The 56,596-nt window shown below is 67.0% G+C and carries 56 protein-coding genes (2 of these 56 cut by a window edge); 15 read left to right on the top strand and 41 right to left on the bottom strand.

Annotation, left to right across the window (positions count from 1 at the left end; all coding sequences use genetic code 11):
• Positions 1-646 carry the 5' portion of an APC family permease gene (locus HWW87_RS14540; protein ID WP_175820861.1) on the bottom strand. It extends 743 nt beyond the left edge of the window, so only the first 646 of its 1,389 coding nucleotides appear in the window; its start codon is at positions 644-646; its stop codon lies beyond the left edge, outside the window.
• Positions 647-896: 250 nt separating this feature from the next.
• Here HWW87_RS14540 and HWW87_RS14535 point away from each other — a divergent pair, with 250 nt between their 5' ends.
• From HWW87_RS14535 to HWW87_RS14515, 5 genes are all read left to right on the top strand, one after another.
• Positions 897-1,991, top strand: coding sequence for an AraC family transcriptional regulator (locus tag HWW87_RS14535; RefSeq protein ID WP_175820860.1), 1,095 nt, complete (start codon positions 897-899; stop codon positions 1,989-1,991).
• Between the two features lie 663 nt (positions 1,992-2,654).
• Positions 2,655-3,371 carry an ABC transporter permease gene (locus tag HWW87_RS14530; RefSeq protein WP_175820859.1) on the top strand — a complete coding sequence of 239 codons (717 nt, stop codon included), beginning with the start codon at positions 2,655-2,657 and terminating at the stop codon, positions 3,369-3,371.
• Complete coding sequence (locus HWW87_RS14525) at positions 3,368-4,279, top strand: glycine betaine ABC transporter substrate-binding protein (protein ID WP_175820858.1); 912 nt, start codon at positions 3,368-3,370, stop codon at positions 4,277-4,279. Before HWW87_RS14530 ends, HWW87_RS14525 begins: the two co-directional genes overlap by 4 nt.
• 11 nt (positions 4,280-4,290) lie before the next feature.
• Positions 4,291-4,944: an ABC transporter permease gene (locus HWW87_RS14520; RefSeq protein WP_175820857.1), complete on the top strand. Its 654-nt coding sequence runs from the start codon at positions 4,291-4,293 to the stop codon at positions 4,942-4,944.
• Positions 4,941-6,116, top strand: a complete 1,176-nt coding sequence (locus tag HWW87_RS14515; protein ID WP_175820856.1) for an ABC transporter ATP-binding protein — start codon at positions 4,941-4,943, stop codon at positions 6,114-6,116. The genes HWW87_RS14520 and HWW87_RS14515 overlap by 4 nt, the downstream gene beginning before the upstream one ends.
• Before the next feature lie 129 nt (positions 6,117-6,245).
• Here the strand turns inward: HWW87_RS14515 and HWW87_RS14510 are convergent, their stop codons facing one another.
• Positions 6,246-6,638 carry a surface-adhesin E family protein gene (locus HWW87_RS14510; RefSeq protein ID WP_175820855.1) on the bottom strand — a complete coding sequence of 131 codons (393 nt, stop codon included), beginning with the start codon at positions 6,636-6,638 and terminating at the stop codon, positions 6,246-6,248.
• 375 nt (positions 6,639-7,013) lie between these two features.
• Between HWW87_RS14510 and HWW87_RS14505 the strand changes: the two genes are divergently transcribed.
• Positions 7,014-9,449 carry a PEP-utilizing enzyme gene (locus tag HWW87_RS14505; protein ID WP_175820854.1) on the top strand — a complete coding sequence of 812 codons (2,436 nt, stop codon included), beginning with the start codon at positions 7,014-7,016 and terminating at the stop codon, positions 9,447-9,449.
• Between the two features lie 83 nt (positions 9,450-9,532).
• Here the strand turns inward: HWW87_RS14505 and HWW87_RS14500 are convergent, their stop codons facing one another.
• Positions 9,533-9,910, bottom strand: coding sequence for a sugar ABC transporter ATPase (locus HWW87_RS14500; RefSeq protein WP_175820853.1), 378 nt, complete (start codon positions 9,908-9,910; stop codon positions 9,533-9,535).
• 285 nt (positions 9,911-10,195) lie between these two features.
• On the opposite strand from HWW87_RS14500, the gene HWW87_RS14495 reads away from it, so the two are divergent.
• Together HWW87_RS14495 and HWW87_RS14490 are read left to right on the top strand one after the other, a co-directional pair.
• Positions 10,196-11,176, top strand: coding sequence for a helix-turn-helix domain-containing GNAT family N-acetyltransferase (locus HWW87_RS14495; RefSeq protein WP_175820852.1), 981 nt, complete (start codon positions 10,196-10,198; stop codon positions 11,174-11,176).
• Between the two features lie 34 nt (positions 11,177-11,210).
• Entirely contained in the window at positions 11,211-11,441 is a 231-nt protein-coding gene (locus HWW87_RS14490; RefSeq protein ID WP_175820851.1) for a hypothetical protein, read from the top strand.
• 22 nt (positions 11,442-11,463) lie between these two features.
• Here the strand turns inward: HWW87_RS14490 and HWW87_RS14485 are convergent, their stop codons facing one another.
• From HWW87_RS14485 to HWW87_RS14420, 14 genes are all read right to left on the bottom strand, one after another.
• On the bottom strand, positions 11,464-12,276 hold the full coding sequence (locus tag HWW87_RS14485; protein ID WP_175820850.1) for a hypothetical protein: 813 nt from the start codon (positions 12,274-12,276) through the stop codon (positions 11,464-11,466).
• A 234-nt stretch (positions 12,277-12,510) separates the two neighbouring features.
• Complete coding sequence (locus tag HWW87_RS14480) at positions 12,511-13,116, bottom strand: DNA-binding protein (RefSeq protein WP_175820849.1); 606 nt, start codon at positions 13,114-13,116, stop codon at positions 12,511-12,513.
• Positions 13,113-14,360 (bottom strand): MFS transporter, encoded by a 1,248-nt coding sequence (locus HWW87_RS14475; protein WP_175820848.1) that lies wholly within the window; start codon positions 14,358-14,360, stop codon positions 13,113-13,115. Before HWW87_RS14475 ends, HWW87_RS14480 begins: the two co-directional genes overlap by 4 nt.
• 271 nt (positions 14,361-14,631) lie before the next feature.
• The gene (locus HWW87_RS14470; RefSeq protein ID WP_175820847.1) at positions 14,632-14,961 is read right to left on the bottom strand and encodes an H-NS histone family protein; all 330 of its coding nucleotides are present in this window, start codon (positions 14,959-14,961) and stop codon (positions 14,632-14,634) included.
• A 324-nt stretch (positions 14,962-15,285) separates the two neighbouring features.
• Complete coding sequence (locus HWW87_RS14465) at positions 15,286-16,635, bottom strand: reverse transcriptase family protein (protein ID WP_175820846.1); 1,350 nt, start codon at positions 16,633-16,635, stop codon at positions 15,286-15,288.
• A 607-nt stretch (positions 16,636-17,242) separates the two neighbouring features.
• Positions 17,243-17,998, bottom strand: a complete 756-nt coding sequence (hutC, locus tag HWW87_RS14460) for a histidine utilization repressor (RefSeq protein ID WP_174429097.1) — start codon at positions 17,996-17,998, stop codon at positions 17,243-17,245.
• Positions 17,999-18,048: 50 nt separating this feature from the next.
• Entirely contained in the window at positions 18,049-19,542 is a 1,494-nt protein-coding gene (hutH, locus tag HWW87_RS14455) for a histidine ammonia-lyase (RefSeq protein ID WP_174429096.1), read from the bottom strand.
• Between the two features lie 7 nt (positions 19,543-19,549).
• Positions 19,550-20,341 carry an ATP-binding cassette domain-containing protein gene (locus HWW87_RS14450; RefSeq protein WP_089471588.1) on the bottom strand — a complete coding sequence of 264 codons (792 nt, stop codon included), beginning with the start codon at positions 20,339-20,341 and terminating at the stop codon, positions 19,550-19,552.
• A gap of 28 nt (positions 20,342-20,369) precedes the next feature.
• Positions 20,370-21,116, bottom strand: coding sequence for an ABC transporter permease subunit (locus HWW87_RS14445; protein WP_175820845.1), 747 nt, complete (start codon positions 21,114-21,116; stop codon positions 20,370-20,372).
• 12 nt (positions 21,117-21,128) lie between these two features.
• Positions 21,129-21,851: an ABC transporter permease subunit gene (locus HWW87_RS14440; RefSeq protein WP_174429093.1), complete on the bottom strand. Its 723-nt coding sequence runs from the start codon at positions 21,849-21,851 to the stop codon at positions 21,129-21,131.
• A gap of 92 nt (positions 21,852-21,943) precedes the next feature.
• Entirely contained in the window at positions 21,944-22,804 is an 861-nt protein-coding gene (locus tag HWW87_RS14435) for a transporter substrate-binding domain-containing protein (RefSeq protein ID WP_012337095.1), read from the bottom strand.
• A 166-nt stretch (positions 22,805-22,970) separates the two neighbouring features.
• Positions 22,971-23,207 carry a hypothetical protein gene (locus HWW87_RS14430; RefSeq protein ID WP_175820844.1) on the bottom strand — a complete coding sequence of 79 codons (237 nt, stop codon included), beginning with the start codon at positions 23,205-23,207 and terminating at the stop codon, positions 22,971-22,973.
• A gap of 118 nt (positions 23,208-23,325) precedes the next feature.
• Positions 23,326-24,285 carry an SDR family oxidoreductase gene (locus HWW87_RS14425; protein ID WP_175820843.1) on the bottom strand — a complete coding sequence of 320 codons (960 nt, stop codon included), beginning with the start codon at positions 24,283-24,285 and terminating at the stop codon, positions 23,326-23,328.
• Positions 24,286-24,591: 306 nt separating this feature from the next.
• Positions 24,592-25,005, bottom strand: coding sequence for a DoxX family protein (locus HWW87_RS14420; protein WP_175820842.1), 414 nt, complete (start codon positions 25,003-25,005; stop codon positions 24,592-24,594).
• A 24-nt stretch (positions 25,006-25,029) separates the two neighbouring features.
• Between HWW87_RS14420 and HWW87_RS14415 the strand changes: the two genes are divergently transcribed.
• Positions 25,030-25,389, top strand: coding sequence for a hypothetical protein (locus tag HWW87_RS14415; RefSeq protein ID WP_175820841.1), 360 nt, complete (start codon positions 25,030-25,032; stop codon positions 25,387-25,389).
• A gap of 81 nt (positions 25,390-25,470) precedes the next feature.
• Here HWW87_RS14415 and HWW87_RS14410 read toward each other — a convergent pair whose 3' ends face one another.
• On the bottom strand, positions 25,471-25,638 hold the full coding sequence (locus HWW87_RS14410) for a hypothetical protein (protein WP_175820840.1): 168 nt from the start codon (positions 25,636-25,638) through the stop codon (positions 25,471-25,473).
• 342 nt (positions 25,639-25,980) lie between these two features.
• Here HWW87_RS14410 and fliD point away from each other — a divergent pair, with 342 nt between their 5' ends.
• The gene (fliD, locus tag HWW87_RS14405; RefSeq protein WP_175820839.1) at positions 25,981-27,495 is read left to right on the top strand and encodes a flagellar filament capping protein FliD; all 1,515 of its coding nucleotides are present in this window, start codon (positions 25,981-25,983) and stop codon (positions 27,493-27,495) included.
• Positions 27,496-27,614: 119 nt separating this feature from the next.
• On the opposite strand, the gene HWW87_RS14400 is transcribed toward fliD, so the two are convergent.
• The 4 genes from HWW87_RS14400 to rbsK form a co-directional block, all read right to left on the bottom strand.
• Positions 27,615-28,262 (bottom strand): hypothetical protein, encoded by a 648-nt coding sequence (locus HWW87_RS14400; protein WP_175820838.1) that lies wholly within the window; start codon positions 28,260-28,262, stop codon positions 27,615-27,617.
• A 441-nt stretch (positions 28,263-28,703) separates the two neighbouring features.
• Complete coding sequence (locus HWW87_RS14395) at positions 28,704-29,651, bottom strand: dihydrodipicolinate synthase family protein (RefSeq protein ID WP_175820837.1); 948 nt, start codon at positions 29,649-29,651, stop codon at positions 28,704-28,706.
• A gap of 43 nt (positions 29,652-29,694) precedes the next feature.
• Positions 29,695-31,014 carry an MFS transporter gene (locus HWW87_RS14390; protein WP_175820836.1) on the bottom strand — a complete coding sequence of 440 codons (1,320 nt, stop codon included), beginning with the start codon at positions 31,012-31,014 and terminating at the stop codon, positions 29,695-29,697.
• 60 nt (positions 31,015-31,074) lie between these two features.
• Positions 31,075-32,001 (bottom strand): ribokinase, encoded by a 927-nt coding sequence (gene rbsK / locus HWW87_RS14385; RefSeq protein ID WP_175820835.1) that lies wholly within the window; start codon positions 31,999-32,001, stop codon positions 31,075-31,077.
• A gap of 241 nt (positions 32,002-32,242) precedes the next feature.
• Here rbsK and HWW87_RS14380 point away from each other — a divergent pair, with 241 nt between their 5' ends.
• On the top strand, positions 32,243-33,334 hold the full coding sequence (locus tag HWW87_RS14380) for a LacI family DNA-binding transcriptional regulator (RefSeq protein WP_175820834.1): 1,092 nt from the start codon (positions 32,243-32,245) through the stop codon (positions 33,332-33,334).
• Between the two features lie 15 nt (positions 33,335-33,349).
• On the opposite strand, the gene HWW87_RS14375 is transcribed toward HWW87_RS14380, so the two are convergent.
• The 4 genes from HWW87_RS14375 to HWW87_RS14365 form a co-directional block, all read right to left on the bottom strand.
• Positions 33,350-34,420 (bottom strand): lysozyme inhibitor LprI family protein, encoded by a 1,071-nt coding sequence (locus HWW87_RS14375; RefSeq protein ID WP_175820833.1) that lies wholly within the window; start codon positions 34,418-34,420, stop codon positions 33,350-33,352.
• Positions 34,421-34,550: 130 nt separating this feature from the next.
• A complete protein-coding gene (locus tag HWW87_RS37420) occupies positions 34,551-34,685 on the bottom strand; it encodes a hypothetical protein (protein WP_279608018.1) in 135 nt (44 codons plus the stop codon).
• A gap of 133 nt (positions 34,686-34,818) precedes the next feature.
• On the bottom strand, positions 34,819-35,943 hold the full coding sequence (locus tag HWW87_RS14370; protein ID WP_175820832.1) for a Fic family protein: 1,125 nt from the start codon (positions 35,941-35,943) through the stop codon (positions 34,819-34,821).
• A 90-nt stretch (positions 35,944-36,033) separates the two neighbouring features.
• On the bottom strand, positions 36,034-36,951 hold the full coding sequence (locus HWW87_RS14365; RefSeq protein ID WP_175820831.1) for a LysR family transcriptional regulator: 918 nt from the start codon (positions 36,949-36,951) through the stop codon (positions 36,034-36,036).
• A 127-nt stretch (positions 36,952-37,078) separates the two neighbouring features.
• On the opposite strand from HWW87_RS14365, the gene HWW87_RS14360 reads away from it, so the two are divergent.
• Complete coding sequence (locus HWW87_RS14360) at positions 37,079-37,804, top strand: pirin family protein (RefSeq protein ID WP_175820830.1); 726 nt, start codon at positions 37,079-37,081, stop codon at positions 37,802-37,804.
• A gap of 61 nt (positions 37,805-37,865) precedes the next feature.
• Complete coding sequence (wrbA, locus tag HWW87_RS14355) at positions 37,866-38,468, top strand: NAD(P)H:quinone oxidoreductase (protein ID WP_174386236.1); 603 nt, start codon at positions 37,866-37,868, stop codon at positions 38,466-38,468.
• 90 nt (positions 38,469-38,558) lie between these two features.
• On the opposite strand, the gene HWW87_RS14350 is transcribed toward wrbA, so the two are convergent.
• The 6 genes from HWW87_RS14350 to HWW87_RS14325 form a co-directional block, all read right to left on the bottom strand.
• A complete protein-coding gene (locus HWW87_RS14350) occupies positions 38,559-38,864 on the bottom strand; it encodes a hypothetical protein (RefSeq protein ID WP_128847026.1) in 306 nt (101 codons plus the stop codon).
• 230 nt (positions 38,865-39,094) lie between these two features.
• A complete protein-coding gene (locus tag HWW87_RS14345; protein ID WP_175820829.1) occupies positions 39,095-39,829 on the bottom strand; it encodes an LrgB family protein in 735 nt (244 codons plus the stop codon).
• Positions 39,826-40,197 carry a CidA/LrgA family protein gene (locus tag HWW87_RS14340; RefSeq protein ID WP_175820828.1) on the bottom strand — a complete coding sequence of 124 codons (372 nt, stop codon included), beginning with the start codon at positions 40,195-40,197 and terminating at the stop codon, positions 39,826-39,828. Before HWW87_RS14340 ends, HWW87_RS14345 begins: the two co-directional genes overlap by 4 nt.
• A gap of 258 nt (positions 40,198-40,455) precedes the next feature.
• Positions 40,456-41,490, bottom strand: a complete 1,035-nt coding sequence (locus HWW87_RS14335; RefSeq protein ID WP_175820827.1) for an alpha/beta hydrolase — start codon at positions 41,488-41,490, stop codon at positions 40,456-40,458.
• Positions 41,491-41,547: 57 nt separating this feature from the next.
• Positions 41,548-41,973 (bottom strand): organic hydroperoxide resistance protein, encoded by a 426-nt coding sequence (locus HWW87_RS14330; protein WP_046547194.1) that lies wholly within the window; start codon positions 41,971-41,973, stop codon positions 41,548-41,550.
• Positions 41,974-42,197: 224 nt separating this feature from the next.
• On the bottom strand, positions 42,198-42,764 hold the full coding sequence (locus HWW87_RS14325) for a TetR/AcrR family transcriptional regulator (protein ID WP_175820826.1): 567 nt from the start codon (positions 42,762-42,764) through the stop codon (positions 42,198-42,200).
• Positions 42,765-43,053: 289 nt separating this feature from the next.
• On the opposite strand from HWW87_RS14325, the gene HWW87_RS14320 reads away from it, so the two are divergent.
• The gene (locus HWW87_RS14320; protein WP_175820825.1) at positions 43,054-44,907 is read left to right on the top strand and encodes an ABC transporter ATP-binding protein; all 1,854 of its coding nucleotides are present in this window, start codon (positions 43,054-43,056) and stop codon (positions 44,905-44,907) included.
• 121 nt (positions 44,908-45,028) lie between these two features.
• Complete coding sequence (locus HWW87_RS14315) at positions 45,029-45,541, top strand: DUF4262 domain-containing protein (protein ID WP_175820824.1); 513 nt, start codon at positions 45,029-45,031, stop codon at positions 45,539-45,541.
• 621 nt (positions 45,542-46,162) lie between these two features.
• Here HWW87_RS14315 and cysS read toward each other — a convergent pair.
• The 9 genes from cysS to HWW87_RS14265 form a co-directional block, all read right to left on the bottom strand.
• The gene (gene cysS, locus HWW87_RS14310; protein WP_175820823.1) at positions 46,163-47,539 is read right to left on the bottom strand and encodes a cysteine--tRNA ligase; all 1,377 of its coding nucleotides are present in this window, start codon (positions 47,537-47,539) and stop codon (positions 46,163-46,165) included.
• Positions 47,540-47,634: 95 nt separating this feature from the next.
• On the bottom strand, positions 47,635-49,839 hold the full coding sequence (scpA, locus tag HWW87_RS14305; protein ID WP_175820822.1) for a methylmalonyl-CoA mutase: 2,205 nt from the start codon (positions 49,837-49,839) through the stop codon (positions 47,635-47,637).
• A gap of 43 nt (positions 49,840-49,882) precedes the next feature.
• Positions 49,883-51,142 (bottom strand): thioesterase domain-containing protein, encoded by a 1,260-nt coding sequence (locus tag HWW87_RS37560; RefSeq protein ID WP_208449939.1) that lies wholly within the window; start codon positions 51,140-51,142, stop codon positions 49,883-49,885.
• The gene (locus HWW87_RS14290; protein WP_175820821.1) at positions 51,139-52,401 is read right to left on the bottom strand and encodes a beta-ketoacyl synthase N-terminal-like domain-containing protein; all 1,263 of its coding nucleotides are present in this window, start codon (positions 52,399-52,401) and stop codon (positions 51,139-51,141) included. Before HWW87_RS14290 ends, HWW87_RS37560 begins: the two co-directional genes overlap by 4 nt.
• Complete coding sequence (locus HWW87_RS14285) at positions 52,398-52,676, bottom strand: phosphopantetheine-binding protein (protein WP_059615572.1); 279 nt, start codon at positions 52,674-52,676, stop codon at positions 52,398-52,400. Before HWW87_RS14285 ends, HWW87_RS14290 begins: the two co-directional genes overlap by 4 nt.
• Positions 52,677-52,709: 33 nt before the next feature.
• Positions 52,710-53,939, bottom strand: a complete 1,230-nt coding sequence (locus HWW87_RS14280) for a hydroxymethylglutaryl-CoA synthase family protein (RefSeq protein ID WP_175820820.1) — start codon at positions 53,937-53,939, stop codon at positions 52,710-52,712.
• On the bottom strand, positions 53,936-54,205 hold the full coding sequence (locus HWW87_RS14275; RefSeq protein WP_175820819.1) for an acyl carrier protein: 270 nt from the start codon (positions 54,203-54,205) through the stop codon (positions 53,936-53,938). Before HWW87_RS14275 ends, HWW87_RS14280 begins: the two co-directional genes overlap by 4 nt.
• Complete coding sequence (locus HWW87_RS14270) at positions 54,202-55,149, bottom strand: LnmK family bifunctional acyltransferase/decarboxylase (RefSeq protein WP_175820818.1); 948 nt, start codon at positions 55,147-55,149, stop codon at positions 54,202-54,204. Before HWW87_RS14270 ends, HWW87_RS14275 begins: the two co-directional genes overlap by 4 nt.
• Positions 55,150-55,251: 102 nt before the next feature.
• Positions 55,252-56,596: the 3' end of an SDR family NAD(P)-dependent oxidoreductase gene (locus tag HWW87_RS14265; RefSeq protein WP_347879291.1), read on the bottom strand. It continues 19,466 nt past the right edge of the window; 1,345 of the gene's 20,811 nt are visible here — the last part of the coding sequence; the start codon falls outside the window, past its right edge; it ends in the stop codon at positions 55,252-55,254.

Genomic DNA, 56,596 nt, shown 5'->3' with positions numbered 1-56,596 from the left:
AGATCGCGTGCGCGTCGCCCGACGACGGCCACGCGACGGCCGTCGACAGCCCTTCGCCGGCCGCGACGTGCGCCGACGCGACGACGAAGACCGCGATGAACACGAGCTGACTCGCGATCAGGATCAGGTTCACGCGATTGACGAGCCGGATGCCGACGATGTTCAGCCCGGTGACCAGCGCGATGCTGCCGACGATCCACACGCTGGCCGGCACCGTCGGAAAAATCTGCTTCATGTAGATGCCGATCGCGAGGTAGCTGATCATCGGGATGAACAGGTAATCCATCAGCAACGCCCAGCCGACCATGAAGCCGGCCGACGTGCCGAAGTTGCGGCTCGCGAACGTATAGGCCGACCCGGCGCTCGGCATCAGCCGCGCCATGTGGCCGTAGCTGCGCGCGGTAAACAGCATCGCGATCAGCGTGACCGCATACGCGGCAGTCAGATGCCCGTTCGTCTCGCTCGTGACGAGGCCGTAGGTCGTGAATACCGTCATCGGCAGCATGTACGCGAGGCCGAAGATCACCAGCGTCGAGAGTCCGAGCAGGTGCGGCTTGCGGGCATCCGTGTCGCTGCGCGGCGCGTACGCGCCGAAGTCATGCGTCGCGGCGGCTGATGCGGTTCGACCTGTCCTGTCGTTGTCCATGCTGTCCTCACGTGGGTGGCGTCCATGACTCAACACGCGTGCGTCCGGCGCGGCCGGCGGGGCACGACCGGAAGAAAGTGTGGTGCGTCAAAAAATCGACGACGAATGAGAAAAGCGGACGTAATCGAGGGATATTTCCGGACACATGGTCGTGTGCCGTGCCGTTCCGCCTTGCATGCTGCTGTGCCGCACTGGCGTTTTGCGGACATTCCGGCTATGTTCGGTGCGACCCCGTCACCGCCTCGGCACCATGGACAGCCGTTCCCAACGAAACCAGAGCCGTGCCGAGCGCAGCCTGCGTTCGGCGCTCGGCCTCGCGCGCCCGGCCGGGCGCCAGGAGGACATTCCCGCCACGGTCCACGCGATCGCGGTCGCGCTGGACGAGTGCCGCGTGCGGCACATCGACGGCGCCGCGCTGCTCGAAGGCACGGGGCTCGGCGCGGACGAAGTCGCGTCGCCGAACCTGCACGTGAATCGCGGCCAGGAGCAACGTTGCTTCCGCAACCTGCTGCGCTGCAGCGGCGTGCCGTCGATCGGGCTGTCGATCGGCGCACGGCTGCATGTATCGACGCTCGGCCTGGCCGGCTACGCGATGCTGATCAGCGGCTCGGTGATGCAGGCGTTCCGCTGCATGGGCCAGTTTCCGCTGTTCATGGGGCTGTATTTCGACGTCCGTATCGACGCGCACGCAGGCGGCATGAGCGTGACCATCGGCCGCTACAACGGCGAGCCCGATCTCGAGGTGTTCCAGGCCGACATGTGCCTGTCGAGCCTGCGCCTGATCGTGTCCGATCTCGTCGGCAAGCCGGTATGGCCCGAGCAGGTGCAGCTCGCGCGCCGCACGCCGCGCAACGCGGCCGACTATGCGCGCCACTTCGGCTGCCCGGTCGTGTTCAATGCGGACGACAACCGGCTCGTGTTCACGTCGGTGAACGGCACGGAAGCGCCGCGTCTCGCGAACGAAGTCAGCTTCAACGCACTGCACGGCCAGTGCGAGGTGCTCGAACGGCAGTGGGCCGCGTCAGTCGGCACGCGCTTCGCCGATCGCGCGAAGGAGCTGATGGCGCGCGACCTCGTGCGCTTCAAGTCGATGACGGCGCTCGCCGACGCGCTGCACCTGACCGAACGCACGCTGCGCCGGCGGCTCGACAAGGACGGCATCACGTTCCAGTCGCTGCTCGACGACGTGCGTCGCGACGAAGCCGTGCGATTGCTCGACGATCACGCGCTGACGGTCGCCGCGATCGCCGAACGGCTCGGCTACAGCGAGCCGCGCAGCTTCCGTCATGCGTACCGGCGCTGGACCGGCAAGACGCCGCGCGCGGAGTCGGACCCCGAAGAGTGAATCCAATGCGCGGTATTCAGCGATCACGCGCGTCGCGGAAATCGATGTCGTCGAATATCGCCCGGCACTCGACGTGCGCGAGCGGACCGCGCTGACGATCGTGCAGTTGCCGACCAACATGATCGGCACGCGCGCGCCGCGACGACGGTTTTACCGACTGATTCGGTCTTCGAATCAATTTTTACACGCCCCTCCCCTCGCCATCGCACACCCGCCGACGCATCGCCGCGCGCGTCCCCCACGGTAGACGCGATCCATCGATTGCTCTATACTCGCCTCAACTTCATCACAAAACGCATGATCTCGTGCGCAACGTGATGTCATTTCGCACTTCGCTGCGCAGGCATCCGTTTCGCCACGTCAAAGGGGCCACCGGCCCCAGCGGTCGGTGTCAAGCCGCCCGCATCCATGCCGTCTTCACAGGACGGTGCCCTGCTCGAACGCGCCTCGCCGTTACGGCGCCGCCGGGCTGAACCTGACAATCAGACGAACGCGTCGTCGCGTTCACCCGACCGCCAGCCGCACCTCGGTGCAGCCGGCAGCACTGTTTCCGTCAGTTCAATCGCGGCCATGCCGGGATCACGAACTTCCATCGCGGCGCCATTCGGCGTCGTCGCGGCGTGCGCCTGCGCGCGCCGTACCGGATTGAGGAGGCGTATCTTCATGACTCGACGCACTGTCCAGCTGGTGGGCAGCCTGGTGGCAATCATCGCAGCGGGATGGGCATTGGCGCGCGGCATCGGCGCCGAGACGTTCCATCAGCGCTCGGACGATCTCGCCTACTACGCGGGCCAGCACATGCTGCTGGTCGCCTATTCGATGACACTGGCCATCGCCGTGGGCGTGCCGGCCGGCGTGCTGCTGAGCCGGCCGCGATTTCAGCATCAGGCCGAGCGCTTCATGCAGGTCTTCAACATCGGCAACACGATCCCGTCGCTCGCCGTGCTGGCCATCGCGCTCGGCATCTTCGGCATCGGCAACGTGCCGGCGATCGTCGCGCTGTTCCTCGCGTCGCTCCTGCCCGTCACGCGCAATGCGTACGAAGGCATGAAGAACGTGCCGGCCGCGCTGCGCGAAGCCGCCAAGGGCATCGGCATGACGGGCTGGCAGTCGCTGGTTCGCGTGGAACTGCCCAACGCGCTGCCGATCATCGTCGGCGGCGTGCGCACCGCGCTCGCGATCAACGTCGGGACGGCGCCGCTCGCGTACCTGATCGGCGCGGACAGCCTCGGCTCGCTGATCTTCCCCGGCATCTACCTCGACAACCAGCCGCTGCTGCTGCTCGGCGCGTCGCTCACCGCGATCCTCGCACTGGTGCTGGACGGCGTCGTCGCGGCCGGCAGCCGTCACTGGCTCGCACGCCATGGAGGTGCCGCATGACGCTTCAACGCATCCTTCGATCGCTCGCACGCGTGGGCGTCGCCGGCGCGCTGTGCATCGCCGCCAGCACCCCGGCATTCGCCGCGAAGCTCGTGCTCGGCGCGAAGAACTTCACCGAGCAATACGTGCTCGCGGAACTCACGTCGCAATACCTGCGCTCGCGCGGCTACGACGTCGAAGTCCGCGCCGGGCTCGGCAGTACGCTCGCACGCAGCGCACTGGAGAACGGCCAGTTCGACCTGATGTGGGATTACACGGGCACCGCGGCGCTCGTCTACAACAAGCTCCAGGACAAGCTGTCGCCCGAGGACATGTACCGGCGCGTCAAGGCGCTCGACGTGCCGCGCGGGCTCGTGTGGCTCGATGCGTCGCCGCTCAACGACACCTACGCGATCGGCCTGCCGAGCCCGCTCGCGCAGGCCACCGGCATCCGGACGGTGTCGCAGCTCGCCGAGCACCTGAAGAACGATCCGGCCGCGAAGCATTACGTATTCGGCATGGACGCCGAATTCGCGAACCGCCCCGACGGCCTGAAGCCGCTGCTCGCCGCCTACGGCATGCAGTTCAGCCGCGCGCAACTGAAACAGATGGATCCAGGGCTCGTCTACACGGCCCTGCACAACAACCAGTTGAATATCGGCCTCGTCTACACGACCGACGGCCGCGTGAAGGGCTTCGGCATCGTGCCGCTCGAGGACGACAGGCACTTCTTCCCGCCGTACAACGCGACGCCCGTGGTCCGCCAGGGCACGCTCGAACGCAACCCGAAGCTCGCGACGCAGCTCAACGCGCTGTCGGCCGCGCTCGACAACGACGCGATGCAGGCGATGGCCAAGGCGGTCGACCTCGACGGCAAATCGCCGCGCGACGTCGCCGATGCATTCCTGCGCACCCACTCGCTACCTTGAAGGAGCAACCGATGAGCGTATTCGACTATCTCGCTTCGAGCTGGCCCGAGCTGCTGCAGCTGACGCTGCAGCACATGTGGCTCGTCGCGATCGCCGTGGGCTGCGCGATCGTCGCCGGCGTACCGCTCGGCATCCTGATCAATCGCCACGACTGGCTCGCCGGGCCGCTGCTCGGCGTCGCCACGCTCGTGCTCACGCTGCCGTCCATCGCGCTGTTCGGCCTGATGATCCCGTTCTTCTCGCGCTTCGGCCAGGGCATCGGCGCCGCGCCCGCGATCACGGCCGTGTTCCTCTATTCGCTGCTGCCGATCATGCGCAACACCTACCTCGCATTGCACAACGTGGATGCGGGGATCAAGGAAGCCGGCACCGGCATCGGTATGACGTCGTGGCAGCGCCTGCGTCTCGTCGAGCTGCCGCTGGCGGTGCCGGTGATTCTCGCGGGCGTGCGCACCGCGGTCGTGATGAACATCGGCGTGATGACGATCGCCGCCGTGATCGGCGCGGGCGGCCTCGGCACGCTGATCCTGCGTGCGATCGGACAGAGCAGCATGATGAAACTGCTGGTGGGCGCGGTGCTCGTGAGCCTGCTCGCGATCGTCGCCGACCGGCTGCTGCAGATGCTGCAACGTGCATTGACACCGAAGGGAGTGCAGAAGACATGATCGAACTCGACAAACTGACCAAGACCTTCACGCGCAAGGACGGCCAGGCCGTGCGTGCGGTCGACTCCGTGAGCCTGTCGGTGCCCGAAGGGGAAATCTGCGTGTTCCTCGGCCCGTCGGGCTGCGGCAAGACCACCACGCTCAAGATGATCAACCGGCTGATCGCCGCGACGTCGGGCCGCGTGCTGATCAACGGCGAGGATACGGCGCAGTTGAACGAAGTCGACCTGCGGCGCCACATCGGCTACGTGATCCAGCAGATCGGGCTGTTCCCGAACATGACGATCGAGGAGAACATCACCGTCGTGCCGCGCCTGCTCGGCTGGGACAAGAAGCGCTGCGCCGAACGCGCGCGCGACCTGATGTCGATGGTCGCGCTCGATCCGAAGCTGTACCTGAAACGTTATCCGCGCGAGCTGTCGGGCGGGCAGCAGCAGCGCATCGGCGTGATTCGCGCGCTGGCCGCCGATCCGCCCGTGCTGCTGATGGACGAGCCGTTCGGCGCGGTCGATCCGATCAACCGCGAATCGATCCAGAACGAGTTCTTCCAGATGCAGCGGCAACTGAACAAGACCGTGATCATGGTGAGCCACGACATCGACGAAGCGATCAAGCTGGGCGATCGCATCGCCGTGTTCCGGCGCGGCCAGCTCGTTCAGTACGATCACCCCGACACGCTGCTCGCCCGCCCGCGCGACGAATTCGTCGCGCAGTTCGTCGGCCAGGACAGTACGCTCAAGCGCCTGCTGCTCGTGAAGGCCGGCGATGCCGCCACGCAGCCCGAAACGGCGCGCGTCGATACGCCGCTCGCGCACGCGCTGGCGGTGATGGACGAAACCGACTGCCGCTACCTGACCGTGCTCGACGACACGGGCCGGGCGCTCGGCTACGTGACGCGCCGCGCGGCACGCACCGACGGCGGCGTGTGCGGCGAACGCGTGACGCCGTTCCCGGCCGGCGTCGCGGCGGACGACAACCTGCGCATCGTGCTGTCGAAGATGTACCAGTACAGCGTGTCGTGGATGCCGGTGCTCGACCCCGACGGTGCGTGGCTCGGCGAGATCACGCAGGATTCGATCGCCGCGTACCTCAGCTCGGGCCGGTCGCGCCGGCAAACCGGCCAGCCGCCGGGCAGTCCGACCGAGGTGGTGGCCACGGCCGCCGCGTCCTGAGTCGCGCCCGGGCCGGCGCTTCGTCGCACCGGCTTCGGGAAGCGAAGCGAATGGATGCCGCGCGTTGCAAAAAGAGATAGTCGTGCTTGTTCAAGCATCGCGCGGCGCAAACCGCTTGAACGAAAACCGTCATCCGGATTTTTTGCACACGTAATCCATGACCAGCGTCTGAATGGAATCGCGTTCGACGAAACGATAATCGTCCGAATCCTCGCGTGAAACGTAAACCTGGTCCGGCTGGGTTCCGGTCATCCTCGTTTTACCCATCGCCCAGATCTTTTGCGCGCAGATGAACGACCAGTCGGACACGATGCTTTTCACCGGAAACGGCGCCGAATACCGGCGCGGCTCGGCATAGACGATCCTGACCGTCACCCGCGAATTGACCGGGTGATGTTCGACGGAAGCCGCGTCGACATCAAGCGCGACAGCCGGCCCGGGCCCCAGCGTGACCCAGTTCTCCGCCCATGCAACGTGGGTGACGAGCGCAAGCAATACGCCCGCGATCCGGTTTCCTTTCATGTCGTTCCCTTGAATCCCTGAATCCCCGAGTTCCGTCCAGTGAATGCCGGCGACCTGATTCTACGGTCTACGCTTGCGGGCACCATGCGCTGCGATCCGGATGATTGATCGGCCCGCGGGTATTTCATTCGTTCGACAAACCGGTGATGCCGATGAATAGGAATAGGATCGCGCATCGACACATCCGGAAACCGGAACGAATCGCGAATTGAATTGGATCGACTCGCGTAAAATGCCCGCAATCAACCATCCGGGCGGGGCCACGCTTCCATTCCGCTCGCACGGGCAACATAAACAAAAAGCCGTGGTATCTGCCGAAATCGCCGCCCGAACGGGTGCGCGCAATCGCGACGATCGTCGACCGACGAAGCCTTCATGAGCCAACCGATCCTGTACCTCCTCGCCGGCAACGGCAGCGCAGCCGACTGGTGGGACGACGCGCTGCCCCACTTCCGGCGCTATCGCCCCGTGCCGCTCGAATTGCCGGGCTTCGGCGACCATCCCGCGCCGCCATGCGAGGATCTCGCCGCGTATGCGCAGGCGCTGCTGGACGCGACCGAACCAGGGCACGCGATCATGGCGGTCGGCGTGAATGCGCTGCTGGTCCTGCACGCGTTGCAGCGGCGCCCCGGCCACTTCGGCCGCAGCGTGCTGCTCGCCCCGGTCGGCGCGTTCCTGTGGGAGCGCCGCCTGCCGAAGCTGATGGCGCCGAAGCCGCTGCGCAAGACCATTCACTGGCTGCTCGCGCACTACCCCGCGCTGTTCGCACGCAAGTTCTCGAACCGGACCTGGACGCCCGCGCAGTATCGCCGCATGGGCGCCGGCTATGCACGTTGCCGCGCGTTCCTGCCGCATTGGGATCTCGTGCGCGCCGATACCGCGCTGCCGCTGCTCGAGTGGGTCACCGATCGCATCGAACTCGTGTGGGGCGACCAGGATGCCGTGCTCGGCGTCCGTCAGGCCGCCGCGTGGTCGGCGATCCTCGCGCGCGCCGACCTCACTGTCACGCTGCAGCCCGGCTGGGGACACTACCCGTGGATCGATGCGCCGGCGGCGTTCGCGCAGTGGCTCGAAGGAGACGACACGGGCTTCGTCGCGCATACCAAGGGCGGGCGCCTCGCGCTGGCCACGATGGCCGGGCTGCCGGTGCCGCCCGCGCTGTCGCTGACCCGTGCCGACGATCCGCGCCTGCCCGGCTGGCTCGCGAGCCAGCCCGACGCCAAGTGGGCGATCCGCTCGTCAAGCCATGGCGAGGACCAGGCCGATGCGGCGAACGCCGGCCTGCACACGACGTTCCTGCGCGTACCGGCATCGCAGGCGGCCGCGCGCGTGGCCGAACTGCTCGACGGCGGCCTCGAGGAAGCCGTCGTGCAGCGCTTCATCACGCCCGTACTGTCGGGCATCGCGTTCGTGCGCCATCTCGCGGTCGAGGTCGAATGGGTCGAAGGCCACCTCGAAACGCTCGCCGACGGGCAGGCCAGCCCGCAGCGGGCGATCCTGTCGCGGCTCGGCGAGCCGTGGCAGCGCGGCACGTTCCCGGCCGCGCACGGCCTGACCGCGCAGCAGCTGTGGGCTTTCCTGCAACGCGTGCTGCGCGCATTCCATTACGTGCCGGGCGACGTCGAATGGGCGTGGGACGGCACGCAGCTGTGGCTGCTGCAGTACCGTCCGATCAGCACCTACGGCTGGCACCGCCACCTGACCGCCGCGAACATCGCCGAGATCCTGCCGCCGCAGCCGAGCCGGCTGGTCGAATATGCGCAACGGCGTGCAGCCGGCAGCATCCCGGCCATCATGGCGCGCTGGGACGCCCGCGTGCTGCGCGACAACGAACCGTTCACCGCGCTCTATGGCGGCGCGTCGTACATCAACAACGACCTGTTCCTCGCGCGTCTCGCGGACTGGGGCGTCTCGGCCGCCCACTACAGCGGCGAGATCGGCGGTGCGACGCCGCCGCTGCGCTGGCGACCGCTGCGCCTGCTGCGTGCGTTGCCGGTGTTCTGGCGCATGCTGCGCGTCGCGCGCGGGCACCTGCCGACGCTCGCACGCGGCCTGGCGCGCTTCGACCGGGAACTTGCGACGCTCGTCGAACAGCGCGCCGACGGCCAGCAACTGGCCGACTGGTTCACGCGCTTCTACGTGTTCGTCGTGCAGGGCAACCTGTGCATCGCGTCATCGCTGGCCAGCAGCGGCGGCGCCCTGTGGGGGCGTCCGCCGACCGCGTACGGCCAGCTCGACGACAGCCCGCACCGCCTGCCGTGGGAAACCGATCCGGGCACCGCGCGGCCACCGGCCGCCGACCTGCCGCTGCAGGCGTTTCCCGACTGGCCACTGCCGGTCCGCGTACTGCACGCACTCGGCGCGCCCGGCATGCGCGGCTGGTATCTGCAGGTGCGCGAGTGGTATCGCGACAACCTGATGCGCGTGTTCTTCCGCCTGCATCACGCGATGCCGGCCGCCGACCGCGACACGTGGTTCGCGCCGCATCCCGAGCGCCGCGATCGCAACGGCAGCTTCTGGCAGGACGGCAGCGAAGGCACCGACGAGGCCGCCGGCTTCATGATCTATCCGGGCCACACGCAAGGCGTGCTCGGCCGCGACATCCTGCTGGAAAATTCGCTCGACCCGGGCCGGCACGCGCAGTACCAAGCCGCACGCGCGGTGATCGCCCGCATGGGCGGCCGGCTGTCGCACGGCGCGACGCTGCTGCGCGAACTGCGCAAGCCGTCGGCCGTGCTGCCGCGCGTCGATGCGGCGTGGGTCGGGCGCGAAGTGCGGCTCAGCGACGGCCGGCTGACGCTGGTCGAATAGGCGCGCGTCGGCAAGTTGGAGGCGCCGGCGCGGCGATCGGGAAACCCGATGGCGCGTGGCAGCGTACACCGAACCGATACGCATCAGCGCAGCGGCGTGCGGATTTTTCCGTCGACCTTCAACGTGCGCCGGTCGCGCGCGGCCTCGTATTCGACCGTCTGCGCGGGCGTAACCGCGCCGTAGGATCGGCCATTCACATAGACGACGCCGTCGCGCAACTCGACCCGGTCGCCGTCGACCGTCGCGGTCGCCCGGTCGCCCTGCAATACCGCGCCCGAACAACCGGCGGTCGAGAAGCTGCGGACCGACGTGCCCGGCGGCGCGGCGTTCCCGCCGCCCTGATCCGCCGCATGCGCGGCGCTGCACGGCGGCGCATCCATGGTGCCGGCAGCATGGAGCGGCGCCGCGCCGATGCCGCCCCCGGCAAGCAACGCGATCGTCATCGGCAACAGCTTGTTCATGGTGATCTCCGTGGTCCGCGGTCGTCGATCGATGGTCGATCGACGACCCTGCTCGCAGGTCGGCCAACTCCGCCCAGTATGCGGCCACTTCGCCGCGCGCGACCATCCGCTTCAATACCCGTCGCGGCCCCGCCGTCCCGGCTCGTCTCCCCGCCTCGCACGGTTGGGCACCAGCCGCACGGAAGCGCCGCCCCGAAGGAACCGATCCACCTGCAAATCCGCCTTGCTCAAGTTGCGACCCGCAACTATTATTGATTGCGATACGCAACCTTTCGGGAGCTGACCATGGACCTCATCGACGCGCCGGCCAAGCCGCGCGACGCGACCATCCTCGAGCTGCGCGACTTCTCGCGCAAACTGGTGCGCGAGCTCGGCTTCATGCGTGCGACGCTGGCCGACAGCGACTGGGCGCCGTCGGCCGTGCACGCGATCCTCGAGATCGGAATGGCGCCCGGCATCAACGCGAAGGATCTCGGCGCCATCCTGCGGCTCGACAAATCGAACACGAGCCGGCAACTCGCGCGGCTCGAAGCGGCCGGGGTCGTGGAGCGGCGCGTGTCGAGCGAGGATGCGCGCGCGACCGAGCTGTACCTGACCGCCGAAGGCAAAAAACTCCAGAAACGAATCGACACGTTCGCGACCGATCAGGTGTCGAATGCGCTGCGCCGCATGATTCCGGCCGACCAGCAGGCATTGCTGCGTTCGCTCGCGCTGTATGCCGATGCGCTCGCCCAGGACAACGCGGCCAGGGCGCCCGTCGCGCCCGCCGACGCGCCGTCGATTCGCGAGGGCTACCAGCCGGGCTGCATCGGCGACATCGCCAGCCTGCATGCACGCTTCTATGCGGAACACTGGGGTTTCGGCGCCTTCTTCGAACAGCGCGTGGCGACCGACCTGGCCGCCTTCGCGGGCGCGCTGCCGGCCGACGGCAAGGCGCTCTGGCTGTGCCAGGAAGACGGCCGGACGCTCGCGTCGCTCGCGATCGACGGCGATCCGGCCACAGGCGTCGCGCACCTGCGCTGGTTCATCGTCAACGACGCGTTGCGCGGCTCGGGCGTCGGGCGCCAGCTGATGACGCTGGCGATGCGTTTCGTCGACGAACAGCGGTTTCGCGAGACCTACCTGTGGACGTTCAAGGGGCTCGATGCCGCACGTCATCTGTACGAGTCGTTCGGCTTTGCGCTGACCAGCGAGTGCGCGGGCACGCAGTGGGGGACCGAGGTGGTCGAGCAGCGTTTCAGCCGGGCCGGGCCGTCCGGCGGTTGAGGTTCAATGGACCATTGTCGATCCGGCGCGCATCATGACGCTCGCCGCAAAAACAGGACGCTACACATGCTCGAACGTCTCACGGCCATCGCGCTCTGCGCGGCCGTCATCGCGCCTGCCGCCATGGCCGCCATTGATCGGCGCGCTTTACCCGGCGACCGACGCGTCCGGCGTGCGGCCGCAGGTCGCGATCGACATGCGCGACGAAGCCGCCGCGCGCCTGCGGCAGCTCGTGAATGCCGAAGACAGGATCGGCGCCGACTGAACCGGCAGTGTGCAACCGCCGCTCATTTGATCCGCTGCATCCGCACGATCCCCCAGATGAACAGGCCGGTCACGACGAGGGTCACCACGATCGACAGCCAGATCGAACGTGTCTTGATCCACGTCCCGAGAAACGCCGCGGCGAACACGCCAACCGCCACCCATTCGAGCGCCTTGTGGAGCCGGCTTTCCCGGTAGCGCGGTTTGTTCGCCGTCTCGCGGGCAGCGCCTGGCGCCTCCGGCGTGCGCGGCGCGCATGCCGGAAACGCATCGACCAGCGCGCGGCTCGGCCACGGATCGACGTCCGCATGCGCGTTGCCCACGCCCGTCGCGTGCCATACGGCGTCGGCATCGGATGCGCGGCGCAGTTCCTGAATCTCGCGGGCAAGGCCCGCATCGGGCTCCGTCTGCTGCTCCAGCCGTGCCACCTGCGCGAGTTCGGTCGCGAACGCGTCCGTGTTGTCGCTCACATCCGGCAACCCGCTCGTGCGCACCAGTACGAATTCCCCGAACGCGGTCGCTACGTAATCGACGAACGCGTCGTAGATCGTGCGATAGCGATCGCCGAGCAGCGCAACGAGCGGGCCGCGTCGGGCCGCCGCACGCGCGAGCGCACTCGCCTTCGTGGTGACCAGATACGGATAGCGCGCATCGCGCTCTTCCGGCGTCGCGGCCTCCCGATATTCTTCGAGCTCGACCGCTTCGTCGTCCGGATCGAAATCGTCGATGCAATACGCGAAGCGGACATCGTCGGGCCCGAACAGCACGCGCCAGAACAGCGGGATAAACCCGTTCGATTCGAGCGACGGTCCGCCCGCCGCGAAGTAAGCCTTCAATTCTCCTTTGCGGCCTTCGGGCATGCGCGGCCAGGGCGGACTCTCCAGAAACACGGGATGGGACATAGCGCGGCCCCCAGGTCGGGATGATCGGACGGTTGTTGTTCGAAGCGGGCTTCACCCATGCACGACATGGCCGGGGCATTCTGTCCGACTTTACCCACGCTGTCATCCGGATCTTTCGGGCGTCTTTCCGAAGACCGTCCGGGATAGTCGTCGAATGGATCGCTCGACCTATCGCAGCGCCGGCCGCTGCTCCGCCGCAAACGCATCGTCGACGAACCGGATCACGTCGTCGAGCGACGACGTGCACACCGCGTCCGCGGCAAGCGAGCGAAACGCACCGTCCGGCCCGAAGCAGACGAGCGGCTTGCGCCAGCGCTGCGCGAGCGCAATCTCCTCGGCCGTCCCGTGCCCGCCCGGCAGCGCGACGATCAGGTCGCTGCTCAGCACGTTCACATAGTTGCGGTTGATCGTGTGCGGCGCCGCGCCCGGTTCGCGACGCGGCAGCGGCGTGAGGACCGGAATGTCGACGAACGGATGCGGATAGCCATCGAGCGGCACGAAGCCCGCGACCGGATCGGCCCGCGTCGGCAGGATGCCGATCGATCGGCCGGCCCGGCTGGGCACGCCGGCGAACGCGCGCGCGACCGCCAGCATCACGCCCTGCCCGCCGCCCGTCAGCAGGTTGAACCCGGCCTGCGCGAGCCACGCGCCGAGCGGTTCCGAAAACGCGAGCCACGGCTCCTTGCCCGAGCCCATCACGCCGATCGTCCTGTTGTTCCGTTGCATCGTGGTTTCCGGTGAAATCGTGGCGGCGCGTGCGCGCACCGCGCTCATTCGAGTTCGACGCCCTTGAGCTCGGGGATCAGGAACAGCGTCGCGACCATGTCGAGCACGTAGAGGCCGGCGAGCAGCGCGATCGCCGTCTGGAACGAGTAGTGCGCGGCGAGCGCGCCGACCGCGACCGGACCGAAGCCGCCGACCGCGCGGCCGATGTTCCACAGCACGTTCTGCGCGGTCGCGCGTGCGGCCGTCGGATAGCCTTCCGACATCAGCGTCCCGTAGCCGCCGACCATCCCGTTGACGAACATGCCCATCAGCGCGCCGGCCCATAGCATCGCCGTCGGGTCCGACAGCCGCGCATACGCGATGACCGTCACGACCGAGCCGAGCTGGTACAGCAGGAACGTCGGCTTGCGGCCGATGCGGTCGGCCAGTTGGCCGAACACCCAGACGCCGATCATCATCCCGACGACGGTCGCCGCCGTCCACAGCCCCGATTTCGTCAGCGAGAAGCCCATCTGCTTCGACAGGAAGGTCGGCAGCCAGATCATGATCCCGTAATAGCCGAAATTCTGGACCGAACACAGGATCACGATGCCGAGGCTCGTGCGCGCGGTGCGGCCGTCGGCGACGAGCATGCGGAACGCGTTGGGCTTCGGCTGCGTCGCGCGCTGCACGAACGCTTCCGGCTCGTGCAGCTTGTTGCGCATCGCCCAGGCGAGCAGCGCGGGCAGCACACCGACCACGAACATGCCGCGCCAGCCGATGTGCAGCAGCAGAAATGGCGTCAGCAGCGCGGCCAGCAGCACCCCGGCCTGCCAGCCGAGCGCGACGTAGCACGACACGCGGGCGCGCTTGCGGGCCGGCCACGCTTCGGCCGCGAGCGCCATGCCGATCCCGAACTCGCCGCCGAGGCCGATGCCCGCGATGGTGCGATAGACGAGCAGATCCTCGAAGCCGCGCGCGAATGCGCACAGGCCGGTGAAGATCGCGAACAGCAGGATCGTCCAGGTCAGCACGCGCACGCGCCCGTAGCGGTCGCTCAGCGCGCCGAACACGATGCCGCCCGCGACCGCGCCGATCAGCGTCCACGTGACCAGCGCGCCGCCCTGCCCGGGTGTCAGGTGCAACGCCGCCGTGATCGCCGGCAGCATGAAGCCGAGGATCAGCAGGTCGAAGCCGTCCATTGCATAGCCGATCGCCGACCCGGCCAGCGCTTTCCACGCGTACGCCCCGACCTGCTCCACGCGCGGGGCCGACGGGCCGCCGAGCGTCGAAGATTTCATGTTTGCTGCCATGGTGTCCTGCCACGAATGTCCGGCGACATTCTAAGGCCTGTGCCCGCGAACGACGGAGGCGGATGCGCGCTGGCCGGACGGCTGGCGGGAAACGGCGGGCAATGCGCGGAAAAGGGAAAGGGAAAACGTCGATCCGGTGTCGGCGGCGAGGCCGGTGATGTCGCGATCAGGCCGGACACCGGATGAAAGACAGTGGGGCCGGCGGGGGATTGCCGGCCGGCCCGCCTGCGCGAACCGGACGGCGCCGGCTGGCCTTGCGGCGCGGCGGGCTTCAGCCCTGATCGTCCCCGGGCCACCAGGTCCTGGCCTCGCGGTCGACGGCGAGCGTGTCGAGATCCTTGCCTTCGAGCCATTTCGGCCGCGGTCCGCGCCCCGACCATGAGCGGCCGGTCGACGGATCGTAGTACTTGGCAGGCGCCTTGCGTTTGCGCTGGACGATGTAGCCGAGCGCGCTCAGCACTTCCTGCTGCGAAATTCCCAACAGCTCGACCTGTTCCTTGAAGGCCGCGAGCGCGGCTTGCTTCTCCTTCTGTTTCACCTCTGACAGCTTGATGTTCAGGTCCCGAAGTTGTGCTTCGAGTTCCTGCAGGGCCTGGGTCATGTATTCATCCTCTTTGGGCATGTTTTTGCAAAAAGCTCCGATGGGCGAACCTACCACGAAGTTCCGCCGATCGGGGCTGTCAAATAGGTGAATCGTCCACCTGAGCCGGCATGATTTGCGCGATGCGCACTAAACGACGTCGTGCGTCACTGACAGACAGGACCAGGCCGGCAACGGGCGGCACGCCGCGTCCGCATGCACGGGGCGAACGGCGGCGGCAAGTGATAGCCGCACCCGGCACGGGCGCGGCATGGCGCGAATGATAGCAGTGCGCGGCGTCGCGATGCAGAAGTCGCTGGCCGGAGTCGAGGCGGGCCCGACGGTTCAGCGATCCTCACCGTCGGCCGCCCACGCGATCCGGTCGAACAGCGCGCGCAGCTTCGCGCCGCGCGCCGCATTCAACGCCGTCGCATGCGCGACGCACCCGGCCAGATGCGCACGGAAATCCGGATGCGCGTCGCGATTCTGCGACGCCGGGCCACGCCGGATGCAGTTGGTCAGGATGGCCTTCAGGCGATCGAACGCATCGCGCGCCAGGTTCGGATGACGATTGACGACCACGCCGGCCAGTTGCTGGCGTGTACCGCGCCGCATCACGCGCGTCTTGCGCAATTGCAGCGCGAAGCCTTCCTCGAGTGCGATCGCGGCGACCCGGATTTGCAGCCGCTCGATGTCGCGCGCGAGCGCGGCGCCGCCGGAAAACGCGAGATCGTCCGCATAGCGCGTGTAGGTCGCATCGAGCGAACGCGCGAGCGCGGCAAGCCGCATGTCGAACCGGAACGCGCACAGGTTCGCGAGCGCCGGCGACGTCGGCGCCCCCTGCGGCAGATGCCGTTCGCGATAGCGCTGGCGGCCGATCCAGTCGAACCGGTCGCGCAGGTCCGGCGCGAGCAGCCGCGCCGACGGCACGCGATTGGTGCACAGCCCGGTGAGCATACGCGCGACTTCGGCCGGATACCCGAGCGTCGCGAACAGCGCATGGACGCGCGCAGCGCGCACCGACACGAAGAAATCCGAGAGATCGAAGCGCACGACGACATCGCGATCCGCATGCGGCGCCGCGAACGACACGATCCCGTGCCCCTTGCGAAAACCGTGTACCGCGCCGTGCGGCGCAATGCGATCGAGCAGCCCGTGCAGGATGCGGCGCTGCGCTTCGCGCAGCCGCCCCTTCGGGATTTCGACGAGGCGGCACCCGCCGCTGCGCTTGTCGACCGCGACGTACGTGTAGTGATGCAGCGGCGTGGCGCTGCCGCGCGCGTCGACGCGCCAGTGATCGGACAGCCAGTCGAGTTCCGGCGCGCTCACGCCGAGCCAGCCGGCGAGATCGCCGGGCGTCGGCCATGGCGGCACGTCGCAGCCGGCGAGCGGCGCCGGCAACGGCCGCTGGACCAGCGGCCGCCGCACGATGCGGATCACCGCCGGCCGACGGTCGCCATACCATGCGCGCACGAACGCGGGCGCCTCGGCCAGGACCGCCGCGAGCACGTCGGTGTCGGTATCGGCCCAGTTCGCGCCGAAGCGGGCAAGCACGAGGTTCGCGCATTCGTGCGTCCACGGCGGCGCTTCGCCGAGCACGGCGGCCATCCGGGCGATGACGCCGTCGCGTTCCGGCGAACCGGCGAGCATCGCCTCGGCAATCGTGCGGGTGGTGTCGCGCAGGGATGAGTGCATAGGCAAAGGGAGGCGGGACGATGAGTCAACGTGGCTGGTGCTGCGAGGGGTCATGTTGCGCGACGCGCAACGGATCCCCTTGCGACGCATCGGAGTATCGATTTGATCCACGGGGTAGCCCCGTAGTCCTGGAACATCGGCTGCCTGTTCCGGGCGTGTGCTTGACCCACCGCCCCGCGTCGACGACTTTAACGGCCGGCGACGCCAGGTGTCAAATCGAGCCGGACGATGCGAGATGCGCGGCGGCGTCGCGCTTATGCCCGCCGGGCAAACCGTTCACACGCCATCGACCGGCGCTGGGCGGATGAAGCGGATCCGGATTCGCGCAGGTCCCGTGCGCGAAGGATGCCGTGACGAAGACGTGTCAGCATGGGCCCTCTCTTTCTCTCGATTTTTTCGAATGAGTCAGGGCTCGTCGCGCGATCCGCGCCGGCGCCGCGATGCGGCCGCCCGGTTCCCCGACGCTCCCGACTGAATCGGGAACCCGCGCAGTGTAGCGCCTTTCGATGCAGGTACGGCACGGCGCCATCACGACCCAGACGGCTGCACCGGCCATCGCCGGCTGAAGCGGCACACGGCCCGCTCCGCCCGGGCCCACCCTGCTTCCCTACATGTTGCCTGCCAGATGAAACCGCGACGCCGGATGCCACAGCCTGACCGACGTGGCGACCTGCTCGCCGACCCACGTGCGGCGTCGCAGCAGCAAACACGGTTCACCGATTTCCATCACGAGATGCCGACGCACCTGCGCATTGGGCTTCTCCGCGTAGATCCGGAACTCCGCCCGCTGGATCGGCGCCAGTCGCACCATGTAATGATTCGGCGTCTCGATCGTGAAGTCCTGCTCCAGATACGCGGGAAACAAGGCCGGATTGACGTAGCGATCCTCGAACTGGATCGGTTCGTCCTCCTCGTAATGCACGATACGCGAATGAAACACGGGCCCGGCGCGCAGCCCGAGCGCATCGATCGCGTCCGGGTCGACGCTGCGCTCGATCAACAGCACGCGCGCACTGTGCCGATGGCCGCGCTCGGCGATCTCGTCCGCGATGTTGCGGATCTCCAGCACCGTCGACTCGTAATGCCGCCGCTCGACGAACGTGCCGGCCCCCTGGATGCGCGTCAGCACGCGCTCGGTCGTCAGTTCGCGCAGCGCGCGCGACACCGTCATCCGGGCCACGCCGAATTCCTTGACCAGTTCCGCCTCGGTCGGGATCGCGGCGCCGGGCTTCCAGTCGCCCTTCGCGATCCGCTCGACGACGTAGCGCTTGATCTGTTGATAGGCCGGCAATGCCCGCGCCGGCACGGTGTCGGCCGATGCCAACGCCCGCCGTGCGGAAAGTCTGCGTTCCGTTTCGCTCATGCGCCCTCGACCGAATGAATGTGGGGTGATCGGCCCGTCCTTGGCCGTCGTCATTGCAACGACGGCGGCACACCGGCGACGATGCCGGCCGCGATTGCGATATCGTCGGCGAGCGGCCGGTCGTCGTGATACGCCGGCACGCGTTCGCGCACATGCCGCCACAGCGCGTCGGTCGATGCGGCCCGCCCCGTTTCGGCCGGCTGCAGGTCGTACGCCTGCGCGGCGGCGAGCAGCTCGATCGCGAGCACGCGCGTCGTATTCTCGATGATGTCGAGCGCCTTCAGCGCGGCCGGCGTCGCATGACACAGGTGATCTTCCTGCAGCCCCGACGTGATGCCGCCGTCGAGGCTCGCCGGCGCGGCAAGCCGCTGATTCTGCGCGACCAGCGCGACCGCCGTGTACTGCGCGATCATGAAACCCGAACAGCTGCCTCCCGGCGTAGCGAGAAACGCCGGCAGCCCGCTGACGAGCGGATTCACGAGCCGGTCGAGACGCCGCTCGGCGATCGCCGCGACCTGGGCCATCGCCGCCGCGAGGCTGTCCATCGCGAGCGCGATGCCCGCGCCGACCGCATGCGCCTGCGAATGCACGGCCGGCGCCTCTCGCGTGCCGGCAACGATCGGATTGTCGGTGACGGACGCGAGTTCGCGATCGACGACCTCCGCCGTGACGTCGAACACGTCGCGCGCCGCGCCGTGCACGTGCGGAATCGTGCGCAGGCTGAGCGGATCCTGCGTATGCCGGCCGCTCGCCGCGGCCAGCATGCCGCTGTCCGCCAGCAGTGCACGCAAACGCGCGCCGACCTGCCCGATACCGGGAGAAATCCGCAGCGCGAGCGAAGCCGGATCGAATGCGGCGAGTTGCCCGCCGAGGTTCTCGAAGCTCATCGCCGCGATCCAGTCGGCCCAGTCGAGCAATCGTTCGGCGCGGGCCAGCGCGAACGCCGCCAGCCCCGTGACGCATGGCGTCCCGTTGACCAGGCTCAACCCCTCCTTCGCCCCGAGGACGAGCGGTTCGCGGCCGATGCGCCGCAGCGCCTCGTCGCCGCGGATGCGTTCGCCGCGATGGCGCGCATGGCCGTGCCCGACGCAGACGAGCGCGACGTGCGCCATGTGGGTCAGGTACCCGACCGAGCCGTGCGCCGGCACTTCGGGGAGGCAATCGTGCTCGAGCAGCGCGACGAGCTGTTCGACGACGTCGGCACGGACGCCCGAATGTCCGTGCGCATAGTTGTTGATCGCGGCCGCGATGATCGCGCGCGTTTCGGCTGCGCCGAGCGGCATGCCGACACCCACCGCGTGACTCATCAGGATGTTGTGCGACAGCGTGCTCTGCTGGGCCGGCGACACGATCACGTCGCACAGCGCACCGACGCCGGTATTGACGCCGTATGCGCGAATCCCGCGCGCGACGATCTCGTCGACCAGTTCGCGAGCGGCGACGACACGCGCGCGCGCATCGTCGGCCAACGCCAGCGGCTCGCCGGCCGCCACCGCCGCAACCTGTCGCCAGTCGAGCGGCTGCGCCGCACGGAATACGGTCATGGCAGCCTCAGTTCGCGGTGCGGTCGTGGTGGCTCGACACGAATTGCCGGAAGCGCTCGGAGGTCTGCCCGCCGAACACTTCGTCCGGCGTCCCGTCCGTATCGACCTCGCCCTGATGCAGGAACATCACGCGATTCGACACGTGACGCGCAAAGCCCATTTCATGCGTGACGACCAGCATCGTGCGCCCTTCTTCCGCGAGCGAGCGCATCACGCGCAGCACCTCGCCGACCAGCTCCGGGTCGAGCGCCGACGTCGGTTCGTCGAACAGCATCACCTTCGGATGCATCGCCAGCGCGCGGGCAATGGCGACCCGTTGCTGCTGGCCGCCCGACAGGTGCGCGGGATAGTAGCCGCGCTTGTCCGCGAGACCGACGCGTGCGAGCAGCGCCTCGGCCTCCTCCACGGCTTCCGCGCGACTGCGCTTCTGCACGCGCAGCGGCCCCTCGACGAGGTTGTCGAGCACCGTCATGTGCGACCACAGGTTGAAGTTCTGAAACACCATTCCGAGCTGCGAGCGGATCCGGTCGACCTGGCGCCGGTCGCTCGGATGCAGCTTGCCGTCGCGGGCGCGCTTCATCGCCAGTTCCTCCCCGGCGAGCGCGACGGAGCCGTCGTCGGGCGTCTCGAGCAGGTTCAGGCAGCGCAGGAACGTGCTCTTGCCCGATCCGCTCGCACCGAGGATCGAGATGACGTCACCCTCGTGCGCGTCGAGCGAAATGCCCTTCAACACATGATGATCGCCGAACGACTTGTGGATGTTTCTGACCGACAGCGCAACGGGAGCAGTGGTGTTCATCGGATTCTCCTTGAAAGGACGGGGGCGCTCAGGATGCGACGCGCCGAGGATCGCGCGTCGCCGCGGCGGGCGCACCGGACGGCTTCGGCGCACGCAGGTGCCCGGAGAGTCGCCATTCGAGCGCGCCGAGCAGGCGCACGACGATGAAGTTCAGGCCCAGATAGATGATGGCCGCGCAGACGAACACCTCGGTCGTCCGGTAGGTTTGCTGGATGATCTGCTGCGCGACGCCCGTCACTTCCCACACCGTGACGAGGCTGGCCAGCGCGGTCGATTTGACGAGCAGCACGGCCTCGGTCGAATACGCGGGCAGGCACTGGCGCAGCGCGATCGGGCCGATCACGCGCCGCAGCAGCGCGAAGCCCGACAGGCCGATGGAATACCCGGCCTCGATCTGCCCGACCGGTACGGCCATCAGCCCGCCGCGCAGGATTTCGGCCGTGTAGCCTGCCGTGCACAGCGCAAGCGACAGCACCGCGCAGACGTACGGCTCGCGCAGCAGCGGCCACATGAAGCTTTCACGGATCACGCCGAACTGGCCGAGCCCGTAATACACGAGGAACATCTGGATCAGCAGCGGCGAGCCGCGAAACACGAGGATATAGGCACGCGCGAAGCGGTTCGGCAGCCAGCGCGGCGACACGCGCATCGTGACGATCACGAGCGACAGCAGGCCGCCGAGCACGAGCGATGCGAAGAACAGGCCGAGCGTGGTCGGCACGGCCGCGAGCAGCTGGCGCAGCGTATCGAGGAGAAAAGCGAAATCGATGGACATGCGCGTTCTCCGTCAGTTGCGCGCGAAATTGCGGCGGAACGACCGGCCGACGATTGCCTCGGCACGGTTGAACACGCGGTTCGACAAGCCCGTCATCAGCAGATACAGCGCACCGCCCGCGACGAAGAACACGAAGTACTGGTGAGTCGAATTGGCGGCGATCTGGCTCGTGCGCAGCAACTCGGCAAGACCGGTGACCGAGATCAGTGCGGAGTCCTTCAGGCTCAGTTGCCACACGTTGCCGATACCGGGCAGCGCGAAGCGCAGCACCTGCGGAACCAGGATGCGCCGCAGCACCATGCTGCTCGGCATGCCGATCGAGCGCGCCGCCTCGAGCTCGCCTTTCGACACGGCGAGCACCGCCGCGCGATAGACCTCGGCCTGATAGGCGCCCGAGATCATCCCGACCGCGAGCGCGCCGATCACGAACGGCGGCACGCCGATGAAGCCCTCCGCGCCGAACCACTGGCCGACGGCAGTCACGAGCGTCGAACCGCCGAAGTAGAACAGATAGATGACGAGCAGTTCGGGCACGCCGCGAAATACCGTCGTATACAGATCGCCGAGCAGGCGCGCAGTGCGGTAGCGTGACAGCTTCGCCGCCGCGATCGCCGCGCCGATCACCGCGCCGACCGCGAGCGCGGCGAGCGTCAGCGCGACCGTCATCAGTGCGGCGAGCAGCAGCACACCGCCCCAGCCTTCGGTACCGAAGCCGAGCATTTCAAGAATCGCCATGCTTGCCTCCCGGCATGCGTTGAGTGAATCCGCTGGATGCATGCCGCCGCGCGTCGTTCGACGAACTTACGCGGCGGCGGCCGAACACGCGCTTACGGCGTGACGTCGGTCTTGAACCACTTGTCGGCGAGCTTCTTCACGGTGCCATCAGCGAGCGCCGCGGCGATCGCCGTATCGAACTTCGTCTTCAGGTCGGCATCCTGCTTGCGGAACGCGAGCCCCTCGCCCGGCCCCCAGATCGGGCCGCCGAGCTTCGGCCCCGCGAGCACGATCGACGCGTTGTCCTTCTTCGCGTTGTTCGCCGCGTAGTACGTGACGTCGTCGAACGACGCATCGATGCGCCCGGCGACCAGATCGAGATCGCGTTCGGGCGACGTCTTGTACACGCGAATCGACGCAATGTCCTTGAAGCTGTCGTTGATGAATTTCGTGTAGACGGTGCCCGACTGGATACCGATCGTCTTGCCCTTCAACTGCTTGCGCAGGGTGTCGACGGTAGGCTTGTCCGCGTTGGCGTCACCCGTCAGCTTGACGATCGGCGCGCCGGGCGCGGCCTTCGGCAGGATCTTCGTATCGGTGACGGCGAACGTCGCCGGCGTCGCCGCATACGGACGCGAGAACAGCAGGATCTTTTCGCGCTCAGGCGTGATGGAAATCGCATCCATCAGGACATCGAACTTGCCGGCCTGCAGGCCGGGAATCATCCCGTCCCAGTCCTGCGCAACCATGTTGCACTGCACCTTGATCCGCTCGCACACGTTGGCGAGCAGTTCCGGTTCGAAACCGCCCAGCTTGCCGCCCGGCAGCGTGAGGTTCCACGGCGCGTAGCCGCCTTCGAGCGCGACCGTCACCGTCTTCCATTCCTTTGCCTGCACCGGCGCCGCGAGCGTTGCCGCCGCAGCCGCGATGACGCCGATCGTCCTGATTGCCCACTTGATGCGCTTGCCGTTCACGAGATTTCTCCTTGCGTTGAGATTCGCCATCCCTTCGGTGCAGCGAGCCGCCTCAGGAATTTGTCTATACAAGCATGCAAGAAGAAAAACAGCGAGACAAGTAGTGATCAATAAAAACGGGGGAAACGCGGGAAATCCCCTAATTTCAAGGATCTAGCGTGCATCGTTACGGGGAATCAGGGCACATGTTTGGTGCAATTCGAGCGAGCGAATCGCAAGGATGACTAGACAAATTCTGAATTCGATCGGCAAGCCGCTCGACCATGATGCAGGTCTGAGGATTGGCGGCGGCTCGCGATGCCTGCGCGTTGGCACCTGCGATGGCGCCGCGCAATACGGCATCTGCATCGGCGTGGAGCGGCCCCGCCATCGTCAGCGGCGCGGATGCTTCTTCGTTCGTCAAATGAATATCGAGTGGCAGGTCGCCCGACTCCCGGGCAGGCGGTGAGCGACTGTACGATCCTCAGCGGATTGGCTCGTTGATGTCGGCGGAGCGCCGCGAGCCGCGCAGGGTGTCGATCCTACAGCGACTGCGGCGCATCGCGCAGCACGGTCCGCAGCGCCGTATCGAACGGCGTCGCGTGATCGATCCCGAGCGCGCGCACGCGCGCGGCGTCCAGATGGCAGTCGTACGGGCGCGGCGTCGCGTCGGTCGGCTGGGTAATCGGCGCGAGCGAGGCGTCGATGCCGAGCGCGGCCGCGATTCGCTGCGCGATGTCGTACTTCGTCATCGGCTCCTCGCTCGACCAATGGCGGATGCCCGTGACGGATTCACCCGCGAGATGGCGCAGCGTCAGGTCGCGGATCACCTGCGCGACGTCGGGCGTATAGGTCGGGTAACGGATCGCCCATGCGTCCATGCCGACCGCGTCGGCGCCCGGCCGCGACGACGCGACGACGGCCGGCACGAGGCTCGTGACGGCCGATTCGCTCCAGTCGGCGATCGGGCCGAAGAGCAACGGCAGGCGCAGCACGCACGACAGCGGCGAGGCGGCGAGGAGCGCGGCCTCGCCTTCCAGTTTGGTGCGACCGTAGATGTTCAGCGGGTTCGGGGTGGCGTCTTCGCCGTAGGGGGCGGCCCGGCCGTCGAAGACGTAGTCGGTCGAAATGCCGAGCGTCCATGCGCCGTATCTCGCGGCGAGTGCGCCGATGCGGGCCGGTGCGGTGACGTTGATTGCGCGAGCGGCGGCCGGGTCGCGTTCGCAGACGTCGGGGCGGCGTTCGGCGGCGCAGAGAATCACCGCTGCCGGTCGGCAGGTTTCAAAAACGCGTTCGAGGGACAGCTGGTCGAGGACATCGAGTTCGGCGATGTTTTCGGGTGGCAATGCGAGCAGTTTGGCGCCGGCGGTTTGCGGGTTCCGGATGGTCGCGAGAAACGTCAGCGACGATTCGCGGGACAAAGACGCGGCAACTACGCGGCCCAGCAGGCCGGAGGCGCCGATGAGGAGGATGGTTTTGCGTACCGAGGATTGGTTTGGCATGGGTGGCGATAAATCACGGGAACGAAGGGATTATCGGGCCTATTGGATAGCATGAACGGCTCGCCTCCGGTCGGGAACATGATCGACCCCGTTCTTCGCCCATTTCGCGCCGGCCAACGGCTGCGTGCAAGGCGTGATCCGCGATGCGGATTCCGGCCGCGAACGGGTGCGCTGCGCGCCGTGTTTGAGCACGACACCCGTTCTGTAGTCGGCACGCGCGTCGATTCCTCCGTCGCCCACAAAAACAAAACCCGGCACGCTTGCGCGCACCGGGCTCCCGATACCGAACGGAAACGCCGTCCCGCCTTACTTCCGGTCAACCGAATACCGTCCCGGCCCGCTCAACGCGAGCAACAGCAACCCGCCGATGATGCTCACGTTCTTGTAGAAATTGATCATCGCCATGTACTGCTCCATCCCTTGCAGCGCCCAGTAGCGATGGCCGATCAGCGCGGTCGCGAGCGTATAGGCGGCGAACAACAGCGCGAGCGGACGCGTATAGAAGCCGATCGCGATCAGCACGCCGCCCACCAGTTCGACCGCCACCGCGATCACGGCCGCCAGCTCAGGCGCCGGGTTCCCCGTCGACGCCATGTACGCGACGGTGCCCGAGAAACCGTTCAGCTTCTGCCAGCCGAACAGCACGAACAGGATCATCATCAGCACGCGAGCCGCCAGCAGCAGCTCGTCCTTCTTCGACTCCAGCGAAACGTAACGCATAGCAATCACCCTTGAATTGACGGTTTGATGCATCCGGTGCCGCTGCGCGCCCAATCGGCGCGCTATGCCGGCAACGGACCACTCTTCGCGCAATCGGACGGCAAGCCATGTGGCCCGCCGCCGAAGAATCCGTCCGGTGACGCCGCGAGTAGCGGCGCGCTCCGGATCGGTTCTGGCGAAGCACAGGTGCAGTCTACTGTCCCGCCGAAAATCATCAATCCGTCTAAATATGATTCGCTGTCTCGAATGAGTGGACAATCACGGAAGATCGACCCGGTATGCGGCGCGTGGCCGGCCATGCAAACCACCGGCCTCCCTGTTTCAGCAACGCAAAAGGTGCCTTCTTCTTTACGTTACGGGAATCAGTCGATATTTCCGGCTTGAATTGGAACGCATCATCAAAACGGCGCATTGCGCCAGTGACTCATCAGCACCCGTTGGCACGCAAGTCCTCAGCGCCTGTCTTCACGCCGGGTACTCGCCCGTCTTTACCAGCGACACCCGTATTATTTTTCGAGTCACGAACATGGCGCCGAAATGCGCTTTGCCGACCGAAACGCGTGGGAGCCCACCGACACGCAGCTCATCCGGCTGCTGTTTAGCGAAGTCAACCAAAATCGTGTCATCAAACATTCATGCTTCTGCAAATTTCAACTCTCCCGAAAATCCTTTAATAAATACAATCAAAATCATGCACTTGCGAGGAAGCAGCACATGTTTCTGCGCATTCCATACCTTCCACGCCATTCCCCACACTTTCCTCAATAAACATTACAAAAAATTACCAATTAATACCGATTAAAGAATACGATAGCGCACCGATTCGTTCTTACGTTTTCCCGACACTCCCGCGATCCGCGGCGGGCGTCGCACGACAAGCGCCATGCACGCGAATCGCCACGCGCCCGCCCGGATCGCCGCAGGCCGGCTCGACCGCCGTTCGCCACTGGATCGCCTTTCAACCGGAGCTCACCCATGCCAACGAACACGCCCGTCAACAGCGGCGCCAACGCGAACAGCCTGATGCAACAGGCAGCGCAATCGATCATCAACGGCTCGACCGGCAATCCGGCGATGGACGTCGGCTCGCTCGTCAAGACGCTCGTGAACGCGAAGACGGCCGGCCGGGCCGCGACGCTTGCCGCTTCGCAAACGACCGGCAACACGCGGATTTCCGCCTTCGGCGCGCTGTCGTCGGCGCTCGGCGCGCTCGAGGCGGGCCTGACGTCGCTGAAGAATGGCGCACTGCAGTCGACGTTCAACGCCGTCGCGAGCGGCAAGGGCCTGACCGCGACGGCGGGTGCGGGCGCGGTCGCCGGCACCTACACGGTCGGCGTCATGCAGATCGCGACCGCGCAGGCGCTGTCGTCCGCCGGCTTCAACGGCAGCAAGGCGCTCGGCACCGGCACGCTGACGCTGTCGCTCGGCAGCCAGTCGTTCAAGGTCGAAATCGGCAGTGCCAACAACACGCTGGCGGGCATCGCGGCGGCGATCAACGGCGCGTCGGGCAACCCGGGAATCAGCGCGACGGTTATCAACGGCACGGACGGCGCGCATCTCGTGCTCGCGTCGTCGAAAACGGGCGCGGCGAACGCGATCAGCGTCGCGGTCGGCAACGTGTCCAGCGACGGCGGCCTGTCGAACCTCGGCGTCACGTCGACGGCCGACCCGTCCGGCGGCGCGTCGAAGATCGATTCGGCGAATGGCGCGGCCGCCTGGCGGCAGAGCGCCGTCGCGCAGGATGCGAAGTTCACGCTCAACGGGATCGCATCGACCAGTGCGAGCAACGCGGTATCGGGCGTGCTGACCGGCATCACGCTGAACCTGTCGGCGGCCGCGGTCAGCGCGACCGATACGCAGACGCTGACGGTCAGCACCGACACGAAGTCGCAGGCCGCCACGATCACGAACTTCGTGAGCCTGTACAACACGGTCGTCAAGACGATGGGCGCGCTGTCGAGCTACACGGCAGGGGCCAGCTCGCAAGGCGCGCTGATCGGCGATTCGACGCTGAACACGATCCGCAACTCGCTGGCGTCGATCGTCGCGCGCGGTGTGGACAGCGGCGCCACCGCCGAGAAGGGCAACGGACACGTGAACCTGTTGTCGATCGGCATCAAGCTCGAGAAGGACGGCACGCTGAACGTCGACAGCGCGAAGCTCGACAGCGCGCTGTCCGCCAATCCGTCGGGCGTCGCGCGCCTGTTCAATCCGGAGAACGGAATCGGCACGCGCCTGACCGACCAGATCACGCAGTTCACGAAGAAGAACGGGATGATCGACGTACGCACGACCGCACTGACCGCCGATCTGAAACGTGTCGCGCAGCAGCAGTCGGATCTGTCCGACTATGCCGCGCAACTGACCAGGCGGTATCAGGCGCAGTTCACCGCGCTCAACACGCTGATGGCCCGGATGAACACCAACTCGCAATACCTGACGCGATTGTTTGGCGGTGCGAACAGTAGCGGCACGCTGTCCAACAAGTAAGCGGCGGGGTCGCGCGCTGCCCGCAGACGTCGTTCCTGCCGACGGCGCGCCCGCGCTCGCCGGATTCGCATCATCGCGGCCGGCAGCCGGCCCGAGATTGCCCTTGAAGCACGCGGGCGTCAGCCGAGACCTTCGACGCGGTCGGCGAACAAATCAATGGCACGCGATACCTGGCGCCCGAAATAGCCGGGCCGCTCGTGCTCGTATGCACGCAGCAGCGACGTGCATTCGCGCTCGGTCCAGCGCCACACCGGCCCCTGCTTCGCGAATACCGGATGATCGTGCAACTCGACCGGTACTGCATGCTCGTCGTCCCAGCCCCAGAAATAGGCCTGATAAGCACGGACGAACGGCATGCCCAGATGGTTCGCGACGGTCTCGTCATGGCGCAGCGTGAAGTCGACGATCTCCTTGCGCGTGTGCCCGCCCGCATCGGCGTGGCGCGCTTCGATCCAGCAGTGATACCGCGCGAGCTGCGACAGATGCCGCGCGGTACGGCGCCGCTCGCGCGTCGTGCACAGCGCGTACAGGTTGCCGCCGCCGAAATCCATCACTTCGCCGCCCGCGAATGGTCGATAGGTCTTGCCGGTCAGCAGCGTGAGCACCTGCGCGCCGACGATCGCATAGTCGGCGCAGCGCATGTAGCCGCTGCGCGTCGTCGCCTCCGACACGCTCCGGTGGACGACCTCGTCGATCACGGCGTGCAGCATGGCATCAACCGGCGCCGCCAGGATCGGCGGCGGGCTTGTCGTCGTCACGTGTTGCATGGGCGAATGCGGCTTCAGCGGTTCGTCGGTAAAAATCACTCCGCGGCATGGTATTACGAACCGCTACACCGGACGGGCGCGGGATTGCGCAGATTTGTGCGCTTTTCTCGCCGGGTGCGAGAACATGTCGACAGTCCGTCAGACATCGTCAATGCGACGCGCGGCAGGATGGCCAGACGCGCATCGACACCGCACTCGCGGATCGCGGGCGGTTCGAGTGCGTGATTTCGTGACGTAGTGAATGACCGCCGAATGAGAGAGCCGGACGGCACGGCTGAACGCGTGGCCGCTATCGACGGGATCGGAAATCGCGATGATTTCGCCGCGCTTGCGACGCATCGCGCAACGCGGATCGTTCCGGCAGGCAACGGGCGTGCCGGCCGCCTGCACGGCACGCGATGCGATCACGCGCCGCGCTGCCGGCGCGGCGCGCGTCCTCCGTCATGACGCAGCGATTCGCCGGCGAAAATGTTCGGTGCCGGCCACGATCTTGTCGAGCACCGCGTCGAGCGCCCAGAATCGTTCGCGCACGTCGTAGTCGATCGCACGGCATTTGATCGACCCGAACGTGCCGATCCGCTGGTGATAGAGCTTCGCGAGCGCCGGATAGCCCAGCGCCTCCGATACCGCCGAGACGACCAGGAACGTCGACAGTTCGTCGGCGAGCGCCGGATGCGACTCGCCTTGCGTACGCAGCCACCGGTAGAGATCGGGATGGAAGTTCGTGAACACGCCGTTGAAACCGGCGGACCCGGCCTTCATCGCGTCCCACGCAATCGCAGCGTTCGCGTTCAGGATCTTCAGCGGCGATCCCTCGGCGAGCGCGACGCGCCGCTTCACCGTCGCGAGATCGCAGCTCACGTCCTTGAGCATCACGAACCGGCCCGTGTCGATGCACGCGCGCAGCTCGTCATCCGACAGAAGCCGCCGGTAAGGCGCCGGACATTCGTACAGGCCGAGCGGGAGATCCGACGGCAGTCGCGCGAGCAGCCGGTGAAGATGGTCGAGCAACGCGGCGCTGCCCTTGCGTTGCGGATCGAGCCGGTTGGTCACGAGCACGACGCCCTGCGCGCCCGATTCGGCCGCCGCGCGCAGTTCGGCGACCTGCGCGTCGAGATCGTCGCTGATGTGGCCTGACGCGACGACCGGCACGCGCCCGGCCACCCGCTCGACCACGAAGCGCGCGAGTTCGGCGCGTTCGGCCAGGCTCAGGAATTGCATCTCGCTCGATTGCGCGACCGCGAACAACGCATCCGAGCCGTGCGCCAGATACCATTCGATGAGCCGCTCGAGCCCGGCGTAGTCGATCGCGCCGGCGTCGTCGAACGGCGTCAGCATCACCGGCACGATCCCCTCGATGGTCACGTTCGATTGCTGCGAGTGTTGCATCGGTTTCTCCTTCCTTCAGTGAATGCGAATGCAGACTGCACGATTACGCCGGCAACGGTCCGGGCGCGGCGTTCGCGGCCTGTTCGGGAATCGGCTTGCGCACGAGCAGCAGGTAGGCCATCGCGCCGGCGAACGCGATCGCCGCCGCGGTGAGCAGCGCGGGCACGAACGACCACTTCTGCGCAATGATGCCGGTCAGGATCGGGGCCAGCGCGCCGCCGATGAAGCCGCCGAAATTCTGGATCGCGCCGAGCGACGCGATGCGGCTCGGCGGTGCGGCCGCCGTCGCGAGCGCCCACGAGCACGCCGACGCCGCGTTGGCGAGAAAGATCACCACCGAAATGCATGCGAGCGCAACCGTATTGCTCTGTACGAGCGCGGCCGGAATCGTGAACGCAACCATCCCGAGCATCGCGGCCACCACCGCATTGCGCCGGCTCACGACCGGCGACCGGCTGCGGCGCGTGACGAAATCCGACAGCCAGCCGGCGACCAGCGAACCGACGAACCCGCACAGGAACGGCACCGATGCGGCAAACCCGGTGCGGACCAGGCTCATGTGCCGCTCCATCGTCAGGTAGCCCGGCAACCAGGTCAAGTAGACCCAGTTCAGGTACACGGATCCAAAGAAGCCGATCAGCATCCCCCACGTCGTGCCGTGCGAGAACAGGCTGCGCCATTCGGCGAAGGTCAGTTTCGGCGCCGCGACGACGCTTTGCGCATCGGCATCGAGATAACTGCGTTCGGCGGCGGACAGTTGCGCGCGCACCGGATCACGATACAGCGCGAACCACACGACGGCGACGACGAGACCGAGCGCACCGGTCACGACGAACGCCCAGCGCCAGTCGAACGATGCAACGAGAACCGACAGCAGCAGCGGCGCAAGCGCGGTACCGAGCGGCGACGCGGCATTGAAAATGCCGGTCGGCGTGCCGCGCGCCCGCAGCGGAAACCAGTTGCTCACCACGCGCGCGGCGGACGGGAATTGCGGCGCCTCGCCGATGCCGAGCACGATCCGCGCGACGATGAACCAACCGAAGGTGGACACGAGGCCGCCCGACGCCTGCGCGAACGACCAGACGATCAGCCCGATGCCGAGCAGCCGGCGCGGGCCGATGCGGTCGACCAGCCCGCCGACCGGAAACTGGCACAGCGCATAGCTCCATGAGAATGCCGACAGCAGCAGCCCCATCTGCGCGAGCGACAGGCCGAGGTCGCCGCGGATCGCCGAACTCGCGACGGCCAGCGTGCCGCGGTCGAGATAGTTGACGATCCCGCTCGCCATCAACAGCGCGAGCGCGATGCGTTGGCCGCGCCGAATCCGGGGCGGCGCGTGCGGAACAGGTGGGTTGTCGTTCATGTCGATTGTCTCCATGTCACTGGTAGGGGCCGGGTTCGGCCGTTCCGTCGCATGCGGAATTCAGGTATCCATACGGTTTACTTCGTCGCGCGTCGGAATCGACGTTTGCGCGCCATGGCGCGTGACGCTGATCGCGGCCGCACGCTGGCCGAAGCCGATCGCGTCGTCCATCGACGCGCCGCCGGCCCGTGCGGCCGCGAACCCGCCGACGAACGTGTCGCCGGCCGCGGTCGTATCGACGGCCGCCACCGCCATCGCACGACGGCGGCCGCTCCCTGCGCTGCCGCGCCAGCAGACGCCGCGCGCGCCGAGCGTGACCAGCACGTTGCCGACACCCCTCGCGCACAGCGCCTCGGCGGCGCGCGCGGCGGATGCGTCGTCGCCGACGGCGATGCCGGTCAGCGACTCGGCCTCGGTTTCGTTGACGACGAGATAGTCGACCCGCGCCAGCAACGCATCGAAAAGCGGCTGCGCGGGTGCGGGATTGAGCAGCACCGGCGTGTGGTGCGCGCTTGCGCAGGCAATCGCGCGCGCCACGGTGGCGACCGGCACTTCGAGCTGGCACACGAGCAGCGCGGCGGCTGCGATCGCGTCGCGCGCCGCGTCGATCCGGTCGGCATCGACGCATGCATTCGCGCCGGGCACGACGACGATGCTGTTCGCGCCGCCGTCGTCGACCGTGATCGTCGCGACCCCGGTCGCCGTGCCGCCGATCCGGTGCAGGTGCGTCACGTCGATGCGCTCCGCTGCCAGCGCGCCGTGCAGGCGTGCACCGAACGCGTCGTCGCCGACGCAGCCGATCATCGCGACCGATGCGCCGAGGCGCGCGGCCGCCACCGCCTGGTTCGCGCCCTTGCCGCCGTGAACGGTCTCGAACGTCGTGCCGAGCAGCGTCTCGCCCGGCACCGGCAGGCGCGGCGCGCGCGTGACGAGATCGATGTTGACGCTGCCGACGACGGCGATACGCGGTGTCCGGAGGCCGTTCATTGCTTGATGTAATCGCTTACATTTGCGGCCGACAAAATGACCGGAAAGGCGGTCGTCTCTGAAAATTTCGCGATGCGGGTGAAATCCATGTCTGACATAATACGAAGCAGCGGAAAGATAGCGCTTACATTCTCACAGGATCGAATGCGGATGCAAGCGGGACCACCATGAATCGAGGGTAAACAATGACGCGACTGGCAACGCACGGCGCAGGCAGGCCTACCCCGCCTGGAGACCGCCAATGAGCACGCCCCCGTCCCGCGGCGGCACGCCCCGCGCACGCCGCGGCAGCGGCCGCTCGGTGCTCGGCGACGTCGCGAAACTGGCCGGCGTGTCGACCGCGACCGTCTCGCGCGTGTACAACGATCCCGGCAAGGTGTCGGCCGACGTGCAGCAGCGCGTGCGCGACGCGGCGCTCGCACTGAACTGGATCCCGAATGCGGCCGGCCGGGCGCTCGCGTCCACGCGCACCCACATCACGGGCGCGATCATTCCGACCCTCGACGACCAGGTGTTCGCGTCGCAGGTCGCCGGCATGCAGACGGTCATGGCCGAGCACGGCATCACGCTGTTCCTCGGCTGCTCGAACTACGACCCCGCGCAGGCGCTCGCGCAGGTGCGCGCGATGCTGTCGCGCGGCGTGGAAGCGGTGTCGCTGGTCGGCGAAGCGTATCCGCCGGAACTGTTCGAACTCCTTGCGATGCATCGCGTGCCGTACGTCGTCACGTATGCGTACCGCGACGACAGCCCGCACTGCTGCATCGGCTTCGACAACCGCGCGGCCTTCGCACGGCTCACCACGCACCTGCTCGACCTCGGCCACCGCGATTTCGCGATCATCATGCAGCCGTCGACGGACAACGACCGTGTCCAGGCCCGCCTGCGCGGCATTCACGACACGCTTGCCGCGCACGGGCTCGCGGTGCGCCCCGTGCATCAGCACGAAGGCGCGGCCACGATCGCGTTCGGGCGGGCGAGCCTGCGCGCGATCGCCGGCAGCGACGCGGCGACGCGGCCGACCGCCGTGATCTGCGGCAACGACGCGCTCGCGCTCGGCGCGTTGCTCGAAGCGCAGGCGCTCGGCATCGACGTGCCCGCGCAGTTGTCGATCACCGGGTTCGACGACATCGCGCTCGCGCGCGAGATCCAGCCGCCGCTGACGACGATGTGGGTCGACACCGACGCGATCGGCCGCCAGGCCGCGCATGCGTTGCTCGACGCGCTCGAGAACGGCGCCACGGGGTCCGGCCATGCCGTTCAACCCGAGTTGCGCATACGGGAATCCGCCGCGCCGCCGGCGCGGACGCAGGCGCACGCGGCGCGCAAGAAATAGCGGCGCAGCATCTGCTTACTGCATCACGTCGATCGGCAGCGTCTTGTCGAGATTGTCGTGCCACGCGTTGATCGTCTTCGGCACGGTTTTCTTCCACGCCGGCACGTTCGAGTAGTAACGCATCCGGACGTTGTTCTTCGCATCGAACACGAGCAGCCCGATCCACAGATCGGTGCCGCGGCGCATCACGATCGCCGCGTTCGTCGTCGCGATGCCGCGCACCCAGTACGACGTCACCTGTGCGTTGAGGCCGTCGAGATCCTTCCCGTCGGCGCTGGAATTGACCGTTTCGACGAGCAATTGATAGTCGGCGCCGAGCAGCTTGTGCGCGGTCGCGTTCTGCTGTGCATTGGCCAGCACGTTCAGGCTCACGAGATCCGCCGGCGGCTTCGCCTGCGCGTGCGACGCCGTTACATAGTCGCCCGTGTAGACGACACCCGCGCCGGCGCCGCACTCGCCATCGCCGCCGTGCTGCTCGACATGCACGCGCGCGCCCTTGCGGCTGAAATCGAGCTGGCATTGATCGTGCCGAAACGTGCCGCTGTCACCCCGCAATTCGAAATCGCCGCCAAGCTCGCCGGTATTCGCGCCATTGTTGGCGCTCAATTCGAAATGCAGGCGCGGCACCGTGCCGGTGAACGTCAGCACGCCGCCGAACGACGGGTTGTCGCTGTCGAGATACCACGTCTGCTGCCAGCGATCGGCGGCGAGCGGTGTGCCGTTCAGGCTCGCGAGCCGTTCACGGTAACGGTCGCCCAGGCACGACGCATCGCTGCCGCACTGGTCGCGCTGCTTGAGCCACTTCAATTGCGCCGCCTTCAGCGCGGCCGTATCGCCGCCCTTTGCGAGCGCCCTCTTCCACGCGGCCGACAGATCGCCGTCGAGCTTCGATAGTGCGGTGTCCGCACAGATCGTCTTCTCGGTCGGCGATGCGGCCTTCGCGCAGTCGAAGCCGGCCGCATGCGCGGCGGCCGGCAGCAGCGTCAGCAACACGGCCGCCGCGAGGGATGACAGGTACGTGCTCCGCTTGCCACTTGCGCAAAGTGCAGCGTGTCCGCGCGGATTCGATCGGTTATGGATGGTCATCGGCTTGCTCGTCGCTGGGTCGCGCACCCGTAGAAGCTACCAGCACGCGACATTCGAGGTAAAAACGCCTGGTCCGGCATGCAGCGCATGCCGCCGCCCGCCGAAGCGTAACCCGAGTGCGCGACGCCGATCAATCGACGTTCGATGTCGTCGCAACCATTTTGGCGGCCGCGCTGCAGTGCACGATGCCGTCGTGCAATGCAGCTTCCGTCGCGCGCTCGATGATCCCGATGAACACGATCACGCCGTCGTCATGCGCAGTCATGCCTTCTCCTTCCATCGACGAGAACCGCATGCACCGCACGGCGACCTGACCCACGCGTGCGGCAACCGTACCCGCTGCATCGGCCAGGCACACGATGCTTTCGCGCGCAAGACGAGACGAGCCGGTGATGACGTCAGCCGTCGAACGGCACCAGTTCGTAGCTCGTGCTCCGGCCGCCGGACGCCGAGCGACGCAGCATGCCCTGCTCGACGAGCTCCGTGATATCGCGCAGCGCCGTGTCTTGCGAGCATTTCGCGAGGGCGGCCCACTTGGTGGTCGTCAGCTTCCCTTCGAAGCCGTCGAGCAGCCGATTCATGACCTTGACCTGGCGTTCGTTCATCGCGACGCCCGCGCATCGCTGCCAGAAGCGCGCCTTGATCAGCACCGCATCGAGCGTCGTATGCGCATGATCGATGGCCCGGCCCAGCGCGTTCAGAAACCACGCGAGCCACTCCGTGACGTCGAGCGAGCCGCGCTGCGTGCGCTCCAGCACGTCGTAATACGCGTTGCGCTCGCGCTGGATCTGCGCGGACAGGCTGTAGAAGCGCTGTGGGCTTCGATCCGCGCGCGCCAGCACCAGATCCCCGAGCGCACGCGCGATACGACCGTTGCCGTCGTCGAACGGGTGGAGCGTGACGAACCACAGGTGAGCGAGCCCGGCCCGGATCAGCAAGGGCTCGACCGGCGCGGCATTGAGCCACGCGAGAAAGCGCCCGATCTCGTGCGTCAGGCGGCCGGCCGGCGGTGCCTCGAAATGCACGCGCTGCCGGCCGATCGGCCCGGAGACCACCTGCATCGGCCCGCTCGCATCCGAGCGCCATCCGCCGACCGTGATCCGCGACAGCCCCGAATAGCCGGTCGGGAACAGCGCGGCATGCCACCCGAACAGCCGCGCTTCGGTGACCGGTGCGGCCGAATGGGTCGTCGCATCCAGCACCATGTCGACGACGCCTTCGACGTGGCGATCGACCGGCGCGAGCGCACCGATGTCGACGCCGAGCCGGCGCGCAATCGACGACCGGACCGATGCGACATTCAGGTTCTCGCCCTCGATCGCGCTGGTCTTGACGACGTCCTCCGTCAGCGCGGCCAGGCTCGCCTCGTCGCGCAACGCCAGGCCGATATCCGCCAGTCGCCCGGCCAGCATGCCTTGCGCACGGCTGACGTCGGCGAGCGGCGTGGCGAGGGCCGGCAGGTCGAAGCGCCATGCCGGCCAGTCGGCCGATTCCCAGATAAAGGTGTAATCTCCGCTCATCATGCGGAGATTATCCGCCCATTCGCCGCGCGACTCAACAATCTCCGCAAATTGTGCGGAGATTAATCGTCCCATTCACCGCAAAGCGGCCCGCTACCGTACCCGGCCCGCCCCGCTCGCGCCCGGCGGCGCCGGCTCCCCGAGCCGCTCCGCGAGAAACCCGATGAACGTGCGCAGCGTGACGAACCCTTCCCGGTGCTGCGGAAACACCGCATTGAGCGTGATCGGCGGCGGCACGTACGCGTCGAGCACTGGCACGAGCGCCCCGCTGTCGAGCGCCGCGCCGACGATGAAGTGCGGCAGCAGCGCGATGCCGAGCCCTGCGATCGCCGCGTCGCGCACCACTTCGCCGTTGTTCGCGACGAGCGGCCCCTGCACGTCGAACGTCCGCGCCACGCCGTCGACGCGGAATTCCCAGCCAATCCGCCGCTCGCGCCCGTACAGCACGCACGTGTGGCCGGCCAGATCGGCCGGCGTCTGCGGCGCGCCGTGCCGCTTCAGGTACGCGGGGCTCGCGCACGCGATCATCCGCCACGCGCCGAGCGGACGCGCGATCAGCGTCGAGTCCTCGAGCGAGCCGATCCGCAGCACGAGATCGAAGCCCTCGCCGATCAGGTCGACGCGCCGGTCGGTCAGGTCGAGGTTCAGCCGGACGGCCGGGTGCGCGGACAGGAATTCGGCAATCAGCGGCGACACGTGCGTGATCCCGAACGACAGCGGCGCGCTGATCTTCAGCGAACCATGCAGTTCGGTGCTGCGCACCGACATCGCCTGCTCGGCGTCGGCGATCTCCGCGAGGATGCGCTGCGCGCGCACATAAAACTCCTGCCCCGATTCGGTCACCGCGAGATTGCGGGTATTGCGATGCAGCAGCCGCACGCCGAGCGACGCCTCCAGCGCCATCGTGCGCCGGCTGACGAACTGCTTGGACAGCATCAGCTGATCGGCCGCCGCCGTGAAGCTGCCTGCGTCCACGGTCGCGACGAAGATCCTCAGGTCGTTGAGTTCCATATTGTCCACTCCATAGCGACAGTCATTATCTCTACAGCGATTTATTTGTCAAATCGATTGACCTAAGATTCATCTCAACGAACGGCCGGGCCCACTTTCGAGGTCCGGCGACTTCAAGGACAAAATCATGATCGACATCCGTGCAGCAAACCAACGTGGCCGTGCGGAGCATGGCTGGCTCAGCTCCCGTCATACGTTTTCGTTCGCGAATTACTTCGATCCGAAGCAAGTCGGCTTCTCCGACCTGCTCGTGATCAACGACGACCGCGTCGCCCCGGGCCGCGGCTTCGGCACGCACCCGCACCGCGACATGGAAATCCTGTCGTACGTGCTCGACGGCGCGCTCGAACACAAGGACTCGATGGGTACCGGTTCGGTGATCGTGCCGGGCGACGTGCAGCTGATGAGCGCGGGCACCGGCGTGCGCCACAGCGAGTTCAACCACTCGCCGGACACGCCGGTCCACTTCCTGCAGATCTGGGTCGGGCCGGCCGAAAAGGGTGCCGAGCCGCGTTATCAGCAGACAAATGTCGCGGCCGACGAGAAGCGCGGCAAGCTCGCCCTCGTCGTGTCGCCGACCGGCGACGCCGGTTCGCTGAAGATCCGGCAGGACACCCGGATTTACGCGGGCCTGTTCGACGGCAACGAAAGCACTACGCTGGAACTTGATCCGAACCGCTTCGCTTACGTGCATGTGGCGCGCGGCAGCGTGACGGTCAACGGCGTGACGCTCGGCGAAGGCGACGGCGCGCGCATCCGCGGCGAACAGGCGCTGACGATCGCCGACGGCAAGGATGCCGAAGTGCTGGTGTTCGACCTGCGTCCGGTCGAAGTGACGGCCGAATGGGCGTGACGCCCGTTCGGGAAACCGGGCCCCGCTGACCGCGGGGCCCTTTTAATCGGAGATTCGCAACATGGCCAAGGTTCTCGTTCTGTACTACTCGTCCTACGGGCACGTCGAAACGATGGCGCAGCACATCGCGGAGGGCGCGAAATCGGTGCCCGGCGTCGAGGTCACGCTCAAGCGCGTGCCGGAAACGATCCCCGTCGACCAGGCCCGCGCGATCGGCGTGAAGGTCGACCAGGCCGCGCCGGTCGCGACGGTGGACGAACTCGCCGACTACGATGCGATCATCTTCGGCACGCCGACCCGCTTCGGCAACATGGCCGGCCAGATGCGCACGTTCCTCGACCAGACCGGCGGCCTGTGGATGAAAGGCGCGCTCGTCGGCAAGATCGGCAGCGTGTTCGCGTCGACCGGCACGCAGCACGGCGGCCAGGAAACGACGATCACGTCGTTCCACACGACGCTGCTGCACCAGGGGATGGTGATCGTGGGCGTGCCGTATGCATGCAGCGGGCTCGTCAACATGAGCGAAATCACCGGCGGCACGCCGTACGGCGCGACCACGCTCGCGGGCGCGGACGGCAGCCGCCAGCCGAGCGCGAACGAGCTCGACATCGCGCGCTACCAGGGCAAGCACGTGGCGGAACTCGCGAGCAAGCTCGCGTCGTAACGCGGCGGCCTCGCGACCCCGCAGTCCCGCACACGAACGAACGGCGCCGGTTCGACCGGCGCCGTTCGTCCTGTGCCACGCTTTCGACCGTTACTGGCCTGAAGCCGGCGCGGCCGGCGCCGCCTTCGTCGCGGGCGCCTTCTGCACGGCGTTCTGCGGATAGTTGCTCTGGTCGTTGGTCAACCGGTAGCCGCTGCCGGTGCCGATCGCCTTCAGGTCCGACGCGTGCCGCGCGCGGGCCGCCTTGCGCGCCGCCTTCTTCTGCGCCTTGTCGAGCTGCTTCTGCGTCGGCGCGGACGCCGGGTCCTGCGCGTATGCCGCCGGCGCGGCGGTCAACAACAGACCGAACGACGCCGCTACTGCTACTGCCACCGAAACCACGCGAGACTGCTTCATGGCCGATCTCCTTGTCGATTGTTGAGTGTGGGTCGGACACCGGCGCGCACGCGACGGCTTGCGACAACGGCACCGATGCAACGTTAGCCGATCGCCGCGCAAATGTCCGTGTGCGTTCCTGAATTCTCCTGATAACGTCAACGATACATGCGCGCCGGGTGCGCCGTCCGTTCGGCCTCTTGTCCGCGCCATCAGGGAAACCGATACCCCGGGCCGGCGCGGGCCGGTGCTCAGATCCAGCGCGACAGCACCGGCAGCAGGATCGGCACGACGAACGCCGTCAGCACGCCGTTCAATCCCATCCCGAGCCCGGCAAACGCGCCGGCTTCCTCGCTGACCTGGAACGCGCGCGCGGTGCCGATCCCGTGCGACGCGACGCCGAGCGCGAAGCCGCGCACGGCCGGCTCGTCGATCCGCAGCAGATTGAGGATGCCGCGCGCGCACACCGCGCCGAAGATCCCGGTCGAGATCACGAGCACGGCCGTGAGCGACGGAATGCCGCCGATCTCGGCGGCGACGGCCATCGCGATCGGCGTCGTCGCCGATTTCGGCGCGAGCGACGCGATCGTCTGGTGCGACGCCCCGAACAGCGCGGCGATGCCGACCGCCGATACGATCGCGGTCAGCGAACCCGCCAGCAGGCCGACGAGCAGCGGCAGCGCGGTGCGCCGCAGCTTCGACCACTGGCGGTACAGCGGCAGCGCGAGCGCGACGGTCGCGGGGCCGAGCAGGAAGTGGACGAACTGCGCGCCTTCGAAATACGTCGGATACGGCGTATGCGTGAGCGTCAGCAGCACGACGATCATCGCGACCGCGATCAGCACCGGATTGGCGAGCGGGTTGAAACGTGCGCGGGCATAGACGGCCTGCGCGAACAAATACGCGACCAGCGTGATGGTCAGGCCGAGCAGCGGGCTCGCGGCGAGATAGACCCAGATCGCGCCGAGCTTCGGGAAGGCCGTCATTGCGCGCCCTCCGCGGTGCCGCCCGCGCGGCGCTGGCGCCGCAGCAGTGCCCGCGTGACGAGCGCCGTCACCGCGATCGCGAGCGTGGTGCTGACGGCCAGCGCGACGATGACCGCGACCGCGTCGCCGCGCACGCGGTCGGCCGACACCATGATGCCGACGCCGGCCGGCACGAACAGCAGCGACAGGTGACGCAGCAGCTCGAGCGCGGTCGGCTCGATCGCATCGGCCGCCTGCGGGCGCAGCATCACGAAGCCGAACAGCAGCAGCATGCCGATCACGGGGCCCGGCACCGGCAGGCCGAACAGATAGGACACGCCTTCCCCTAGACACTGGAAGATCAGCAAGACCGCGAACGCCTGCAACATGAACCGCTTCTCCCGAACGTGGCCGCGCTACCGTGCAGCCGCGCGGCCGATGAGCCGGCGGCTGGCGACGCCGGCGTGAACGATACGCGCGATCGTACCAACAATGCCGGCGGCCGGGCGCGATCGTGCGATGGCGCGATCGCCATTCGACCGTTTCGCCCGACACGCTGCCGGGCATGAACGAAAAGCACGCACGCAAAAAACGGCGGGCACGTGCCCGCCGTCCTGTCGTTCAGGTTCCAACGACCGCCGATCGCGTTACTTCAGCCGTGTCGCGATTTCATTGGCCATCGCCTTCGTCGCGGCCTTCGTCGGCGCATCGTCGGCCAACGCGTTCAGCAGACCGAAATCATGGATCGTGCCGTCGTAGCGCGTGGTCGTCGCGTCCACGCCGGCCGCGTCGAGCTTGCGGCCGTACGCTTCGCCTTCGTCACGCAGCACGTCGAACTGCGCGACCTGGATCAGCGCGGGCGGCAGCCCCTTCAACTGCGCGACGCTCGCGCGCAGCGGCGACGCGTAGATCTCGTTGCGTTGCGCTTCGTTCTTCGTATAGGCGTCCCAGAACCACTTCATCAGCGGCCGCGTCAGGAAGTGGCCCTGCTGGTACGCGTTGTACGAACCCGTGTTGAAGTTGTGGTCCGTGACTGGCCACATCAGCCCCTGGAAGCGGATCGCGGGGCCGCCCTTGTCCTTCGCCATCAGCGCGACGACAGCCGACATGTTCCCGCCGACGCTGTTGCCGACCACCGCGAGGCGGCTGCCGTCGACGCCGATCTCCGCGCCGTGCGCGGCCACCCATTTCGTCGCCGCATATGCCTGGTTGATCGCGACCGGGTAACGCGCTTCCGGCGACGGCGTGTAGTTCACGAACACCGCGACGGCGCCCGACTGCACGACGAGATCGCGCACGAGGCGCTCGTGCGTCGGGAAATCGCCGAGCACCCAGCCGCCGCCGTGGATGAACACGAATACCGGCGGCGTGCCCGTCACGCCTTGCGGGCGCACGATCGTGACCGGCACCGACAGGCCGTCCTGTTCGATCGTACGATTGGACACGTCGATGCCGGACAGATCGACCTTCACGCCGTTCTGTGCGTCGACCAGCACCTGGCGCGCCTTCGCGGGGCTCAGCGTTTCGAGGCCCGGGCCCTTCTGGCCGTTCAGCGCGGCGAGGAACGCGCTCGTCTTCGTATCGGGACCGATGGCGTCAGCACCCGCGGCGAACGCGGCAGGCGCGGTAGAGAGTGCGGCTGCCACGGCGGCGGCGATCAGCAGCGGCTTGACGATCTTCATGGTGCAACTCCTTGGTCGAATCTTTGAATGGCGATGGATGGTTGGCAGTGCGACTGATCAGACGAGCGTGAGCGTGACGTCGATGTTGCCGCGCGTCGCGTTCGAGTACGGGCAGACGACGTGCGCACGGTCGATCAGCGTTTGCGCGACATCGCGATCGAGGCCCGGCAGCGAGATCTTCAGTTCGACTTCGATGCCGAAGCCGTTCGGGATCGCGCCGATGCCGACGCTGCCTTCGATCGCGGCGTCCGCGGGGATCGCGATCTTGTCGCGCGCCGCGACGAACTTCATCGCGCCGATGAAGCACGCGCTGTAGCCGGCGGCGAACAGTTGCTCGGGGTTCGCACCCGCACCGCCCGCGCCGCCGAGCTCGCGCGGCGTGGTCAGCTTCAGGTCGAGGCCGCTTTCGGGCACCGTCGCACGGCCGTCGCGGCCGCCGGTGGCTTTTGCATGGGCGCGGTACAGCACTTTTTCGATCGACATGACAGACTCCTTTTCAGCAAATGAATGAAACAGCTTTCGAACCGGGGACCACGTGCCGGCGGCTTTTCCGCCGACATCGCATTAATTTATCTACTCATAGATAGACAACCATCCCCAAAAAATGCAGATGGATGATCCACCTGCGCCAGCCATCTATCTACTACATGATAGATAACGAGATTCAATAAAAAGGCGGCGAACCGCCCGACTGCTTGCGCCGCCCGTCAGGGCCGCGTTTTCCAGACGGCCTCGACGTCCTCGAGGCGCGCCCGCGTGTGAAACAGCCTGCTGGCCAGCACGCTGCCCTGGAACGCCGCGTACAACGTGCGCGCCGCCGTGTCGGGCTCGCCGCTGAACTGCAGCGTGCCTTCCTGCGCGCCTTGCGCGAGCAATTCCGCCAGCCAACTTTCGTTGGCCTTGAAGAACGCCTGCACGGCCAGCCGCACGTTCTCCGGCAACGTTTCGATGTCGGCCGCGAGCATCCCGCACAGGCAGATCAGGTTGCCGTCGCCGAGCGTGCGGCCGAACATCTTCGTGTACAGGCTCAGCTTCACGTCGGCCGGCAAGGCCGGATCGATCGCCCGCACGGCCGCGAGGACTTCGTCGCTGTAGGCCGCCACCGCTTCCAGCACGAGATCGTCCTTCGACGGGAAGTAGTAGTGGATGCTCGACGTCTTCACGCCCACCAGGTCGGACAGATCTCGATAGCTGAAGCCGTTGTAACCGCGCTGCATCATCAGCGTGATCGCGTGGTCGAGAATCTGTTCGCGGACGGTCGGTTTCGTTTCCATGGATCGAACTTTATCTACTCATAGATAGACAGTCAAGAAGTTTTTTAGGGGCGCGATGATCATTTCTGCGAGCCCGATGCGCAAGTACGGCGCCGTTCGCACGGCCGGGGCGGCTTACAACCCGCCTGCAGCACGGTCGAATCGATGCGACACTTGACGCCGGGCCACGCGATCGCGGCGTAACGTCCATCGGCTGGAACGGACGTGCCGGCACACGATGACCGCCTCGCATCCGGCCCGGCATCATCGGCCCGCCCGCCGCGTCGGGCCGCATAAGGAGAACAAGTCGATGTATTCGTGGTTTGAACGGCGCCTGCCGACTTTCCCGCTCGAAGATCCCGCCACGCCGCCGAAGGGATTCTTCTCGTTCGTCTGGGCGTGCACGCAGGGCGCGCGCGGCTGGATCCTGCTGATCGCGCTGACGTCGGCCGCGCTGGCCGCGTACGAAGCCGCGCTGTTCGCGATGATGGGGCACGTGGTCGACTGGCTGTCGTCGTCGACACCGGCCGAATTCGGCGGCCGCCACTTCGGCACGCTCGCCGGTTTCGCGGCGATCCTCGCCGGCAGCGTGCTGCTGATCGCGCTGCATACGTTGGTCAAGCACCAGGTGCTCGCGATCAACTTCCCGATGCGGCTGCGCTGGCTGTTTCACCGGCTGATGCTCGACCAGAGCCTGTCGTTCTATGCGAACGAGTTCGCGGGCCGCGTGACGACCAAGATCATGCAGACCGCGCTCGCGGTGCGCGACGCGCTGTTCATGTCGGTCGACGTCGTGATCGGCGTCACCGCCTACCTGATCGGCATCCTCATCCTCGCCGCCAGCTTCGACTGGCGGCTGATGATTCCGCTCGTGCTGTGGGCGCTCGGCTACGGCGCGGCGTGCGCGTATTTCGTGCCGCGCCTCGGTGCGGTCGGCAGCCGGCAGGCCGACGCGCGCGCGCTGATGACGGGCCGCATCACCGACGCGTATTCGAACATCACGACCGTGAAGCTGTTCTCGCATACGCGGCGCGAAGCCGACCACGCGCGGCGCGCGATGGAAGCGTTCAAGGCGACCGGCGACGCGCAGATGCGGCTCGTCAGCGCATTCGAGATCGTCAACCACCTGCTGTCGACGCTGCTGCTGATCGGCTCGGCCGGCCTCGCACTCGCGCTGTGGATGCACGGCGAGGCAAGCGCGGGCGTCGTCGCGGCCGTGATCGCGATGGCGCTGCGCCTGTCGAGCTATTCGCACTGGATCATGTGGGAAATGACCGAGCTGTTCGAGAACGTCGGCACGATCCAGGACGGCATCAACACGCTGACGAAGGTGCGCAGCGTGGTCGACGCGTCCGATGCGAAGCCGCTCGCGGTGAAGCGCGGCGAAATCGTGTTCGACAACGTGCAGTTCGCGCACGAGGACAACGATCGCGCGGTATTCGACGGGCTGAACCTGACGATCCGGCCGGGCGAGCGAATCGGACTGATCGGCCGCTCGGGCGCCGGCAAGTCGACGCTCGTGAACCTGCTGCTGCGCTTCTACGACGTCGGCGGCGGCACGATCCGGATCGACGGGCAGGACATCGCGCACGTGACGCAGGACAGCCTGCGCGCCGCGATCGGGATGGTCACGCAGGATACGTCGCTGCTGCACCGGACGATGCGAGAAAATCTGCTGTACGGCCGCCCCGACGCGACCGAGCGCGAGATGCAGGATGCGGCCGTGCGCGCGGAAGCGTCCGAGTTCATCGACCGGCTGCGCGACCGCCACGGCCGCAGCGGCTACGACGTCGAAGTCGGCGAACGCGGCGTGAAGCTGTCGGGCGGCCAGCGGCAGCGCGTCGCGATCGCGCGCGTGATGCTCAAGGATGCGCCGATCCTCGTGCTCGACGAAGCGACCAGCGCGCTCGACTCCGAGGTCGAAGTCGCGATCCAGCGCAGCCTCGACAGCCTGATGCGCGGCAAGACGGTGATCGCGATCGCGCACCGGCTGTCGACGATCGCCGCGATGGACCAGCTGATCGTGCTCGACGAAGGGCGCATCGTCGAGGAAGGCACGCACCAGCAGTTGCTGCAGGCGGGCGGCATTTATGCGGCGCTGTGGGCGCACCAGAGCGGCGGGTTCCTCGGCGAAACGGCGGACGCGGAAAGCGTGGCGCAGTAGGCCGGCCGCCATGGCAACATGGCGGCCATCGATCGGCGGCGGATATCGCCGTGATCGCTTCCCGCCGGCCGGGCGCCATCGCCCGGCTCCGTACCGACCGACGCAGACCCAAGGAGACCCCATGACCACGCGACCGGATATCGCGACCGCGCTCGATGCGCCCGATTCGGTGCTCGAGGAAAACGAGCAGCGCTTCGTGCATCAGATTCGCCAGCACGGGTGGTTCCGCACGGAAGTGTTCGCGGAAGGCGACGAACCAGGCTTCTCGTTCACGACCGGGCTGTGGGTCAACCACGGTTTCCCGGAAATCATCGTGTTCTCGTTGCCGGCGCGCATCGTCCATGACGTGCTGTGGGACGTCTACCGGAAGGTCGCGGCCGGCACGCCGCCGCCGATCGGGGAAGTCACGGCCGCCGTCTACGGCAACGCGAACGCGCTGCTGATGCCGGTCGAGCCAGCCCACTACGAAGCTCATCTCGGCTGGAACCGCTGGTTCTACGGCAACGACGCGTTCCCGTGCGTCCAGTTGCTGTGGCCCGACCGCAACGGGGTTTTTCCATGGCAGCCGGAGGCGGACGACGCGTTGAACGCGGCGCAGCCGCGCCTGTTCGCATCGGGCGACGAGCGCCACTGACCGGCGCACCGAGTCGGACGGCGCGCCTGTCGCGATGCACGCGCGATCCGCGCGCCGGTCGTCAATCCGTTGCGCGCGCATCCATTTGCCTTATTGAAGGGGGTAGGTCAGCACCAGCTCATTGCAGTCGGCCCGGAATCGGCATAGCGCTTCCGGATGATCGTCAGCGCTCGAAGAGCGATCCCTTCATCCAGCTTCCGGTTGCCGAGGAACCCTCGCTTACGTGACGTCAATTCAACCCGCGCCCTATTGCTGGTATGGCTGAACTAGCCGCTCGACTTGGCGAACGCTCAGACAACACCGAGCCTCAAACTCTTCTCGACAGCTTGAGATCACTTTGAGTCGGTCGAGTTCGCGCATGGTTAGGTCACGACTCCCGCTGGATGCATGGCTGGCCCCACATGTCCGCATAAGCCAGCAGCTTGCAAGCTCAGAAATGCGACATCTCTCTATGTCTGGACGACAACGTTGTATAGAGCCGCCACACTTTTTCCGACGCCATTGCTGATTATAAAAATTAGGATTCCAAACGCTATGCATTGTCATATCTAGGCAAGTGCAGAATGAGGTAAGCGAGCCACACTGCACCGGCGGTGACTTTCACTGGGTCCCAGAAGAGGTCTATCGGCACCGAATCCGAGTGCCCACCCCACAATCTTCGACCACGTAACCCTGCGCCTCGATTTCCGCCCGCAAGGCATCTGATCGTCCCCAGTCCCTACTGGCTCGGCTTGCCGTCCGTTCACGCAGCAGTTTACGAATCGGCTCAGGAATCGCTTCATTGTCGTCCGGACTCCATTGCATGAGGCACAGGCCTAGTACGGCGTCGACTGCGGCGAGGGTGGCCTTCTTGCGCGCATCGGGCAGCGTGCTTTTCAACAAGTCCCACACCATTGCCAGTCCGTTTGCCGTACTCAGATCGCGATTCACCTCTGCCCGGAATCGCCGGATGAAATCGGGATCGACGTCGCCTCCGGCCGGAAGCTCGAAGTACTTTTGACGGAGCCGGTTCAGCGCCGCGCTTGCACCCTGCAACGCGCTCCAGGAAAAATTGAGGTGGCCGCGATAATGCGCGCCGAGGCATAGATAGCGAAAAGCGAGCGGATCGACGCCCTCGTCGATCAGCGATCGTAATCGCAGGAAATCGCCGCTCGATTTCGACATCTTCGTCTTGTCGACCTGCAGGAAATGACCGTGCAGCCAGAAATTCGCGAGCCGTGTGCCGTGACGAGCCTCGTTCTGCGCGATCTCGTTCGTATGGTGGACGGGAACGTGATCCTCGCCGCCGCAGTGGATATCGAACCATGGTCCGAGGTACTTGCACGACATCGCCGAACATTCGCTGTGCCATCCGGGAAATCCGGTTCCCCACGGGCTGGCCCATTCCATCTGGCGCTGCTCGTCCGCGCGGCTGAACTTCCAGAGCGCGAAGTCGGTTGCGCTGCGCTTTTCGCCCATCGAGACTCGCACGCCGGCATCGAGTCCTGCCTTGTCGAGTCTGGCGAGATAGCCGTAACCCTCCTGCCGCGACGTGTCGAAATAGACGCCATCCTGCGTGCGGTAGGTAAACCCGCGCTCGTCGAGCGATTCGATCAGCGCGATCTGCTCTTTGATATGGTCAGTCGCCTTGCACCAGATCGTCGGTAGCTGGATATTGAGCAGCCCGAGATCAGTGATGAACGCCTCGGTGTAGCGTTCAGCGAGGGCCCAGGCCGACACGCCGCTGCGTCGGCTCCGACGCTCGACCTTGTCTTCGCCTTCGTCCTGGTCGGACAGCAGATGGCCGACATCGGTGATATTGACGACATGGCGAACCGTATAGCCGTTGAATTCCAGGGTCCGGCGCAACAGATCCTCGAAGAGATAGGTTCTCAGATTGCCGATATGGGCATGGTCGTAGACGGTCGGGCCACAGCAATACAACCCGACCCAGTCCGCATGAATCGGACTGAACGGCCGCAGCGAGCGCTCCCAGGTGTCGTAAAGAAGAATTTCCATCGTATCGCGGTAAAGGGATAAGGAGGGCCGCGGCTGGCCCGATGTCATGACGAATCGAGCGGGCGCCGGCGCCGCAACCGGTAGGCCGCCGTGGATCAGCCGGACATCGTGTCAGTAACGGGCAGCGAATCGGTCCGGCCGGCCGGCCGCGGGTCCGGGGCCATGCGCGCGCCGAGTTCGGCTTCGATCCGGCGCAACATGATCGAAGCGAAATCGACGATCGGCGTTCCCGGGCCGAAGATGTCCGCGACGCCGAGACGACGGAGTTCCGGATGGTCCGAGTCGGGAATCACGCCGCCGAGAAAGACGGGCAGCCGGTACGGCAGATGCCGGTCCATGCCGTCCATCAGGGCTGGAATCGAGACCCCGTGCCCTGCCGTCAGCGATGAGATGCCGATCGCGTGAACCTGTTCGCTGGACGCGATCCGAACCACTTCCTCGGCGGTCTGGAACAGTGTTCCCGTTACGACGGAAAAGCCCAGATCCTTAAGGGCGCCCGACACCACACCGATCCCACGGTCATGTCCGTCCTGGCCGAGCTTCGCCATCAGAACGCGCGGCGGACCACCGTGCGTGGCCGAGAACTGCGCGATCTCCGAGACGAGCCGTTGCCATCCGGCATCGTTCGCGAACTCACGTTCGTAGACGCCCGCAAGCACCTCCGTCCGAACCGAATACCGGCCCCACACGGCCTCGATCGCGGCGGAGATTTCGCCGACCGTCGCGCGAACGCGAGCCGCCTGGATCGCCGCATCGAGCAGGTTGCGCCGGCCACGGTCTGCCTGCCCGCGTGCGGCAGCGTCGCGCAACGCGGCCAGCGCGGCATCGACATCGCGCTGGCTGCGCGTCGCTTTCAGGCGCCGCAAGCGTTCGACCTGTTCCCCGCGCACCGCGCTGTTGTCGATCCTGCGCACCTTGGTCTCGCAGTCCGGGGTGTCGGGCCGGTATTTGTTGACACCGACGATCACATCCACGTTCGCGTCGATCCGCGCCTGCTTGCGCGACGCATCGTGGGCAATCTTGCGCTTGGCCCAGCCCGATTCGATCGCGCCGATCACGCCGCCGAGCTGTTCGATCTCGTCCATGACCTGCGTGACCTGGGTGACGATATCCTGGGTCAGCGATTCCATCATGTACGATCCGGCCCATGGATCGACCACGTTCGGGATCTGCGTTTCCTCGCGAATGATCAGTTGCGTGTTGCGCGCGAGGCGCGCCGAAAACTCGCTCGGCAACGCGATCGCCTCGTCGAGCGAGTTGGTGTGCAGCGACTGGGTGCCGCCGAACACGGCCGCCATTGCCTCGATCGTGGTGCGCACCACGTTGTTGTATGGCTCCTGCCGCGTCAGCGACCACCCCGAGGTCTGGCAGTGCGTGCGCAGCATGCGGGAGCGTTCGCTGGCCGGATTGAACTCGCCGACGAGTTGCCACCAGAGCTGGCGGGCGGCGCGCAACTTCGCGATCTCGAGGTAGAAGTTCATGCCGACCGCGAAGAAAAAGCTGAGCCTGCTCGCGAACGCGTCGATGGCGAGACCGCGCGCCAGCACGCCCCTCACGTACTCGCGCGCGTTGGCGAGCGTGAACGCCAGTTCGACCGTCGGCGACGCGCCCGCCTCATGCATGTGGTAGCCGGAGATCGAAATCGAATTGAACTTCTTGATGCGGGTCGCGCAGTATTCGATCACGTCGGTGGCGATCCGCATCGACGGGCGCACGGGGTAAATATAGGTGTTGCGCACCATGAACTCTTTCAGAATGTCGTTCTGAATCGTTCCGGTCAGCGCGGATTCCGCGACGCCCTGCTCCTCGGCCGCGACGATGAAGCAGGCCATGATCGGCAGCACGGCGCCGTTCATCGTCATCGAAACCGAAATCCTGTCGAGCGGTATGCCGTCGAACAAGACCTTCATGTCCTCCACGGAATCGATCGCGACGCCCGCCATCCCGACATCGGCGGCGACGCGGGCGTTGTCCGAGTCGTAGCCGCGATGGGTCGGCAGGTCGAAAGCGACCGAGATTCCGTCGACGCCGTCCCGCAGCGCGTTGCGATAGAACGCGTTCGACTCCTGCGCGGTTGAAAAGCCCGCGTATTGGCGGATCGTCCACGGACGCGTCGTGTACATCGTCTCGTACGGGCCGCGCAGATACGGTGGCGCGCCCGGCAAGGTGTCTTGAAACGGCAGCCCCGCCGTGTCCGCTGCGGTATACAACGGCTTCAGCCGGATCTGCTCCATCTCGCGTTGCAGCGCGGCGAGGTTCGGCGCCGCTGCCGGCGCGCCCGGATCTCGATTGTCAGGCATGGTTGTTCCTCCAGTGGGACTTCGGGTGACGCGACGGCGCCGCTCACACCGGCTGCCGGACGCGTTCGTCGCGGGCGTCGTGCCCGACAGCCGACACGGCCTCCACGAGCTCGATCAGGACGCCTTCACCGCCCAGCGGAAACTGCGCGCTGGCTGCCGGATGAATGAAGGCGACGCGCGCACCACCCGCGCCGCGCCGGATCCCGCCATCGGCAAATCGCACGCCTTTCGCGGCCAGCCACGCGACGGCCGCATCGAGGTCGCTGACGGCGAGGCCGATATGGTTGAGCGCGGGACGGGTCACGTCGGGTTTGCGCGCCGGGTCGAGCGGCTGCATCAGGTCGATCTCGACGGCACCGGCGCCCGCACCCGCGATCAGGATGTCCTCGTCCACGTTGTCGGCATCGCTGCGAAAGCGCTCCGCCACCGACAGCCCCAGCAGGTTCACCCACAGATTCGTCAGGCGCGCCTTGTCAGGCCCCCCGATCGCAACGTGATGCACGCCCAGGACCGTGAACGGCCGCGACGTCTCGCACGGCGCCGGACGGGTCGCCTGGGCGGTCGCCATCCCGCGCAGATGCGCACCGACAAGCGCGAGCAGCGGCGCGGGCGACGCCTGCAGATAGAAGTGGTTGCCGTCGAGCAGGTGGTGCGAAAACGGGCCGCTCGTCACTTCCCGCCAGGCCAGCAATTCGGACTCGGTGACCTGCGGATCACGGTCGCCGGAAAACGCGACGATCTCGCAAGCGAGAGGCGGCCCGATCAGTGGCGTATAGCGCTCGTTCAATTCGAAATCGGCGCGCAGGCTTGGCGCAAACGTCTGGAAGATCCCGCGATCACGTAACACTTCCTCGGGAGTGCCGCCGAGTTCGGCGATCGCGTCGGCGAAAGCCGCGTCGTCGAGGCAGTGAACGGGCGGCCGCGGACTGCGCAGGTGGGGCGCCCGGCGTCCCGAGACGAGCAGTGAGCACGGCACCCGACCGAGCCCCGCCACGCGGCGCGCCACCTCGAACGCCACGATCGAGCCCATGCTGTGTCCGAACAGCGAGAATGGCCGGTCCAGATACGGCATCAGCGCATCGACGAGCGGATCGATCAGGTCCTCCATTCGGCGATAGGCACGCTCCCGCATCCGGGCCTCGCGCCCGGGCAGCAACACCGGGCACACTTCGATCTCGGGCCCGAATGCGGTGCGCCAGGGCGCATAGAGCGCCGTTCCGCCGCCCGCATGGGAAAAACAGATCAGCCGCGTCGTGGCGGTGTCGGAGTTGAGCGGACGCCCGCCGATCCAGCTTGGGGTCATGGGTAGGATTCCTGGGGAAGAGTAAAGATCTGGGATGAATTGATGCCGCCGAAGCCGAAGCTGTTGGACATCGCGGCAACCGCCCGGCGTTCGCGCGCATCCGCACCGACCCAGTCGAGGCGATCGTCGACGGGCGTGTCGAGCGCCGGATTGCCGTGCACGAACCCGGCGCGCATCTGCAGAACGAGCGCCACCGCTTCCAGCAATCCGGCGCTGGCCAGGCAATGACCGAACAGCGCCTTCGGCATGTTGATCGCCGGCCGGCAACCGGCCTCGGCGAACACCTCCGCGAGCGCCGTCGCCTCGATCCGGTCGCCGAGCACCGACGCGGTTCCATGTGCGCTGACGAGGTCGATCGCGGCGGCGTCGAGGCCCGCCTGCGACAGCGCGCGCCGCATCGCGCCTACCTCGCCCTGCACGCTCGGATTCGTCGAGCGGTTCGCGTCGAGCCCCATCGTCGCGGCGGCGAGGCGGGCAAGCGTCCGGCCACCGCGCGCGCGCACCGCCTCCTCGGGCTCGAGCACCATCGCAGCGCCGGCCTGGCCATAGACGAAGCCGGACGCCCCGCGGTCGAACGGCCGGCAGACACATTCGCCGGCCCGCGGCGCCGGGCCACGGTACATCGCGCCGGCTGCCGCCAGCGCCTGCAACTCGGTGCCCGACAGCATCATCGGCACGCCGGCCACAAGCACGGCATCGACCTCGCCACTGAGCAGCGCGCGCCGCGCATGCGCGAGCGCGATGCCGCCGCTCGCCGACGCACCGCCGATCGCATAGCCCTCGCCCCGGATGTCGAGCGCCTCGCTGATCGCCCCGACATGATCGGAGTCCATGAAATCGCTCGCGTAGCCGGGCCGCACCGCGCGCCCTTCCATCGCGCGCGACATCGACTCCGCGATACCTTGCTGGTCAAGATTCGACCCGCTTACGATCAGTGCGACACGATCGGCGGCGGCAAGCGAGCCCGACTGGCACCACGCCTGCGCGGCGGCCAGCAACGCGGCGCGGCGCGCCTGGCCGGCCCGATGCGCGTTTCGCTGCAGTCTGGCCGCCAGCGCGGCGTCGATGCCGAGCGCGCCGGCATCGCGGGCGATGTCGCAATCGGGCAGCGGCGCGAGCGCGCTCGCCGGCAGGCCATGGGCGGCACCGGGCTCGATGCCGACTCGGCCGGCGCGCATGGCGTCGAGCAACGCCGCTGTCCCGAGACCGCATGCGCTGACCGCGCCGAGGCCCGTCACGGCGAGGGCAGGCGCGATCAATTGCGACGCCCGATGAAACCGCACAGCAGCGCGACGAGGCCGCTCAGGTCGTGAACCGCACTGAATTCCGTTACGGGAATATCGAGCTGAAGATCATCGAGTGTCTTCCAGACGATATCCATGCGGTCGATGCTGTTGCAGCCGTAATCGGCCAGTTTCCCGGCGATCGACACCTGCGCGGGGTCGATGCCGGGCATGAAATCGGCAATATTGCCGGCGATCACCTGCAATACCGTGCTTTCCAGATCCTGTCCTGCCGGGATGGCGTGTTTCATGTTGTCGTACTCTCTCGTTGTCCGTCGAAGCGGCTAGATCCACTCGTAGTGGCGTTCGTAATCTGCGATCCGCGCGAGCGCGAGCAGCCTCGGCCGTCTGGCCGGCAGCAGCGGGATGTCGTCCTCGATGCGTACGGTGCGCGAACTGACGGGCGCGATCGCACCAAGCGTGGTCCGCAGCAGCGCCTCGTACTGTTCGAACGACACGAGCGTGCGTGCCGCCAGCGCATCGGCAATCGCGAACGGCTCGAGCGCGGCGCGCGAACGGGCATCGACGACCCCGCTCAGGAATTCCGACGAGCATCCCGAGCCGTACGCATAGAGCCCGACGCGAACCGGCGCGTCACCGTCGCGGTTTTCGATCAGACTGGCCAGCGCGAGGTAGAGCGACCCCGAGCACATGTTCCCCACCTGGCGCGGGTAGACCAGTGACGGCTGCAGGCGACATGCGAAATCGTCGCGCAGCACCGCGGGATCGGACAGCCTCGCGACGTCGCGCATCATCTTCCGGTGCGCGGCCTGCACGATGCCGGCGAACGGCGTGTGCATGCACAGCTGCCCGAAGGTCGTCACGAAATCGGCCTCAGGCACGCGCGACTGATAGTCCTTGAAGCTGTTGCCGAGGCAGTCGAGATACGCGAACAGCGACTTGTCGACGTCGGCGATGTCCTGGGTCGGCAGCGGCCGCGCGGAATCCATCGTCTCGTAGCTGTAGAGGCCGAACGCGCCGCGATCGATCGTCAGGACCTCGGGCGCCTGGCCGAGCAGCATCGCCACCGCGCCGAAGCCGGTCGACGGCTCCGCATACCCGGCCCGCGCATCGACGAGCGAGATATCGGTCGCGATGACGAGCGCCTTGCCGCCGGGCGAGACGCCGGAGCCGAGGTAGCCGAGCGCCATCTGCAAGGCGGCCGTCGCGCCATAGCAGGCCTGCTTGACCTCGAGAAAGCGGCAGTGCGGCCCGAGCCCGAGATAGCGGTGCACGTATGACGCCAGCGACTTGCTGTAATCCACGCCCGACTCGCTCGACACGATCAGCATCTCGATCCGGTCGGCGGCTTCGCCGAGCTGTTCGATGATCGGCTTCGCCGCATTGACCGCGCTGGTGACCGGGTCCTCGAAGCCGAGGCCGAGCGAACGCCGATCCTGCTGGATGTTGCCGATTCGCTCCGGATCGAGACCACGCCCGCGGAACAGCTCGGCCACGTCGATCGCTGCGACGCCGGCATAAACGTTGAGTTTTTCGATGCCGACTTCGCTCATGCCGCCCCCTCCCGCAGCGCGGCCAACAGCACGATCAGCGTGTGCAGGTCCGGCACGTCGCTGAAACGCGACATCGCCACGTCAAGCCCGAAACGTTCGCGCAGTGACATGATGATCTCGACGCGGTCCACCGAATCGGCGCCCAGCTCCTTGAGATGCCGGCGCTCGTCGATGTCCGCCGCATTCAGCGCCGGCATGATGTCCAGCAGCACGCCATGGACCTGCTCGCGGGTATCCCGCAGCACGGTGTCGGATGGTACGGTCATGCCTTTTCCTCGCAACAGAGTTCGATGATCGCCAGCACGCGTCCACTGTCGCGCTCGCTGATGCCGATATCGAAGACTTCCCGGCCCGGCTGCGCCGGGACCTCGAAACGCCGTATCCGGATTGCCAGGCTCGCGCAGGCGTCCGCATTGGCAAGAAACAACACGCGCTGGGCGTGCACGATCCGGTCGAGAAACGACGCGTCGTCACGTCCTAGCTGGCGCCAGGCTTTCGCAAGCGCGCTGTCGGCGATCTCGAAATAGCTCGCGAAATAGAGCAGGCCGACGCCGTTCAGGTCGCGCCCCATGTCGACCTCGTAGGCCAGCCGCAGGTCGTCGCGCAGCAACAGCGTGCCGTCGTCGGGCGCGAAGCTGCCGCCGCGGCGCGCGGCGTCGTAGGCGGTGCGGGGCGACAGCTCGGGTGGCAGCCGGTCGAGATGCTGGTAGCGGAATCCGGACGGCGCCGCCGACTGCAGTTCACGGTTGCCCTGGCCGCGACGCTGGATCCACCGATTGAAGGTTTGCGCGTACAGGCAGCCGGGCAGCCGCGCGCGCAGCATCTCTTCCGCCGAGACGGTGGCCGGCAACTCGTGCGAGGCCGGCGCGAGCCGGTGGACGGTCAGGATCGATTCCGGGCCGAAGCCGTAGCAGCGCGACACCACTTGCAGCCGGTCGCCGAACGTCGGCACCCGCAGATGAAATGCCTGGTCGCCGATCAACTGGTAGTAGAAGAAAGACAGGTAGGTCGGCATGTTCAGCGCGTCGGTAGCGCGAAACGCATTCACGCCGCACAGGTGGCTGACCGCTTCCCAGGTCCAGTCACCGATCTGGCCGGCGAGGCGGGCGTTATGGCCGCACATCGCGGGCTTCACGGTGACGAGGCGCGACAGCGACTGGTCATCGATCCGCACCAGGGTGTCGGGTTCGAAACCGGCGAAAGTTTCCAATACGGTCATCGTTACAACACTCAATCAAGGGTTGTGGGAGGCTCATGAGGCCCGGGCCGCCGCAAAGGCAGCCCGGACTTCGCAAGCGGTGTCCGGTTGGCGTCAGTCGAGCGCATAGGCGCGGCGATCGAGCCGATCGGCGTCGGGCGACGTCGACGACGCGACGGCATCGACGAACGCATCGATCAGCGCATTGACGCGGACATGCGAGGTAAGGCTCGGAAAATGGCCGGCGTCGTCGAGCTCGACGTAACGCGCGGCCGGAATCGCCGCGTCGATTTCGTGCGCGATCGCGCGGGCGATCACGGTGTCGTGTTCGCCATGGATCAGCAAGGTCGGCACCTGGAGCGCGCGGGCGGCGTCGAGCAGGCTCGGCCGGGCCGCGAACACGTCGAGATAGCGCAGACCGATCTTCGGATCCATGCTTTCGCATTCGGCGAGCAGGCGCTCGTATTCGCCGCGCGGCCGGTCGAGCGTCACGCCGGCGCGGTCGAGCGCGTCGAAATCCTCGCGCGCGACCACCGCAAGACGATTGACTTCGCCGCGCCGGTTGCCGACCTTGTACGAGCTGCCGAGCAGCACGAGTCCGCCGACGCGCTCCGGAAAGGCGTGGGCGACCGCGAGCGCCGTCAATCCGCCGAAGCTGGCGCCGGCCACGACGAAGCGTGAAGTGATTCCGATCCCGACCACGGCCGCCAGCACGAGCCGCGACAGTCCGGCGAACGTGAGGTCCGTGCCATACGTCGTCGCGCCCGCGCCAGGCGCATGGACGACCACCACGCGACGCGTCCGGGCCAATTCGGCGAACTGCGGCGCGAAGAAGCCTGCGCCGATATTGAACGGATGGAGCAGGACGACCGGTTCACCGGCGCCGCACTCGAATACCTCGATCTGCGCACCCTCGTACGGCACCAGATGCCGTCGGACGGCCGGCTGCCAGCGACGCGCGACCTCCTCGTTGCGGGCCGCCGGCGCGCCCGGGGTAGCGCCGGCCAGCGCCTCGACCACGTCGTCGGGCACGCTGTCGCGGATCACGTATTGCGCGGCGGCGCCGGCGCTGCCGGGCACGCGCAACAGCTCGGCCGGGGCTGCGGCGGCGCGCGACGCAGCGAAGGCCGCGTCCAGTGCATCGAGGGCTGCGTCGTCAAGCGCGACCGGAACCGCGAGCCGGATGCACTGCCCCGTTTCGTCGAGCCCGGCCGACAGATGCGGCGCGGCGCGCACGCCGGTCACGTCGTATAGCCAGGCCAGTGCGGAGGCGACCGGATCGGCGTGGCCCGCGCACCAGGCGGCGGCATCGATCAGCACCGCATGAGCGCCGGCGGCCCGCACCGGAATGCCGGCCGCGGCGACGCTGGCAGCAACGCGCGCAACATGCGCGATCCGTGCGGCGACCCCTCGTTCCAGCCAGTCGCGGTCGGCCAGCGCGCTCGCGAACAGGCGCCGG

It is taken from the genome of Burkholderia sp. BCC0419, assembly GCF_902830285.1.
Lineage (GTDB): Bacteria > Pseudomonadota > Gammaproteobacteria > Burkholderiales > Burkholderiaceae > Burkholderia.
This window is presented reverse-complemented; position numbering and strand designations above follow the sequence as displayed.

Coding starts and splice junctions, on each gene's coding strand:
- HWW87_RS14515 (WP_175820856.1), top strand. CDS start 4,941: ATGATCGAACTCGACAAACTGACCAAGACCTTCACGCGCAAGGACGGC.
- HWW87_RS37420 (WP_279608018.1), bottom strand. CDS start 34,685: ATGACTGCGCATGACGACGGCGTGATCGTGTTCATCGGGATCATCGAG.
- HWW87_RS14380 (WP_175820834.1), top strand. CDS start 32,243: ATGAGCACGCCCCCGTCCCGCGGCGGCACGCCCCGCGCACGCCGCGGC.
- HWW87_RS14330 (WP_046547194.1), bottom strand. CDS start 41,973: ATGTCGATCGAAAAAGTGCTGTACCGCGCCCATGCAAAAGCCACCGGC.
- HWW87_RS37560 (WP_208449939.1), bottom strand. CDS start 51,142: ATGACCCCAAGCTGGATCGGCGGGCGTCCGCTCAACTCCGACACCGCC.
- HWW87_RS14325 (WP_175820826.1), bottom strand. CDS start 42,764: ATGGAAACGAAACCGACCGTCCGCGAACAGATTCTCGACCACGCGATC.
- HWW87_RS14375 (WP_175820833.1), bottom strand. CDS start 34,420: ATGACCATCCATAACCGATCGAATCCGCGCGGACACGCTGCACTTTGC.
- HWW87_RS14390 (WP_175820836.1), bottom strand. CDS start 31,014: ATGAACGACAACCCACCTGTTCCGCACGCGCCGCCCCGGATTCGGCGC.
- wrbA (WP_174386236.1), top strand. CDS start 37,866: ATGGCCAAGGTTCTCGTTCTGTACTACTCGTCCTACGGGCACGTCGAA.
- hutH (WP_174429096.1), bottom strand. CDS start 19,542: ATGACCGTATTCCGTGCGGCGCAGCCGCTCGACTGGCGACAGGTTGCG.
- HWW87_RS14530 (WP_175820859.1), top strand. CDS start 2,655: ATGACTCGACGCACTGTCCAGCTGGTGGGCAGCCTGGTGGCAATCATC.
- HWW87_RS14480 (WP_175820849.1), bottom strand. CDS start 13,116: ATGAGCGCGGTGCGCGCACGCGCCGCCACGATTTCACCGGAAACCACG.
- HWW87_RS14425 (WP_175820843.1), bottom strand. CDS start 24,285: ATGCCAAACCAATCCTCGGTACGCAAAACCATCCTCCTCATCGGCGCC.
- HWW87_RS14315 (WP_175820824.1), top strand. CDS start 45,029: ATGACCACGCGACCGGATATCGCGACCGCGCTCGATGCGCCCGATTCG.
- HWW87_RS14350 (WP_128847026.1), bottom strand. CDS start 38,864: ATGAAGCAGTCTCGCGTGGTTTCGGTGGCAGTAGCAGTAGCGGCGTCG.
- HWW87_RS14395 (WP_175820837.1), bottom strand. CDS start 29,651: ATGCAACACTCGCAGCAATCGAACGTGACCATCGAGGGGATCGTGCCG.
- HWW87_RS14320 (WP_175820825.1), top strand. CDS start 43,054: ATGTATTCGTGGTTTGAACGGCGCCTGCCGACTTTCCCGCTCGAAGAT.
- HWW87_RS14465 (WP_175820846.1), bottom strand. CDS start 16,635: ATGCACTCATCCCTGCGCGACACCACCCGCACGATTGCCGAGGCGATG.
- HWW87_RS14370 (WP_175820832.1), bottom strand. CDS start 35,943: ATGATGAGCGGAGATTACACCTTTATCTGGGAATCGGCCGACTGGCCG.
- HWW87_RS14340 (WP_175820828.1), bottom strand. CDS start 40,197: ATGTTGCAGGCGTTCGCGGTCTTGCTGATCTTCCAGTGTCTAGGGGAA.
- HWW87_RS14525 (WP_175820858.1), top strand. CDS start 3,368: ATGACGCTTCAACGCATCCTTCGATCGCTCGCACGCGTGGGCGTCGCC.
- HWW87_RS14520 (WP_175820857.1), top strand. CDS start 4,291: ATGAGCGTATTCGACTATCTCGCTTCGAGCTGGCCCGAGCTGCTGCAG.
- HWW87_RS14360 (WP_175820830.1), top strand. CDS start 37,079: ATGATCGACATCCGTGCAGCAAACCAACGTGGCCGTGCGGAGCATGGC.
- HWW87_RS14470 (WP_175820847.1), bottom strand. CDS start 14,961: ATGACCCAGGCCCTGCAGGAACTCGAAGCACAACTTCGGGACCTGAAC.
- HWW87_RS14495 (WP_175820852.1), top strand. CDS start 10,196: ATGGACCTCATCGACGCGCCGGCCAAGCCGCGCGACGCGACCATCCTC.
- scpA (WP_175820822.1), bottom strand. CDS start 49,839: ATGCCTGACAATCGAGATCCGGGCGCGCCGGCAGCGGCGCCGAACCTC.
- rbsK (WP_175820835.1), bottom strand. CDS start 32,001: ATGAACGGCCTCCGGACACCGCGTATCGCCGTCGTCGGCAGCGTCAAC.
- HWW87_RS14420 (WP_175820842.1), bottom strand. CDS start 25,005: ATGCGTTACGTTTCGCTGGAGTCGAAGAAGGACGAGCTGCTGCTGGCG.
- HWW87_RS14475 (WP_175820848.1), bottom strand. CDS start 14,360: ATGGCAGCAAACATGAAATCTTCGACGCTCGGCGGCCCGTCGGCCCCG.
- hutC (WP_174429097.1), bottom strand. CDS start 17,998: ATGAGCGAAACGGAACGCAGACTTTCCGCACGGCGGGCGTTGGCATCG.
- HWW87_RS14345 (WP_175820829.1), bottom strand. CDS start 39,829: ATGACGGCCTTCCCGAAGCTCGGCGCGATCTGGGTCTATCTCGCCGCG.
- HWW87_RS14275 (WP_175820819.1), bottom strand. CDS start 54,205: ATGACCGTACCATCCGACACCGTGCTGCGGGATACCCGCGAGCAGGTC.
- HWW87_RS14400 (WP_175820838.1), bottom strand. CDS start 28,262: ATGCAACACGTGACGACGACAAGCCCGCCGCCGATCCTGGCGGCGCCG.
- HWW87_RS14445 (WP_175820845.1), bottom strand. CDS start 21,116: ATGTCCATCGATTTCGCTTTTCTCCTCGATACGCTGCGCCAGCTGCTC.
- HWW87_RS14490 (WP_175820851.1), top strand. CDS start 11,211: ATGACGCTCGCCGCAAAAACAGGACGCTACACATGCTCGAACGTCTCA.
- HWW87_RS14285 (WP_059615572.1), bottom strand. CDS start 52,676: ATGAAACACGCCATCCCGGCAGGACAGGATCTGGAAAGCACGGTATTG.
- HWW87_RS14335 (WP_175820827.1), bottom strand. CDS start 41,490: ATGAAGATCGTCAAGCCGCTGCTGATCGCCGCCGCCGTGGCAGCCGCA.
- HWW87_RS14510 (WP_175820855.1), bottom strand. CDS start 6,638: ATGAAAGGAAACCGGATCGCGGGCGTATTGCTTGCGCTCGTCACCCAC.
- HWW87_RS14280 (WP_175820820.1), bottom strand. CDS start 53,939: ATGAGCGAAGTCGGCATCGAAAAACTCAACGTTTATGCCGGCGTCGCA.
- HWW87_RS14500 (WP_175820853.1), bottom strand. CDS start 9,910: ATGAACAAGCTGTTGCCGATGACGATCGCGTTGCTTGCCGGGGGCGGC.
- HWW87_RS14505 (WP_175820854.1), top strand. CDS start 7,014: ATGAGCCAACCGATCCTGTACCTCCTCGCCGGCAACGGCAGCGCAGCC.
- HWW87_RS14410 (WP_175820840.1), bottom strand. CDS start 25,638: ATGTTTGATGACACGATTTTGGTTGACTTCGCTAAACAGCAGCCGGAT.
- cysS (WP_175820823.1), bottom strand. CDS start 47,539: ATGGAAATTCTTCTTTACGACACCTGGGAGCGCTCGCTGCGGCCGTTC.
- HWW87_RS14365 (WP_175820831.1), bottom strand. CDS start 36,951: ATGGAACTCAACGACCTGAGGATCTTCGTCGCGACCGTGGACGCAGGC.
- fliD (WP_175820839.1), top strand. CDS start 25,981: ATGCCAACGAACACGCCCGTCAACAGCGGCGCCAACGCGAACAGCCTG.
- HWW87_RS14535 (WP_175820860.1), top strand. CDS start 897: ATGGACAGCCGTTCCCAACGAAACCAGAGCCGTGCCGAGCGCAGCCTG.
- HWW87_RS14450 (WP_089471588.1), bottom strand. CDS start 20,341: ATGAACACCACTGCTCCCGTTGCGCTGTCGGTCAGAAACATCCACAAG.
- HWW87_RS14440 (WP_174429093.1), bottom strand. CDS start 21,851: ATGGCGATTCTTGAAATGCTCGGCTTCGGTACCGAAGGCTGGGGCGGT.